This window comes from Gemmata obscuriglobus (assembly GCF_008065095.1).
Taxonomy (GTDB): domain Bacteria; phylum Planctomycetota; class Planctomycetia; order Gemmatales; family Gemmataceae; genus Gemmata; species Gemmata obscuriglobus.
In genome coordinates this window covers 2,411,301-2,468,971 of record NZ_CP042911.1, presented here as the reverse complement: position 1 = coordinate 2,468,971, position 57,671 = coordinate 2,411,301, and the positions used below count along the sequence as shown (strand labels likewise).

46 protein-coding genes (2 of these 46 cut by a window edge) are annotated in these 57,671 nt (G+C 69.4%); 20 read left to right on the top strand and 26 right to left on the bottom strand.

Translation table 11 applies throughout. The features are described from left to right. From GobsT_RS10320 to GobsT_RS10290, 7 genes are all read left to right on the top strand, one after another. On the top strand, window positions 1-1,608 hold the 3' portion of the coding sequence (locus GobsT_RS10320; RefSeq protein WP_010039959.1) for a hypothetical protein. It extends 102 nt beyond the left edge of the window; the window shows 1,608 of its 1,710 coding nt (coding positions 103-1,710); its start codon lies beyond the left edge, outside the window; its stop codon occupies window positions 1,606-1,608. A gap of 4 nt (window positions 1,609-1,612) precedes the next feature. Continuing rightward, window positions 1,613-3,217 carry a hypothetical protein gene (locus tag GobsT_RS10315; RefSeq protein WP_010039955.1) on the top strand — a complete coding sequence of 535 codons (1,605 nt, stop codon included), beginning with the start codon at window positions 1,613-1,615 and terminating at the stop codon, window positions 3,215-3,217. Between the two features lie 100 nt (window positions 3,218-3,317). Further along, complete coding sequence (locus GobsT_RS10310; RefSeq protein ID WP_010039953.1) at window positions 3,318-4,328, top strand: AAA family ATPase; 1,011 nt, start codon at window positions 3,318-3,320, stop codon at window positions 4,326-4,328. Window positions 4,329-4,472: 144 nt separating this feature from the next. Next, window positions 4,473-6,554, top strand: a complete 2,082-nt coding sequence (locus GobsT_RS10305; protein ID WP_010039951.1) for a DUF58 domain-containing protein — start codon at window positions 4,473-4,475, stop codon at window positions 6,552-6,554. After that, window positions 6,551-7,540 carry a hypothetical protein gene (locus GobsT_RS10300; RefSeq protein ID WP_109571165.1) on the top strand — a complete coding sequence of 330 codons (990 nt, stop codon included), beginning with the start codon at window positions 6,551-6,553 and terminating at the stop codon, window positions 7,538-7,540. The genes GobsT_RS10305 and GobsT_RS10300 overlap by 4 nt, the downstream gene beginning before the upstream one ends. A 65-nt stretch (window positions 7,541-7,605) precedes the next feature. Then, entirely contained in the window at window positions 7,606-7,941 is a 336-nt protein-coding gene (locus GobsT_RS10295) for a hypothetical protein (RefSeq protein ID WP_010039942.1), read from the top strand. Window positions 7,942-7,945: 4 nt separating this feature from the next. After that, window positions 7,946-8,638, top strand: a complete 693-nt coding sequence (locus GobsT_RS10290; RefSeq protein ID WP_029600889.1) for an HAD family hydrolase — start codon at window positions 7,946-7,948, stop codon at window positions 8,636-8,638. Here GobsT_RS10290 and GobsT_RS10285 read toward each other — a convergent pair. From GobsT_RS10285 to GobsT_RS10245, 9 genes are all read right to left on the bottom strand, one after another. Further along, entirely contained in the window at window positions 8,631-9,884 is a 1,254-nt protein-coding gene (locus tag GobsT_RS10285) for a protoporphyrinogen/coproporphyrinogen oxidase (RefSeq protein WP_010039931.1), read from the bottom strand. The two genes, GobsT_RS10290 and GobsT_RS10285, sit on opposite strands and share 8 nt — an antisense overlap. Further along, window positions 9,881-10,294, bottom strand: a complete 414-nt coding sequence (locus tag GobsT_RS10280) for a hypothetical protein (protein WP_010039928.1) — start codon at window positions 10,292-10,294, stop codon at window positions 9,881-9,883. Before GobsT_RS10280 ends, GobsT_RS10285 begins: the two co-directional genes overlap by 4 nt. A 248-nt stretch (window positions 10,295-10,542) precedes the next feature. Continuing rightward, the gene (locus GobsT_RS10275) at window positions 10,543-12,129 is read right to left on the bottom strand and encodes a 2-isopropylmalate synthase (RefSeq protein ID WP_010039926.1); all 1,587 of its coding nucleotides are present in this window, start codon (window positions 12,127-12,129) and stop codon (window positions 10,543-10,545) included. A gap of 242 nt (window positions 12,130-12,371) precedes the next feature. After that, window positions 12,372-15,128 (bottom strand): choice-of-anchor Q domain-containing protein, encoded by a 2,757-nt coding sequence (locus GobsT_RS10270; RefSeq protein ID WP_109571166.1) that lies wholly within the window; start codon window positions 15,126-15,128, stop codon window positions 12,372-12,374. Window positions 15,129-15,230: 102 nt separating this feature from the next. After that, window positions 15,231-16,439 carry a glycosyltransferase family 1 protein gene (locus GobsT_RS10265; RefSeq protein WP_148087687.1) on the bottom strand — a complete coding sequence of 403 codons (1,209 nt, stop codon included), beginning with the start codon at window positions 16,437-16,439 and terminating at the stop codon, window positions 15,231-15,233. Window positions 16,440-16,826: 387 nt separating this feature from the next. Continuing rightward, window positions 16,827-18,734: a hypothetical protein gene (locus tag GobsT_RS10260; RefSeq protein ID WP_148087686.1), complete on the bottom strand. Its 1,908-nt coding sequence runs from the start codon at window positions 18,732-18,734 to the stop codon at window positions 16,827-16,829. Window positions 18,735-18,771: 37 nt separating this feature from the next. After that, complete coding sequence (locus GobsT_RS10255; protein ID WP_010046488.1) at window positions 18,772-22,434, bottom strand: PVC-type heme-binding CxxCH protein; 3,663 nt, start codon at window positions 22,432-22,434, stop codon at window positions 18,772-18,774. A gap of 174 nt (window positions 22,435-22,608) precedes the next feature. Continuing rightward, complete coding sequence (locus GobsT_RS10250; protein WP_010046490.1) at window positions 22,609-23,511, bottom strand: enoyl-ACP reductase FabI; 903 nt, start codon at window positions 23,509-23,511, stop codon at window positions 22,609-22,611. Window positions 23,512-23,583: 72 nt separating this feature from the next. After that, window positions 23,584-27,468 (bottom strand): sigma-70 family RNA polymerase sigma factor, encoded by a 3,885-nt coding sequence (locus GobsT_RS10245; protein ID WP_010046492.1) that lies wholly within the window; start codon window positions 27,466-27,468, stop codon window positions 23,584-23,586. Between the two features lie 751 nt (window positions 27,469-28,219). On the opposite strand from GobsT_RS10245, the gene GobsT_RS10240 reads away from it, so the two are divergent. The 4 genes from GobsT_RS10240 (at window position 28,220) to GobsT_RS10225 (ending at window position 30,828) form a co-directional block, all read left to right on the top strand. Continuing rightward, complete coding sequence (locus GobsT_RS10240) at window positions 28,220-28,813, top strand: hypothetical protein (RefSeq protein ID WP_010046494.1); 594 nt, start codon at window positions 28,220-28,222, stop codon at window positions 28,811-28,813. Then, on the top strand, window positions 28,806-29,219 hold the full coding sequence (locus GobsT_RS10235) for a transcriptional regulator (protein WP_010046496.1): 414 nt from the start codon (window positions 28,806-28,808) through the stop codon (window positions 29,217-29,219). The genes GobsT_RS10240 and GobsT_RS10235 overlap by 8 nt, the downstream gene beginning before the upstream one ends. A gap of 215 nt (window positions 29,220-29,434) precedes the next feature. Further along, on the top strand, window positions 29,435-29,914 hold the full coding sequence (locus tag GobsT_RS10230; protein ID WP_010050139.1) for a hypothetical protein: 480 nt from the start codon (window positions 29,435-29,437) through the stop codon (window positions 29,912-29,914). 92 nt (window positions 29,915-30,006) lie between these two features. Next, window positions 30,007-30,828 (top strand): ferritin-like domain-containing protein, encoded by an 822-nt coding sequence (locus GobsT_RS10225; protein WP_197905110.1) that lies wholly within the window; start codon window positions 30,007-30,009, stop codon window positions 30,826-30,828. On the opposite strand, the gene GobsT_RS10220 is transcribed toward GobsT_RS10225, so the two are convergent. Together GobsT_RS10220 and GobsT_RS10215 are read right to left on the bottom strand one after the other, a co-directional pair. Continuing rightward, complete coding sequence (locus GobsT_RS10220) at window positions 30,825-31,124, bottom strand: type II toxin-antitoxin system RelE/ParE family toxin (protein ID WP_033199995.1); 300 nt, start codon at window positions 31,122-31,124, stop codon at window positions 30,825-30,827. The two genes, GobsT_RS10225 and GobsT_RS10220, sit on opposite strands and share 4 nt — an antisense overlap. Then, window positions 31,121-31,384, bottom strand: coding sequence for a ribbon-helix-helix domain-containing protein (locus tag GobsT_RS10215; protein WP_010050145.1), 264 nt, complete (start codon window positions 31,382-31,384; stop codon window positions 31,121-31,123). The genes GobsT_RS10220 and GobsT_RS10215 overlap by 4 nt, the downstream gene beginning before the upstream one ends. Window positions 31,385-31,451: 67 nt before the next feature. Here GobsT_RS10215 and GobsT_RS10210 point away from each other — a divergent pair, with 67 nt between their 5' ends. Next, the gene (locus GobsT_RS10210; RefSeq protein ID WP_010050147.1) at window positions 31,452-32,408 is read left to right on the top strand and encodes a pyridoxal-phosphate dependent enzyme; all 957 of its coding nucleotides are present in this window, start codon (window positions 31,452-31,454) and stop codon (window positions 32,406-32,408) included. A 22-nt stretch (window positions 32,409-32,430) separates the two neighbouring features. Here the strand turns inward: GobsT_RS10210 and GobsT_RS10205 are convergent, their stop codons facing one another. Next, window positions 32,431-34,044 (bottom strand): rhomboid family intramembrane serine protease, encoded by a 1,614-nt coding sequence (locus GobsT_RS10205; RefSeq protein WP_148087685.1) that lies wholly within the window; start codon window positions 34,042-34,044, stop codon window positions 32,431-32,433. A gap of 121 nt (window positions 34,045-34,165) precedes the next feature. Here GobsT_RS10205 and GobsT_RS10200 point away from each other — a divergent pair, with 121 nt between their 5' ends. Further along, window positions 34,166-35,098 carry a pseudouridine-5'-phosphate glycosidase gene (locus GobsT_RS10200; RefSeq protein ID WP_174263815.1) on the top strand — a complete coding sequence of 311 codons (933 nt, stop codon included), beginning with the start codon at window positions 34,166-34,168 and terminating at the stop codon, window positions 35,096-35,098. Here the strand turns inward: GobsT_RS10200 and GobsT_RS10195 are convergent. The 3 genes from GobsT_RS10195 to GobsT_RS10185 form a co-directional block, all read right to left on the bottom strand. Beyond that, window positions 35,084-35,863 (bottom strand): tetratricopeptide repeat protein, encoded by a 780-nt coding sequence (locus tag GobsT_RS10195; protein ID WP_010049479.1) that lies wholly within the window; start codon window positions 35,861-35,863, stop codon window positions 35,084-35,086. The genes GobsT_RS10200 and GobsT_RS10195 overlap by 15 nt on opposite strands. 343 nt (window positions 35,864-36,206) lie before the next feature. Beyond that, window positions 36,207-37,043, bottom strand: a complete 837-nt coding sequence (locus GobsT_RS10190) for a sigma-70 family RNA polymerase sigma factor (RefSeq protein ID WP_010049480.1) — start codon at window positions 37,041-37,043, stop codon at window positions 36,207-36,209. A gap of 613 nt (window positions 37,044-37,656) precedes the next feature. Next, entirely contained in the window at window positions 37,657-39,513 is a 1,857-nt protein-coding gene (locus GobsT_RS10185) for a 30S ribosomal protein S1 (RefSeq protein ID WP_010049481.1), read from the bottom strand. A gap of 270 nt (window positions 39,514-39,783) precedes the next feature. On the opposite strand from GobsT_RS10185, the gene GobsT_RS10180 reads away from it, so the two are divergent. Beyond that, window positions 39,784-41,376 carry an ABC transporter permease gene (locus tag GobsT_RS10180; protein ID WP_010049482.1) on the top strand — a complete coding sequence of 531 codons (1,593 nt, stop codon included), beginning with the start codon at window positions 39,784-39,786 and terminating at the stop codon, window positions 41,374-41,376. A gap of 330 nt (window positions 41,377-41,706) precedes the next feature. Here the strand turns inward: GobsT_RS10180 and GobsT_RS10175 are convergent, their stop codons facing one another. After that, window positions 41,707-43,332 (bottom strand): ADP-ribosyltransferase domain-containing protein, encoded by a 1,626-nt coding sequence (locus GobsT_RS10175; RefSeq protein ID WP_010034932.1) that lies wholly within the window; start codon window positions 43,330-43,332, stop codon window positions 41,707-41,709. 172 nt (window positions 43,333-43,504) lie between these two features. On the opposite strand from GobsT_RS10175, the gene GobsT_RS10170 reads away from it, so the two are divergent. The 4 genes from GobsT_RS10170 (at window position 43,505) to GobsT_RS10155 (ending at window position 46,010) form a co-directional block, all read left to right on the top strand. Beyond that, window positions 43,505-44,296 carry a macro domain-containing protein gene (locus tag GobsT_RS10170; protein ID WP_010034935.1) on the top strand — a complete coding sequence of 264 codons (792 nt, stop codon included), beginning with the start codon at window positions 43,505-43,507 and terminating at the stop codon, window positions 44,294-44,296. Continuing rightward, window positions 44,293-44,715: a secondary thiamine-phosphate synthase enzyme YjbQ gene (locus GobsT_RS10165; RefSeq protein ID WP_010034938.1), complete on the top strand. Its 423-nt coding sequence runs from the start codon at window positions 44,293-44,295 to the stop codon at window positions 44,713-44,715. The genes GobsT_RS10170 and GobsT_RS10165 overlap by 4 nt, the downstream gene beginning before the upstream one ends. Before the next feature lie 109 nt (window positions 44,716-44,824). Further along, the gene (locus tag GobsT_RS10160) at window positions 44,825-45,325 is read left to right on the top strand and encodes a pentapeptide repeat-containing protein (RefSeq protein ID WP_010034939.1); all 501 of its coding nucleotides are present in this window, start codon (window positions 44,825-44,827) and stop codon (window positions 45,323-45,325) included. Between the two features lie 61 nt (window positions 45,326-45,386). Then, window positions 45,387-46,010, top strand: coding sequence for a hypothetical protein (locus tag GobsT_RS10155; protein WP_010034940.1), 624 nt, complete (start codon window positions 45,387-45,389; stop codon window positions 46,008-46,010). An 8-nt stretch (window positions 46,011-46,018) separates the two neighbouring features. On the opposite strand, the gene GobsT_RS40450 is transcribed toward GobsT_RS10155, so the two are convergent. Then, on the bottom strand, window positions 46,019-46,141 hold the full coding sequence (locus GobsT_RS40450) for a hypothetical protein (protein WP_010034941.1): 123 nt from the start codon (window positions 46,139-46,141) through the stop codon (window positions 46,019-46,021). 90 nt (window positions 46,142-46,231) lie between these two features. Between GobsT_RS40450 and GobsT_RS10150 the strand changes: the two genes are divergently transcribed. After that, window positions 46,232-46,945 carry a phosphopantothenoylcysteine decarboxylase domain-containing protein gene (locus GobsT_RS10150; protein ID WP_063744560.1) on the top strand — a complete coding sequence of 238 codons (714 nt, stop codon included), beginning with the start codon at window positions 46,232-46,234 and terminating at the stop codon, window positions 46,943-46,945. A gap of 171 nt (window positions 46,946-47,116) precedes the next feature. Beyond that, window positions 47,117-47,461 (top strand): hypothetical protein, encoded by a 345-nt coding sequence (locus tag GobsT_RS10145; protein WP_010034945.1) that lies wholly within the window; start codon window positions 47,117-47,119, stop codon window positions 47,459-47,461. Window positions 47,462-47,530: 69 nt separating this feature from the next. On the opposite strand, the gene ychF is transcribed toward GobsT_RS10145, so the two are convergent. The 9 genes from ychF to GobsT_RS10105 all read right to left on the bottom strand — a co-directional run. Next, window positions 47,531-48,634, bottom strand: coding sequence for a redox-regulated ATPase YchF (gene ychF / locus GobsT_RS10140; RefSeq protein WP_010034947.1), 1,104 nt, complete (start codon window positions 48,632-48,634; stop codon window positions 47,531-47,533). Window positions 48,635-48,790: 156 nt separating this feature from the next. Further along, window positions 48,791-49,984 carry an L-2-hydroxyglutarate oxidase gene (gene lhgO / locus GobsT_RS10135; protein WP_010034949.1) on the bottom strand — a complete coding sequence of 398 codons (1,194 nt, stop codon included), beginning with the start codon at window positions 49,982-49,984 and terminating at the stop codon, window positions 48,791-48,793. Window positions 49,985-49,993: 9 nt separating this feature from the next. After that, window positions 49,994-50,215 (bottom strand): hypothetical protein, encoded by a 222-nt coding sequence (locus tag GobsT_RS10130; protein ID WP_010034952.1) that lies wholly within the window; start codon window positions 50,213-50,215, stop codon window positions 49,994-49,996. An 84-nt stretch (window positions 50,216-50,299) separates the two neighbouring features. Continuing rightward, entirely contained in the window at window positions 50,300-50,473 is a 174-nt protein-coding gene (locus GobsT_RS37635; protein WP_157506544.1) for a hypothetical protein, read from the bottom strand. A 26-nt stretch (window positions 50,474-50,499) separates the two neighbouring features. Next, window positions 50,500-51,996: a hypothetical protein gene (locus GobsT_RS10125; RefSeq protein WP_010034957.1), complete on the bottom strand. Its 1,497-nt coding sequence runs from the start codon at window positions 51,994-51,996 to the stop codon at window positions 50,500-50,502. A 90-nt stretch (window positions 51,997-52,086) separates the two neighbouring features. Then, window positions 52,087-52,521, bottom strand: a complete 435-nt coding sequence (locus tag GobsT_RS10120; RefSeq protein ID WP_010034961.1) for a hypothetical protein — start codon at window positions 52,519-52,521, stop codon at window positions 52,087-52,089. A 102-nt stretch (window positions 52,522-52,623) separates the two neighbouring features. After that, a complete protein-coding gene (locus GobsT_RS10115; RefSeq protein WP_010034963.1) occupies window positions 52,624-53,733 on the bottom strand; it encodes a carboxylate-amine ligase in 1,110 nt (369 codons plus the stop codon). A 269-nt stretch (window positions 53,734-54,002) separates the two neighbouring features. Further along, window positions 54,003-57,323, bottom strand: a complete 3,321-nt coding sequence (locus GobsT_RS10110; protein ID WP_010034966.1) for a UTP--glucose-1-phosphate uridylyltransferase — start codon at window positions 57,321-57,323, stop codon at window positions 54,003-54,005. Between the two features lie 7 nt (window positions 57,324-57,330). After that, window positions 57,331-57,671 carry the 3' end of a sugar phosphate nucleotidyltransferase gene (locus tag GobsT_RS10105; protein ID WP_010034969.1) on the bottom strand. Its footprint extends 496 nt past the window's final position, so only the last 341 of its 837 coding nucleotides appear in the window; its start codon lies beyond the right edge, outside the window; its stop codon occupies window positions 57,331-57,333.

Below are 57,671 nucleotides of genomic sequence, written 5' to 3'. Positions count from 1 at the left end.
TTCCGGCCGAACGCGTTTAACGACCCGCAAACCGGGCGGCACACCATCTGGCAGCATCACCTCACCACGGACCGGATCCGTGAGTTGTTCAGCCAGTACGGGCAGGACGACGCCACGAGCAAGCAACGCGAAGACCGGATCCGCGACGCGGTCAAGAAGAACAACCCGGGTGTGAACGACGAGCGTCTCAACGCCGCAATTCAGAAGGCGCTCGCGAACAAAGAGTTCATGAACCGGCTCGTCGATATGGCGCAAAAGCGCCAGAACGACTCGAACCGCGCACCGGGCACCGAACTCGCACCCGCTGAGTTCGCGCGCGACCTCGCCCTCCTTAAAGAACAGATGGCACGGGACGGTCGCCCCGACCCCCTCAAGGCGCCCAAGTTCGACCCGGCCAATCTGCCCAAGTTCGATCCCAAGAGTTTCGATCCGAACAACTTCGATCCGGAACAGTTTCCGTACGCCGACCCCCAAAAGCGCCCCCGCATCGACCCGGACTCGGGTCTGCCGCTCGACCGGCGAACCGGGCGCCCGTACGACCCGCGCACCGGGCAACCGCTCGACCCGCGCACCGGCGAGGCGCTCATGCCCAAAGCCCCCCCCAGCCCCCCCGAAGCGCAGGGGCCGTTGAACCCGAACAAAGTCGGCGATCCGAACAAAACCCGCGAACCCGACAAGATCGATCCGAAACGGAACGAAGACCCGAAGGGGTTCGAAGACCCGCGCAACGGGCGCCCGATCGAGGCCCGACCGCCGGAACCGGAGCCGGAATTCGACCCCGAGCGGCCCCAACCGCCCCGGGACTCGCCCGAGCGGCTGGCGCAGCAAAAGGCCTACGAGGCCGCAAGCGCCTTGTGGGAAAAGAACGTCGGCCCGCTCGACGAGTCGCCGGCCGTCAAGCGCGCGATCTACGACCTGATCTCCGACCGCGAGGCGATGGACGCCCTGACCGACAGCAAGGGCAACAGCCTGTTCGACATGTTCAAGGACGGGATGGACGGGGACGGGCTCAAGGACCTGTTCGGCGGGCTGGACGGCAAGTGGGAGTGGCCCAAGCTCGACTGGAAGCTCGACTGGGGGAAGAACACCGGCTTCAATTTGCCGGACGCGCGGCCCCGGTCCCGCTGGCCCGACGCGGGCGGCCGGTGGCCCAGCGGTGACAGCAACTGGGGCGGGTGGGGGTCGTTCAACTTCGGCGGGGTGCAGGTCCCCTGGCTGCTGTTCGTGCCGCTGCTCGCGCTGGTCGTCGCGGTCGTGGTGTGGTGGAAGTGGGCCGCCATCGCGCGGCTCGGGGGGCGCGGCCGGGTCGCGGTGGCGGACGGGCTCGGGCCGTGGCCGGTCGACCCGCGCGAGATCAACAGCCGCGAGGACGTGGTGAAAGCGTTCGAGTACCTGAGCGTCCTCATCTGCGGCCCGGGCGCGAAGACCTGGACCCACTCGACCGTCGCGGACGAACTGACGGTGCTGGCGCGGACCCAGCCCGACGCGGCGCTGACCCTGGCCCGGCTCTACGAACTGGCCCGGTACGCCCCGCTCGACGAGCCCCTCAGCCGGGCCGAGTTGCTCGAGGCCCGGCGGCTGGTGTGCGACCTTGCGGAGATGGGCTGAGGCCATGAAGCGACGCAACGCCCGCCGGTGCTCGGGACTCGCCCTCGTGGGCCTGCTCGCGCTGGCCCTTGCACTCGCCCCGCCCGCGGCGCGGGGCCAGCCGCCCGGCCCGCGCCCGCAGCCGCCCGCGGCGCAGCCGCAGCTCGTGGTCCCGGGGGGCGGGACGGAGCTGTTCCGCGCCATCTTCGACGCCGCCAAGGTGCGGCCGGTGCAAGGATACGAATTGCAGCTTCTCCTCAAGGACCTCGCCTTCGAACCCGGTCCCGACTTCAAACCCGGTCACGACCTGATCGTGGTTGTCCTCGGCGACCCGCAGCCGCGGCAGGCGAACGACCCGCTGTGGTGGGCGCGGCAGGTCGTTCGCAACGGCGGGGCGGCGCTGATCGCCTCCGACGACCGCTGCGAACTCTACACGTCCGGCAACCGGAACATGGCCCGGCCGGTCGGCAACTTCAACGGCGACACGGTTCGGGCCAACGGTCAGAACCCGAACGACACGCACCGCAGGAACAACGACTGTCCGTACGCGGTTCCGGTCGCGCCGGACGAGCGCCCGGGGGCGGACCCGGGCGGCCGGGTCTGGGGGGTGTTCCGCGGGCTCACCCGCGTCGCGACCAACCAGCCCACGTACATCAACATCACCCAGTTCCAGAACGAGTACCAGCACCCGCTGGCGCGGCTCCCGCGGTCGTCGTTCTCGCCCACCGGGTTCGGGTTCCGGACCCCGCCGACGTTCGCCGTGGGCGGCGACGGGGCGCCCGACGGGGGCAAGCCCGGGTACTCGTTCCTGGCGGTCGCCGACTCCAGCGTGTTCATCAACCAGATGTTGCTCGAGCCGGGCACGGACAACCGCAAATTGGCGTTCCGCACGGTCGAATACCTGCGCGGGCCGGGCGGCGAGCGGACGCGGTGCGTGTTCTTCGAGAACGGGCGGCTGGTGGAGCGGTTCGACGGCCTGCAGTCGGCGTTCTCGCCGCCGCTGCCCCCGGTCCCGCCCGACGCGATGCCCAACCTCGGCCCGCTGTTCGGGAAGAACCAGGACAAGCTCATCACCTTGCTGGACGCCAAGGCGGACGAACTCCAGGAGCGGGACGCGCTGCACAAGGCGATGGTCGGCCCGCCGGGGTCCGAGCGGGAAGAGCGGGCCGCGGCCCGGTGGGTCGAGCGGACGCTGGCCGTCGCGGCCGTCGCGGTCGTGTTCTTCCTGCTCCGGAAGTTGTGGGGCGGGCGGCACCCGCAGGACGCCCCGCCGCCGCCCAACGCCGGCGCCGGCGCCGCCAGCACCGGGCCGCCCGGGGTGTTCGACCGCCGGCAAAAGGAGCTGGCCCGCCGGAACAACCTGTACGAGCCGGTGACGGCGGTGGTGCGGGAGTTCTTCGCGAGCGCCGGCGCCCCCGCCGCCCCCGGCCCGCGCCTGCCCGCGCTCGAAATCTCCCGCGCGGTGCGCAAGCCCGAATCGTTGCGCCTGGCGCTACGCGACCTGTGGCGCCTGGCGTACGGACCGCCGATGCCCCTCACCGCCCAGCGGTGGTACGAGCTGGAACCGTACTTCGAGCGGCTCAAGCGGGCCCACGCGGACGGCAAGTGGAAGTTCGAACCCGCGGCCTGATCGCCCCCGCACGGAACAACGGGACCCGTTTCTCGGCGCGCCCCGCGGGGCGGACCGGGCGGCGCCGCACGGCACTGATGGACACTGACCGGAGTTAGGCATGAGTTTGGCTTCGACCTCGACCCCGGGCGCCGCAGCGCCCCCCGCCGACCTCCGTGCGGCGGCCCACGAGTTGGCCCAGGAGGCGAAGCTCCTCAGCCAAAAAGTCACGGCAGAAGTCGGCCGCGTCGTGGTCGGGGCCGAGGACATCACCCGACAACTGCTCATCGCCATGCTGGCCGGCGGGCACGTCCTGCTCGAGGGCGTCCCCGGGGTCGCGAAGACCACCATCTCGAAGGTGTTCTCGCGCCTGCTCGGGTGCCAGTACCAGCGCGTCCAGTTCACCCCCGACCTGCTCCCGTCCGACGTGACCGGCACGTCCATCTTCGACCGCAACAAGAACGACTTCGTGCTCCGGAAGGGGCCGATCTTCACCCAGGTGCTGCTGGCCGACGAGATCAACCGCGCGCCCGCGAAGACGCAGGCGGCGCTGCTCGAAGCGATGCAGGAGCACCAGGTGACGGTGGACGGCGAAACGATCCCGCTGACGCCGCCGTTCCTGGTGATGGCGACCCAGAACCCCGTCGAGCAGGAGGGGGTGTACCGGCTGCCCGAGGCGCAGCTCGACCGGTTCCTGTTGCGGGTCGAGATGGGGTACCCGGGGCACGAGCACGAGGTGAACCTGCTGAAGCTCCACAGCAAGCCGGTCGTGGACGTGCCGCCGATGTTCACCCCGGAGACGATCCTGAACCTCCAGCGCAAGCTGCCGGGGGTGTACGGGGCGGACACGCTGTACGAGTACATCGTGGAACTGGCCGAGCGGAGCCGCGAGCACCCCGACGTGGCGCTGGGGGCCAGCCCGCGGGCGTCGCTGAACCTGCTCCGCTGCGCCCGCGCCCGCGCGGTCCTCGAAGGGCGGCACTTCTTCACGCACGAGGACGTGCAGGCGGTGGCGTTCGGGGTGCTCGGGCACCGCCTCATCCTGCGGCCCGAGGCCGAGATCGAGGGCAAGCGGGTCGCCGACATCGTCCGCGAACTCCTCGAAGCGGTCCCGGTGATGGAAACCGTCTGAGCCTGTGTTCTGTGTTTCGTGTTTGGGTGTGCGGTGTTCCGCACAGTTCCGTGCGCCCGCGGGCGCCGGACCGGCGCCCGCAACCCGAACGCCGCACGCCCCAGGCACGAAGCACCAAGACACCAAAACGCGAACACAACTCCCATGCTGACGGCCCGCGGATGGTGGTTCCTGCTGATCGTCTCCTTCATCCTGGTGATGGGGGCGTTCGTGATCCCCTACTTCACCACGGTGCCGGCCCTCCTCGCGGTCACGCTGCTGGGGTGGTTCGTCTGGGAGTACCTCCAGTTCCACACCAGGTCCAACGCCGCCGTGTCGCGGCTCCGCCAGAAGCGGTTCGTCACCCAGAGCGGGCGCGACGCCCCCATGCTGTGGGCGAACGTCCCGTTCCAGGTGCGCGTGCAGGTGCGGCACGACGGGTTCGTGACCATCGACTACGCGCTCGTCGAGGACCGGCTGCCCGCGGGCGCGAACGTGCTCGCCGGTGAGCCGAGCAACCACGCCACCGTCCGCTCCGGCGAGCCGGCCGACGTGGCCTACACGCTCTTGTGCCCCGCGCCGGGCGTGCTGCGGTTCGAGGGGGTGAAGGTGCGGGTGGCGGACCTGCACGGGTTCTTCTACCGCCGGATCTTCCTCCGCGACCCGATCGAGTACCTCGTTCTCCCCCCTCTGGTCAGCGAGGAGAGCCGGCAGCGGGCGGACAAGCGGTTCAACACGCTCCCGCCCCCCGGCATCCACCGGCTGCGCCGCCCGGGGTCGGGCGACGAGCTGCTGGACCTCCGGGACTACCGCCCCGGCGACCCGCCCAAGATGATCGCGTGGAAGCCGTCGGCCCGTAAGGACAAGCTCATCACCAAGGAGTACGAGAACGACGTGCCGGTCCGGTGCGTGCTGTTCCTCGACACGAGCGACGGGGTGCGGCTGGGGCCGCCCGGCAACACGCTGCTCACGCGGCTGGCCGGGGTCACCGCCGTCGTCGCGCAGGCCACGGCCGCGAACCGCGACCTGGTGGGGCTCACCACCTTCGACGACGAGGCCGCGCACCCGGTCCCGCCGGCCCGCACGCAGACGCACATGATCAACGTGCTGCGGAAGCTGGCGGAGGTGTCGGCGCTCCAGCCCGGGACGGCGGGCGTGGAGACGGAACTGCTCACCGCCCGGGCGTACCCGCTGGCGCACGAGCTGTACCCCGAACTCATGAGCCGCAAGACCAACACGGTGCCGCTGCGGCGGCTGTGGAAGCCGCTGCTCGACAAGTGGTGGGGCTGGCTCGTGTTCGCGCTCGTCGTGATCCCGCCGGCCCTGCTCGCGTGGAAGGCGGCGTCCGTACTGGACCCCGACGTGGCCCGGCTCCCGCGGCCCGTCAACCGCGTGATCGTCCAGTGGCTCGCGGCCACCTTCGATTTCGGGGTCCGCACCACCGGGGGCCTGGTGGGGCGCGAGCCGCTGGCCGTGCGGGTGCTGGTGTTCCTGATCGTCTGGCCGGCGGCGCTGCTGCTCCCGAGCGTGCTCGCGGGGCTGTTCTGGCTGCTGCACGGGGTCACCGGGTTCTTCGGCGCCGCCGCGCAAGAGCTGAAGAAGCGCAAGCGGCTCGCGGCCCTGTTCTCGCTCCAGGACGGCGCCGGCCCGGACGCGGTCGAGCGCTACGTCCATGATGACGCAGCCTACGCCGAGCGGGCCGGCGCCTTCCTCCGGCACCACCACTTGCGGTGCCCGGTGCCCCTGTACGACGACCAAGGGAGGTACCGGTTCCGGTGCGAGGAGAAGGCCGAGGTGCTCGGCTCGGCGCTGATCCGCGCCGTGAGCCGCGCCCGCGACAACGAGCTGTACGTGATCCTCGCGGACCTCGCGGAACTCGGCCCCGACATCGAGCCGCTGGTCAAGGCGTGCCGCGTGGCGCGGGCGCGGCGGCACCACGTCATGGTGATCGTGCCGTGGCCCGCGGACGTGTCCGCCCCCGACGACGCGCCGCCGGCTCCCGAGGCGCCCGGCGCCGGCGCCCCGCGGCGCCGGACCGCCGCCGAGATGGCGCCCGGGGAGCGGCAGAAGCGGATCACGAAGCTCGTCCGGGACAACCTGACGCGCCAGTACCACGAGTCGTTCCGCCTGACGCGCCGGGCGCTCGCGGGCGTCGGCGCGACGGTGGTGCGGGCCAACGACGGCGACGCGGTGCGGCTGGTGCTGGACCGGCTCGACCGGCTGCGCGGGATGAGGAGCCGCCGATGAGCAACACCGTTAAAGCGCTCGGCGGGCAGCCCGAGCTGACCCAGGGCGACGTGATCCGGCTCCTCGCCACCGACGCCGCGGCGCGGCCCTACGTGCTGGCCACGCTGGCCGCGCTGGCGATGATCTTCGTCGTCCTGTTCATGAGCGGGAGCGACCTGGGCGGCATCATCGTGGTGCTGTTCGGCGCCGCGGCGATGGCGCTCCGCTGGACCGCGGCGCCGCCGTTCCTGCTGCTCGTGATCGCGTACTTCCAACTGTTCCCGTTCGGCATCCCCGACCCCGGGTCCGAGAACCCTTATCAGGTGCGCGAGAGCCACTTCCAGGTCACCGACATGGTGCTGGTCATGGCCGTTTTGGTGTACCTGCGGGGCCAGTACCGGCTGTTCGGGCTCGTTCACCAGATCGTGCCGCCGGACAGCGCCCTCAAGCGCAAGGGCGAAGTGCCGGTCCGCCGCCCGACGGCGCACATCCGGCCCGACGAACTCGCGTGGATGCTGGCCGCCTCGGGCGCGCTGGTGCTGATCGGCCAGGCGGTCTGGTGGCTCGTGAACGCGCTGGAGTTCGTCCCGATGGAGAGCGGGGTGCCGTTCCGGTGGGCGGACACGCGCTCGCTCCGCGCGTTCAGCCGGGACCAACCGCCGGGCGAGTTCCGCCCCGGCCAGAACCGCTTCTTCGTGCTGCTGGGCATCCTGTTCTTCGGCACGCTGCTGGTGCGGCTGGTGTTCGGGTACTGGCGGCTGCGGGTGATGAACGCCTCCGAGGGGGCGATGGTGCTCGCCGACACGAGCTGGAGCGAGTCGCACCGCGAGCGGGTGCGGCTGGAGAAGTGGCGCGTCTGGGGCCGGCGCCGCGCGAGCGAGCGGGCCGAGGCCGCCGCGCAGGACGCCCGACAGCGCGAGAAAGAGGCCGCGCGCAAGCGCGCCGCCGAAGAGGAACGGGCCGCGCGCAAGCGTCCGAAGCGAGCGCGCCGCGACGACCAGAAGTGACGCAAAACACCACCGGGCCGCTCCCGCCGTCCGGCCGAGTTCCAAACCCGAGAGAGCGCATCAACATGAGGTTCGCGTACTGGAGCCGGGAACTGGCCGGCTGGGCACTGATCGGCGTCGGCCTGTGGCAGTTCTGGAACACCTACGGGCTGATCTCGAACCGCCGCATCTTCGAGGCCGGACCGTCCGCGTTCATCGCGTTCATCATCTTCCGCTCGGGCCTGCACCTGCTAAAGGTGGCGGTGGCGGCGCAGGCGGCGCGGTCGCTCCCCGAGGGCGCCCAGCCGGCGACCCGCAAGGCGAGCCGGATGGCGGTGAAGTCGGTCGCGCCGACGCCCACGAAGTCCGTGGTCCCGGGACCGCGGAGCCGCGCCGCGTCCGCCAACGGCGCGGCGAACTGACGCCGTGGCACGAATCCCGTCCGGCGTGCGGGCCGTGTTCTTCGACGCGGTCGGCACGCTCATTTTCCCCGAGCCGTCGGCCCCGGCGGTTTACGCCGCGGTCGCACGCTGGCACGGCCTGGACCTCCCCGCGTCCGAAGTGCGCGAGCGGTTCCTCACCGCCTATCGGCAAGAAGAGGCGGCCGATGCCGACCGGAGTTGGGCCACGAGCGAGGCCCGCGAGCGCGACCGCTGGCGCACAATCGTGACGAGCACGCTCGCCGGCGTGTCCGACCCCGGGGCGTGCTTCGCTCACCTCTTTGAGCACTACGCGCGGCCCGGCGCCTGGCGCGTTCCCGCCGCCGCCGCGGGGGTGGTCGCGGCGCTGTCGGCGCGAGGGTTCGTCCTGGGTATGGGTTCCAACTACGACGCCCGGCTGCTCACAGTACTCGACGGGCTCCCGGAACTGGCCCCGCTCCGTGACCGCGTCGTCGTAAGTGCCGCAGTGGGCTGGCGGAAGCCCGCACGCGAGTTCTTTGCGGAAGTGAGCCGCATCGCGGGCTGCGCGCCCGCGGAAGTGCTGTTCGTCGGGGACGACCTGCGAAACGATTACGAGGGCGCGACCGCGGCCGGAATGCACGCCCTCCTCCTCGATCCGGACGCGCGGCACACACACGTTCTCCACCGCGCGGCCGGCCTCGCGGAACTGATCAGCTAGTTCGGGCCAAGTCTTCCGCCACCGCTTCGGCGGCGCGCCGGCCGCTGGTCAACGCGCCGTCGATGCTGGCGGTGTCGCGGTGGTCGCCGCACACGTACAGCCCGCTCCGCAGCCGCACCGGGCGCTGCCACGGGTCGAGCGTGCCGGCGGGTTGGGCCGGTAGCGCGTGCGGAATCCGGTACGCGCGCAACAGCTTCCAGCCGGCGACCGCGGGGCCGAACCACTCCGCCAGTTGCTCCCGCGCCCGCCGGTCGAGTTCCCCATCTCCATCGGCGGGAACACCCACGACCGACGCCGCGACCAGCGCCTTGCCCGGCGGGGCGTAAGCGGGCGCCGCCGCCGACATCACGACCACGTTGTTCACCGGGCCGCGGCCCTCTCCGTCGAGCGCCAGGATGGGCTCGGTAAGGGGTGCGGCGTCGGCGGCGTAGTACAGCGTTACGGTGCCGTTCCAGGCCGGATCGGGCACCGCGGCGCCGAGCAGTCGCGCGGCGGCCGTGCCGTCGGTCGCCACGACAACGGCCCGCGCGCTCAGGCGCTCACCGCCCGCCAGCGACACCGCGCCGTCGGCCACGGCCTCGACGGGCGCGTTCAGCCGCACCGAGCCGGCGGGCAGCCCCGCCGCGAGCTGTTCCGGGATCGCTTGCATCCCGAGGGCGGGGACCGCCCCGGGGCCAGCCGCGAACGCCCCGAACACGAACCGGAAGAACCGCGCGGACGTGGTGAGTTCGCGTTCGAGGAACACCCCGCCCAGGAACGGTCGGAACAGTCGCTCCACGAGCTTCGGGCCGAGCCCGGCCGCGCGGAGCTGCTCGGTTGTCGTGCGGTCGGGGTTCGGCGCGTCCGGGGCCTCGCGCCGAACGTCACGGTAGAGCTTCAGGAGCTTCGCTTTGTCGAGCGGAGAGCCGACCGCGTTGAACAGCGACGCGACGGCGGCGAGCGGCTCGCTCCGCGGGTCCGCGACCCGGTGGAACCGGCCGCCGAACCGTACCAGCGCCCCACGGGCGAAGGGCTTCAAATCGAGCGCCGGGAGGTCCAGCACCCGCCGCCCCTCGGCGTACGCGGTCAGGTAGATCTGGAACCCGCGGTCGAGCCGGAACCCGTCCACGAGGTCCGTGCGGACCCGGCCCCCGACCCCGTCGGCGGCGTCGAGGATGCGGAACGGCACCCCGCGCCGCGCCAGCTCCCGCCCGCACGCCAGACCCGCCAGCCCGGCGCCCACGATCAGCACGTCAGGGTCATTCATTCGCGACCTCCTCGCGACCGGTACGCGTGCCGCAGGGTCAGCACGAACGGCGCCCACCAGATCAGATCGTTCGGAACGCAGGTGAGCAAACCTTCGGCGCTCGAGCGGCCGGTGAGTACGCCGTAAGCCAGCCCGACCGGCCCGAAGAACTTACCGAGGAACCCGACCAGCACAACGGGCCAGTGGCGCGCGGGGTCGCTGGCCGCGATCAGGTACCCGACCCCGTACACGCCGACGATCATCCCGATGCACTGCCACAGCTCCGGGTAGTGGAGCGGCTGGTCCGGGCGCTGCATCCCCGAGTTGGCGAACGACCGCTCGGGGAGCAATACCGCCCACGCGCCCCACGCGAGGTTGTACACGCCCGCAAGGGCGAGCACGCCGCGCATCCACTTCGGCGAATCGGCCACACGCCCTCCTTGCCGAGAATTGCGTTGCATGCCGCGTACCTGTTTTTCAGTGTGGTCCGTTTGCCACGTGGACGGTAGCAAGGAGCACCGAGTGCGCGGCGTGAAACAGATCGGATGCCCAAAGCGCCGCTGCTCCACAAGCGAACCGCACGAAAAAGCAGGCACACAACAAGCCGCAAACCGTAGGACCGCAACCTGGCGCCGGGTGTGCCGATTACACGCGCGTGCAGTCGAAAGCCGCACCGGCATTAGCCCGCGGGGACGGCCTCGGTCGGCACGTTGTCGGTCGGCTTGAGCCGGTCGCGGAGCTGGCGCGAGGCGACTCGGTTCACCACCTCCAGGTACGCCAGGGCGCTCGCCTCCACCACGTCCACGCTGACCGCCCGGGCGCGCGACTTCTTGCCCGAGTACTCGATCTCGATGCTCGCCTCGCCCAGCGCGTCCATGTCCTGGCTCACTGACCGCACCCGGTAGTCCACCACCCGCACGGCCGCCCCGGTGACCCGGTTGATTGCCTTGAACAGCGCGTCGATCGGGCCGTTGCCGACGGCGGCGTCGCGACGCACCGAGCCGTCGAGGTGCTTGAGCGTCACCGCGGCCGAGGTCTGCGACCCGGTGCCCGCAGTGCTGGTGAACCCGACGAGGGTCCACAGGTTCCCCGTGCCCTCCTGGAGCTGGTTCTCCGCGAGCGCCTCAATGTCCGCGTCGTAGATCTCCTTCTTCTTGTCCGCGAGCTTCTTGAACTCCTCGAACACCTTGTTCAGTTGCTCGTCGGACAGGCCGTACCCCAGGGCGGCGACCCGCTGCTTGAGCGCGTGCCGGCCGCTGTGCTTGCCCAGCACCAGCTCGGTCTGCGGGATGCCCACGTCCTCGGGGCGCATGATCTCGTAGGTGCTGCGCTCCTTGAGCATCCCGTCCTGGTGGATGCCGGCCTCGTGCGCGAAGGCGTTCTGCCCCACAATCGCCTTGTTCCGCTGCACCGTCTGCCCGGTGACGTGCGACAGCTTGCGGCTCACCGGGTACAGGTGCCGGGTGTTGATCCCGGTGGTCAGCCCGTAGTAGTCGCGGCGGGTGTGCAGCGCCATCACCACCTCTTCGAGCGAGGTGTTGCCGGCCCGCTCACCGATGCCGTTGATGGTGCACTCGACCTGCCGCGCGCCCTCGCCCAGGGCCGCGAGGCTGTTGGCCACCGCCAGGCCCAGGTCGTTGTGGCAGTGGACCGAGAGCACGCAGTTGTCGATCCCGCGGACGTTCTTCTTGAGGTGCCGGATGATGGCGGCGTAGTGCTGCGGCACCGCGTACCCGACGGTGTCGGGGATGTTGAGCGTGGTGGCCCCGGCCTCGATCACACGCTCGACCACCTCTGCCAGGAAGTCGAGTTCGGTGCGGGCCGCGTCCTCGGGGGAAAACTCGATGTCGGCGCACCGGTCGCGGGCGCGTTTGACGCCCTCGACGGCCCGCCGCGCCACCTCCTCCGAGGTCATCTTCAGCTTGAACTCGCGGTGGATCGCGCTGGTGGCGAGGAACACGTGGATGCGCGGCTTCTCGGCGTCCTTTACGGCGTCCGCGGCGCGGTCGATGTCCGTGGGGTTGCACCGGGCGAGGCCGGCGATGACCGGCCCGTGGATCTGCCGCGCGATGGCCTGCACGCTCTCGAAGTCGCCCGGGGAGGCGATCGGGAACCCGGCCTCGATCACGTCCACGCCGAGGTCCGCGAGCGCGCGGGCCATCTCGAGTTTCTCGGCGAGGTTCATGCTGCAGCCCGGGCTCTGCTCGCCGTCGCGCAGCGTGGTGTCGAAGATGATGACGCGGTTCGGATCGGCCGGAACGGACATAACGCGCTCCTGAAACGAAATCGGCCCCGGAACTTGAGTTCCGGGGCCGCTGTTACCTCGTGGATCGGATCAGCCGACGCGCGAAGGACAATGGCCCCGTGACGGTCCAAGAAGCGGAAGGTTCAGAAGGAGCAGGGACGCGGTCACGGTATCCGTCTCGTGCGAAGGTATCACCGGTAGATTACAGCGCGCCGCGGCCGGGAGCAACTCCGAACGGCCGGGCGGCGGGCAGATTCTCGGCCTCACCCGACGAAGATGCCGCTGAGCACGTCGGCGACGATCTGCGAGCTGAGCACCCGGCCGGCGGAGTCGAACACGCGGCCGTCGCCCGCGGCCCCAGCCCCGCTGCCGGTGAGGATCTCATCCCGGCCGTCCCCGTCCACGTCGAAGCCCGCCACCCGGACCCCGCCGCGGAACGCCGGGGCGTACGCCAGGAAACTCAACTGGGGCCGGTCCGCGGCGCCGTACACGTTCACCACCGGGTCGGCCCCGGCGTCGGCCCCCACGAGGATCTCGTCGGTGCCGTTGCCGTCCAGGTCGGCGGCCCCCACGAACACCCCGCCGGTGGACCCGTCGAACGTGAAGAACGAGCGGACCAGGGCGCCGGTGGCCCCGTCGAACACCTTCACGTGCCCGCCCGCCGAGCCCACACCGGCCCCCACAATGATGTCGTCCGCCCCGTCCCCGTTCACGTCCCCGCTGGACACCCGGGCGCCGCCGGCGAACCCGTCGAACGCGAAGAACGAGCGGATCAGGGCGCCGGTGGCCCCGTCGAACACCTTCACGTGCCCGCCCGCCGAGCCCGCACCGGCCCCCACGATCAGGTCGGCGACGCCGTCCCGGTTGATGTCGCCGGTGGTGACGTACACCCCGCCGGCGAACCCGTCGAACGCGAGGAACGAGCGGATCAGGGCGCCGGTGGCCCCGTCGAACACCTTCACGTGCCCGCCCGCCGAGCCCGCACCGGCCCCGGCGACGATGTCCATCACGCCGTCGCCGTTGAGGTCCGTGGTGGCGACCCGCACCTCACCCTGGAACCCGTTAAAGGCCGGGATCGAGGTGCCGTCGCCGCCGGCGAGCTGGACCCGACCGTTGTTCCCGGCCCCCAGCACGAACTTGGGCGGCGTGGCGGCCGCGGCGACCGTGAGGGCGAACTCGCGCGCGCCGCTGGCCCCGCTCGAGTCGGTCGCCGCAACTGTGAACGTGTACGCCCCGGCCGCCGTCGGAGCGCCGGTCAGCTCCCCGGCCGCGCTCAGCGTCACGCCGGGCGGCAGCGCCCCGGCGGTGACGGTGTACACGAACGGACCGCTCGCGCCGGCCGCGGTGAGCGTCGCCGCGTACGCGGTCCCGACCGTGCCCGCCGGGAGCGCGTCCGGGCCGATGGCGACCGCGACGAACTCGACCGCGCCGATGTCCACCCGGCCGCCGAGCACCCGGGTTTGTCCCCGCTGGTCCGTGGGCGGCAGGTTCGAGGCGTCCGGGTCGCCCATGTCGCGGGCCGGGCTGTCCGCCAGAAGGGCGTGCGTGTGCGTCAGCCCGCCGTTATTCGCCAGCGGCCCGAGCCGCGGGTCGAGCGGGTTCGCTAATGTCCCGATCTGGTTGCCCGTGCCCACCGGCGGGGGGGCCAGCACCAGACTGTCACCCACGCCGATCAGCGAGTAGTTGAAGAGGAACGGGATGCCGGAGTCCACGAACAGGTCGTCCGGGGTGGTTCCGGTCGGGTCCAAGTTGCCGGCGACGATCGAGTTCCGGACGGTGACCGCGATCCAGCCGTCGGCCGACAGCCCGCCTCCGTACCCCCGGTTGGCGGTCACGGTCGAGTTGGTCAGCGTCCCCTGCGCGCCGGTGAAGAGGGCACCGCCCCCGTAAGCAGCGGCGTTGCCGCTGACGGTGCTGTTTACCAGGTCGAGCGTGCCGTCGTTCCCGCCGTACAGAGCGGCGAGCCCGCCCCCGCCGTATGTGGCGGTGTTGCCGCTCACCGTGCTGTTGGTCAGGGTGGTCGCCCCACCGTAGTCGTCGGCCGTGAAGACCGCGCCGCCGTAATCTGCGGCGTTCCCGCTCAGGGTGCTGTTGGTCACCGACACCGTACCGGCGATGTCTGAGAACACCCCGACCGCGCCTCCGTAATGTGCGGTGTTCCCACTCAGAGTGCTGTTGGTGATCGTCACCGACCCGCCGATGTCTAAGCACACCCCGACCGCGCCTCCGTAAATTGCGGTGTTCCCACTCAGAGTGCTGTTGGTGATCGTCACCGACCCGCCGTAGTATGTCGCGATCCCGCCGCCGATCACGACAGCCTGGTTGCCGGTGAACGAGCTGTCAGTGGCCGTCAAGATACCGCCGTAAAATATCCCGATCCCGCCGCCATATCCGGACTGGTTGTTGGTCACGTTTACGTTCGTCAGGGTCGCGGTGACACTTCCGTCGATCCCGATGAGCGCGACCCCTCCGCCCAGATCTTGGGCCTGGTTGGCGAACAGGTCGACGCCGGTGAGCGCCAGATGGGTTCCCGCGGAGCCGCCGTACGCTACGATGGCACCGCCGATATCGGTGACGTTTCCGCCACTGAGCGTCATGTTCGTGAGCGTCAGGTCGGCCCCGCCCGAGAGGTTGAAGAGGCGGGTGTTCGCGTTCGGCGCTCCGAAGCTGGCCGTGATGGAGGTCTGGCTTGCTCCGGCCCCGCCGATCGTCAGCTTCCCGGTCGTTGCCGCGTCGACGATGTCCAGGCCGAAGTCGGTGGTGTCGGTAAGCAGATAGGTGCCGGCGGACAGCGTGATGGTGTCGTCGCCCGCCGCTTGCGCGTACTGGACCGCCGCCCGCAGGCTGCCGAACAGGTACGGGTCGTTCTGCGTCCCGGTACCGGCGGTCGGCGGCCCGGCGGGGCCGTCGGCAAACCCGGTTACGGCCAAAAATGCTGGGACGCATCGGTCTTCCATCTGTTCGATCGCGAGGCGTCCGAACAGGCTCTTGCGCAGCGAACGGCTGTTATGAAACGCCATGATCTCTCGGTCTCTCCAATTTTGCAGGATGAAAAACACTCAACGGGACGGAAAGCGCCCGGCCGCAGCCGGGTCGTGGGGGGTTGGGTTCCGGCCGGGCGGTCAGGCCACCGCCACGGCCGGTTGGTCGAGCAGTTCGCGGCAGCGGCCGACGATCGTTCCGAGCGAGCCGTCGGGCCACCGCCGGCGCAGGTCGGCGGCCACCTCGGCCGCCCGGCGGGCGAACGCCGGGTCGTCGAGCAACTGCCGCATCCCTTCGGCAACGTCCGACGCCGGGTACGTTCCCGCGAGGTAGTGGGCGACCCCGAGCCGGTGAGCGGCGGACGCGTACAACTGGTGCTCCAGGTGCTCCGGGAGGAGCAACTGCGGGCGCCCGGCCAGGAGCGCGGCCTCGGCGGTGCCGAGCCCGGCGTGGTGGGCCACCGCCCGCACGCGGGGGAGCACCTCCGCCAGCGGGGGCGGGGCGTCGTGGACGGTCAGCCCGCGGCCCCGGAGCCGCTCGCGCTGCCCGGCCGTCGCCCCGCGCACGTACACTTCCCCGTCAAGCCCGGCGGCCGCCAGCAGGGTCAGCGCCGGTTCGGTGCTGGCCACCTCGGCGCTCAGGTACGCGAAGAAGCGCCGCGGGGCGATCCCGTCGGCCGCCACCGGGGGGGCGAGCGGCCCGACCGGCGGGCGGCGCCGGGCCTCCCGGTACGGATCCAACTCCGGAACGGTCGTGACGAACGCCTCGACCCCCGCCGCGATGCCCGGCAGCGCGGCGGGCGCGGGCCGGCCGCGGGCGGCCTGCGCGGCCCGGACCGCGGCCAGCAGGTCCTCCGGCGCGCCGCGCGGGGGCTGGGTCGACTGGTCGCGGAAGTACGGCGGGAACACCGGCAGGTCCGCCGGCGGCTGGCAGAACCCGTTCCCGATGTCCACGGTCGGCACCCGACCGGCCGCGGCGAGCCCGAGGGTGGGGGCGTAGTCGAGGACGACGAGGTCGGGCCGGACCACGTCCAGGATGCCGTCCCACTGCCGCAGCAGTGGGAGAAGCGTGCGGTCGGACGCGTAGCCGTGGAGCCGGAGGATGTCGGCGAAGGAGGCGGCGACGAAGCCCGCCGGGGCCGGCTCCGACCAGACCGGAATAGGGAGCACGGGGAAGGGAGCGTCCCGCAAGAGGGGCCACGCCGCCACCGCCTCCCGGGCGGCGAGGACCGGCCGGTGCCCGTCGGCGGCCAACGCGCGGGCCACCCGGAGCAGATTGTGTGCGTGCCCGAAACCGCCGCCCAGCTCCCACCCGAGCAAAACAGTCCGACCGCGCGGCGACCTTTCCACCGTGTCTCACCTTTCTCGACCGGTCCGGCCCGCGTTCGGGGGACCGTCGTTCACCCGTCCGTGGGGTGGTGCGATTCGCGGGTGCTCGAACCCACGGCGAACCGAGCGGGGCGCTCGAGGTTCACGCCGTAAGCTAATTCACGATTGCAATGCGGCGCGAATCCGGAGCCGAATTGAGGGGTAAAAATGGCTTCCGCGCGAGCCGATTTGCTGCGAGCGCTGACAATTGATGTGCCGCGTCACCTCGCGGCCGGCGGTCGCGCCCAGTATCCTGTTCGCCGGGCGCAACTCGGGAAATTGGCAAACTTGATTGCTGGTTGAATGGTGTATCGGCCGACTGCGGCGGCCGGTACTCGCCGCCGCCCGGTCCGAGACCGCCTCGGGTGGTTACCGCTCCGGCGGCGGCAGGAACCCCGGCGCCGACCGGCTCGGGTCGCGCAGGCTCAGTTCCTTGTCGAACAAATCCAGCCAGGCGTCGACCACCGGCTTGAGGCCGCCGTCCGTGATCTTCGGCTGGAACACCTCGAACAATAGCCGATCGCGATCGCGCCGGACCGTCACAGCCGCCGGCGGCAGTTGGCCGAACGCGGCCGTGAGTGCAGCGCGGGCCTTGTCCGCGTCCTTCAGAAGTACATCGGGTGGGATCAGCTCCGTCACCGTGCCCGGCGCTGGTGCGGGGGGCGCCGGCCGAATCGGGCCGTTGGCTGGTTTCTCGCCAAGAGCGCCGACGAGCGCGCCGAGGTCGAACGCGCCCGCGAGCGCCGCACCCGGGGGAACGGTCCCGCCCTTTTCGCCGACGACCGAGCCGGCGGCGTCCGGGGTCAGCGCGGCCGCGACCAGCTTGCGGTCGAGCCCCCACGCCAGCACGGCGTCTTTGCGCGCGTAGTGGACCGCGGCCCTCCACGGCAGCCCGGTGCCCGCGAGCGAGCGCACCTGCACGCCGCCAACCGTTTCGGTCGACGGCTGGGCCGGCGCGGGCTCGCCCGCGATCTCGGCGATCAGTTTGGGAACAAGATCCTCCAGAGCGGCCGCCGCCGAGGCGTCCGCGGTGTGGATCACGAACATCGGGACCGGCGTGGCGCCTTTCGGCAGATCCGGCTTTGCCGGAACCACGACCGTGACCGCGTTCACCTTGGCGAGCAGGTCGTTGACGGCCACCTTGTGCTTCACGCCGATGTCTTTCGCGATATCACCGGGCAGCCGTCCGAGCTGGCCCGCCCCCTTCGCGAGCGCGTCGAGGAACCCGATCAGCGCAGCGGCGCGGTCCTTCTCGGGCAGGGTCATCGTCGCGGCGAACGCAGCCGGTTTGCGCGCGTGGTGCAGAGCCTCAACCTTCACCCCCGGCCCCGAAAAGAAGTCAACCAGCGGGCTCTTTTCCGCCGGATCGAACCGTCCCCCGGCCACGAGCGACAGCCCACCGTCACGAACCCGCGCGTTCCCGGCGATCGACTTGAGCGCTTTGGGGTTGGTGGTCAGCTTGAGCCACGCCAGCAGGTCGGCGCCGGTGTCGGCACCGCGAGCGCGATCGGCCACGCTGGCGGCGGCGAAAAACCCGGGCGCGGCCGCGTAGAAGAACAGCCCGGGTTTTCGGTACTCGGCCGCGGCCTCTTTGAACCCTGCCGTCGCACCCAGCGCGTCCTTTTCTTCGGCTCGGAACCGTTTGATAACCGGGGCCAGGGCCGCCTTGCTCGTGCCCACGACGAACAGCCCCGGAGTGTACGCATAGGTCAAATCGCGCGGCTCCTCCTTCGGCTTCTCGCCGCTCAGTTTTGGAGTGCCGTTCATGTCGTACGTGACGACCGGCTGGCGGCGCTGAAACACCGGCACCTTCGACACCTCACCGACCGTCCGCACGTTCGGGGTCGCGGTGACGAACGCGCGGGCCGCGAGCCCTGCCGCGGCGCTGTCCCCGGTGAGCACCGCGAGCGCGAATTCGGGCTCACCGCGTTCGGTGAACCCGAGCAAACCGACCGCGACGCCGCCGAGCTTGCGGAACTCCGCGACCACCTCCGGCGACGCGAACAGCGCGAGCGCCGCGAGGTCCTCCTTCGCTCGGAGTTCCGGGAGCGTCTTCGCCTCGTCCTTCTTCCCGTGGATGAACGGCACGCTGTCTTGCAGCGGGGTGCCCTTCAGCACCGCAGCGACCTGCGGCCCGAGTTCGGCGGGGTTGTGCAGTTCGACGTAGGCGAGCGTGTTCGCCGGGAACACGTCCGCCACATCGACCGGCGCTGCGAACGCGGTGGCGCCCGAGAGCGCGACGCATACCGCAACCGCAAGAGGATGAAGGCGAGTCAAATGAATCTCCAGATGGTGTGGCGAACCCGCCACCGGGTCACTTCGCCGGCTTCAACTCGCCCTTCGTCGCCCAAGTTAGCCCGTTAACGAGCAGGCGGACGAAGTTCTCGTCCTTGAAGTCGTCCGGGTGGCCCAGGGAGGTGTAAAACACGCGGCGCCCGTCCTTCTCACGGGTCCACGCCACGGGTTCCGATTCCTTGCCCATAGTCCCCTGGAGCAGAACGTTAACATCGGTCGCGACGTTGGGGTTCTTGTACAGGCTCCCGTTCGTCTTAAACGACTTCACCCCCTTCAAGATAGGGTGTTCCTTCGCCTTCTCCACCGGCTTCACGTCCGCGACGCCGGCCCCGAAGTGCCCTTTGTAGTTGCCCCCGAACACCTCCGCGTCCATTTCGAGCCACTTCTGGAACCCGTGGCTGGCGGTTCGGACGCCCACGAGCGGTTTACCGGATTTGACGAACGCCTTCACATGATCCAACGACGCGCCCTCGATCTGGAGCCGCCGGGTGAAGAACAGCGCAGCGTCGCACTTCTCCAACTGCTCCAGCCCGGCGAGCGCGCGGTCCTTTTCGGCCTTGGCCGAAATGAGGACGCACTCGACCGCGTAGTTCGCCTCCAGGTGCTTCTGGAACGCCCCGAGCGATTCGTCCGATTTGTACTCGAACGACCCGGACACGAGAGCGAGCCGGAGCCTCTTCACCGCCGGCCCGTCCTTCCGAGGAACGGCCACCTTGGGCGCGTCCGCTGACAGGTACGCGAACAGGTCGGCGATCTCCGGTTCCGTAAGCGAGTCGAGCAGCTTTTCGGGCATCATCGACACCGGCGACGGCTTCAGGTCCGCCACGTCCGCCTTCGCGATCGTAACCTTCGTGACCTGCTCGTTGGCGTAGTTGGTCACCACGATCGCCCCGCCCTGCTCCGTCACGATGCCCGACAGCTTGCGGTCGTCGTTCGTCAGTACGGTGTGGACGACGTACTCGGGCCGGATGTAGCCGCTCGGGTCCACGATCTGCGCCAGCATGTACCCGCGGTTCTTGCGGTCCGCGGTGGTGAGGTCCGGTCCTACCTGGCCACCCGCTCCATGTAACTGATGGCACGCGGCACAGTGCTTCGTGAACAGCACCTGCCCCCTCACCGGATCGCCGGACTTGGTGCGCCCGAGCGCGGTGCTGAGCCAAGCAATGCGAGCCTGTTTCTCGCCCGCGGTCGCCGGGGCCAGTTTCCCGAAGTGCTTCTCCACCAGAATCGTGACGCCTTTATCGCCAAGTGCGGCGGCGACCCGCGCGCCCTCAACCGGCAGGTCGGCCTTGGGGAACGTGCTGGCGTCAAGTCGCTTGAAGAGCGCCAGCGCCCAACTCGGCCGAGTCAGGAGCAGTTGAACCGCCCGCTTCTTCACCGCGGGCGAGTAGCCGGCGTACCCCTCCAGCACCGCCGCACCGACTGCGGGGCCGTCGAACGCCTCCAACCCGCCGAGCAGCCCGACCCGGAGCGCATCGGACTTCGCGGCGGCGAACTGATCGAGGAACAGGGGTTCGGCTTTCGGGTCGCGCACGTCGCGCAGTAGCGCCACGGCCCTCAGCCGACCGGCGTCGCCTACCGCCCCGTCGGTCACGAGCCCCCGGAGGGCCGTGCGGGCCGCCTCGTCCCCCATCCGCGCCAGCACCTCCAGCACCAGCAAGTCTTTCGGGCGCTGCTTGCGAAGTTCGGCGAGCGGCTGACGCAGCGCCGGCGGCACCGCGTCGAGCGGCTTGGCCTGGAGCGCCGTCGCGACGCCCCGGAGTACCGGTTCGATGTCGTCGCCGTAGTCCGTCACAAGATTGAACAAGGCGCCGATGCGCTCGGTGCCGCGGGTGATGTTCCCGGACATGAAGCGGCGCGCGACCCGCTCGTTGAAAAAAGCCCTAAGTGGCGGGCTCAGCCCAACCGGGTACGGGAACCGCACCGTGTCGGTCGTATCGCGCCGGTTGCTGTCCTCCAGCCCCCACCACACGAGCAGCGGCAGTTGCGGGTCGTCACCGAGGATCGGGTTGTCCATCACGGCCGCGATGACGGCGGCCTCCTGCTGCGGGGCGAACCGGCGGGCGCTGCACGCGATCTGCGCCACCACCGCGTGGCTCTTCTCCGTGCGCGCGACGTTCGCGAGCACCGCCGGCGTCGCCTCCGACGCGCCCACCTCGTCCGCGATGAGGCGAACCATCCAGGCGCGCACGTACTCGTTGGGGTGCTCGCCGACGTTGTCGAAGTCGCCCTCCGCCCACCCGCCCGAAGCGGCTAGCGCCCACAGCGCCTCCAGCGCGAGCGGTCCCTTCTCGGTCAGCAGCCACTTGCGCAGTTTGGGGTGCGCGGCCGCGGCGTCGGGGCGCTCGGACAGCAGGCGCCGGGCCTCCTTGCGCCACCACATGTTCGGGTGCTTCAGCAGTTCGGCCAGCTCCGCGGCGGTCTTCTTGCGCAGGTCGAACGGCTCGCGTTTCGTGGCACCCCCGTACTCGATGCGGTAGATGCGCCCGGTGGCCTTGTCCCAGTTGTCGACCGGGTCCAGGTGCGCGGCGCGGCGGTCGTAGAAGTCCACGACGTACACGCACCCGTCCGGACCGAGCAGCAGGTCCACGGGCCGAAAGTGGGTGTCGTCGGTTTCCATCAGTTCGCCGCCGTGCCGTGCCTGGAACGACGACTTGCCCGGCTCGAGCTTGTGCCAGTAGACCGCGTTCGACAGGATGTTCGCCGCGATGTACTGCCCCCGGTACGGCTCGGGGTACACGTCGGCCTCGTACAGCACCCCGCCGCAGGTGACGTGACCGCCCTTGAAGCCGGTGTACGGGACGTGCTCGAAGTAGCCGTAGGTGTACGGGTTGTGAAGCGGGCCGTGCTTGCTGAAGCCCTTCACGTGGTAGGCGCCCTGCATCTGGTGCAGGCACGCGAACCCGCCCCAGTTGGTTCCGGCGATCGCCTGCCCGTTCTTGTCGAAGTCGAGGCCGTAGGTGTTCCCGCCGCCTTCACTGAACAGCTCGAACCGCTTTGTCTTCGGGTGGTAGCGCCAGACGCCTTGCTGAAACTCGACCACCTCTTTGGGGTTCGCCGGGTTCGCGATCTTGCAGGTGCTGGTGCTGCCGGCGGCGCCGTAGAGCCAGCCGTCCGGCCCCCACTGGAGCGAGTTCGCGAGCGAGTGCGTGTCGTCCATCCCGAACCCCGAGAGCAGCACCTCCGGGTCGCCGTCGGGAACGTCGTCCTCGTTCTTGTCGGGGTAGAACAGCAGGTACGGCGGCTGCGCCACGTACACCCCGCCGTTGCCGATGCAGAACCCGCTGGCGATGTTGAGCCCGGTCACGAAGTCCTTGGACCTCGTGAACACGCCGCTCGCGTCCGGGTCCGAGAGGATGGTGATCTTGTCGAGCCCCTTCGGCCCCCTGGGCGGCGGCTCGGGCACCTTGTCCCAGACGGTGCGCAGGTATTGGTCCTGCTTGACGGCCTTCAGTCCTGCGTAGTTCGGGTACTGGAGGTACTGGAGCACCCACATGCGGCCGCGCGCGTCGAAGCTGATGCTCGTAGGCTGTCGGACCGTGGGCTCGGACGCGACGAGCCGGGCCGAGAACCCCGCGGGCAGCTTGAACCGCTTCGCCGCCTCTTCGGGCGTGAGGCCGTCGGCCCGGGCGAGCGACGCGCCGGCGAGCAGCGCGCAAAACGAAAGCAGCGAGCGCAGCATGGGGTGGGCTCCGTGCGGGTGCCAGAGGTGCAGAATGAGGCACGGAGCGGCGCATTGCAAGCGCCTAACGGCGGCATGTGACGCGCCCCGCGGCGGGGCGGCGTCCGACCGTTCCTGACTCGATCGCGCGGGTTCCGGTCATGGAACGTGCGACGATCGGGTTCGGCATTACGATCACGTGCCCATCACGTTGTACCCGCAGTCCACGTACATGATCTGCCCCGTCACCGCGCTGGCCAGCGGGCTGCACAGGTACAGCGTCGTGTTCGCCACCTCCTCCGGCTCGATCGCGCGGCGCAGCGGCGAGTGGTCCGCGGCGTGCTGGATCAGCTTGTCGAAGTCCTTGTTGATCGCCCGCGCCGCCCGGCTCCCGTAGGGGCCGGCCGAGATCAGGTTCACCCGGACGTTCTTGTCCCCAACGAACCACGCGAGCTGCTTGGCGTCCATCTGGAGCGCCGCCTTGCACGTCCCCATCCCGCCGCCGTAGTGCGGCACCACCTTCTCGCCCGCCACGTAGGTGAGGCCCACCACGCTCGCACCGCCCGGCCGGTTCGCCATGTGCGGCGCCGCCGCGCGGACCATGCTCACCAGCGAGTACGCGCTGATCCCCATCGCCTCGTGGTACGCCTTGCGGCTCGTCTCGAGCAGCGACTTCGTGATCTCCCGGCTGAACGCCACCGAGTGGATCAGGATGTCGATACCGCCGAACTCCTGGGCCACCGCGTTCACCGCGCCGGTGATGCTGTAGTCCTCGGTGTACTTCGAGTAGTGCCGCCGCTGCGCGTCCGGCATCTCCTCCAGCTTCACGTCGGCCATCGTGTCGTAGCTGGCGTCGCAGCGGACCAGCTTCACCGGCGCGAAGTCCGAGCCGTCCGGCAGCTTCCGGGCCGCCACGTCGTCGGGGTCGCTGGTGGTGCGCAGCAGGTTCTGCACGATGTCCAGCACCCGCGGGTGGACCGCCAGCACCACCTTCGCCCCGGCCGCCTGGAGCGCCTTGCCGATGTACCACGCGAAGCTCTTGTTGTCACCCACGCCGGTAACCAGCGCGACTTTACCCGTGAAATCGATGGGGATCATTAACGTTGACCTCGGAAGCTGGACGGCACGCGAACGCTCGTGTCCGCGTGCCGTTTTATTGATCCCCTGCGCTCACGGCTTGCGCCCCCACACCACCACCGCGCCCGCACCGCCGCCCGCCGGGAGCCGCTCGAACTCGGACACGCCGTACCCGGCCACGAACGACCGCCCGTCCGGCGCCCACGCAACCGAAGTCACCGGTGCCATCCGCCACAGCCCCGACGCCACCGCTTCGCCGTCCCGCGGTGCGAGCAGAACCACGCGCTGGGGGCACATGCCAGAGAGCATGTCCACGGCTGCCGCGACGGTGCCGTCCGCGGGCGACACGGCCAGTGCGTGCACCCGACCGGCCGGCATGTCGCGCCCGTGGAACGTCCGTCGCCAGATCTCCTTGTCGGTCTTTGCGTCCCACGCGATCACGGTTCCGTCTTCATCGCCTGCCACGAAGAACGAGCCGTCCGGCGCCCACGCCACGCAGGTCACGGGCGCCTTCGGACCGGTCAGCACTCGCGTGGGTGCCCCCTCACCTTTGGGGCTGAGGCTGACGCCCCACGCACCCGAGTCTTGGCCCTTGGACGGAACGGCGAGCCACTTCCCATCCGGCGACCACGCGGGCGCGATACGCCGCGCCACCGACTCACCTTTCGGGCGCGGGTGCGACTGGAACGACCACAGTTCCTTGCCGGCGAGCGAGCGGACCCGGGTCACATACCCGTCGGTCGCAGCGAGGCGGGTGCCGTCCGGCGAAAACGCCACCTCGCTCACCCGACCGAATTTGACGTTGTTCTCGCTCCACGCCGCGAGCTTCGTACCCGGCAGTTCGTAGCCCAGAACGCCCGTGTCGCTGCCGACCGCAAGGTGCTTGTTGTCCCGGGAAAACGCCACCCCGTACGCGCCCTTCGTGGCCCGGTTCACCGTGGCGAGCACCTTGCGCGTTTTGGCGTCCCAAACCGCAATCATCCCCATGTGATCGGTTGCGGCCAACAGCTTACCGTCGGGCGACACTGCCACCCCGTTCACATTCCCCTTGAGGTCGGTCAGAGTGGCCACTTCGGCCCAATCCTGTGCTACCGCGGGAGCAGGCGGCGTCACGTCGTACAGCTTGACCGCCCCGCCCGGTCCCACAGCCGCACTGAACCCGGCCAGGAGCTGGTTGCCGTTGGGGGCGAATGCCAGGTGCAGCGCGGCGCAGTCCCTCCCCACGGCTCGCTCCGCGAACCGGTGCTGCTCTTTCCCGGTGGTCGCGTTGAACACTTGAATCACCGTTTCCCGAACGCGGTTCGCCTTCCCGCCGTCGCCACCCACTTCCTTCCGACTGCCAACCGCGATCCGCGTTCCGTCCGGCGAGTACGCGAGCGAGTCCACCCGCCACGACGATGCAAAGCGGTGAACCGGGTTCTTCGCACCGTTTCCGGTCGCCCAGATTTCGACACGCGTTCCGAACGAGATCGCGACCGTACCGCCCGACGGTGCGGGAACGGCCCACTCCATCTGTTCCTTCCCGTTGGGCACGAACGTGTCGAGCCGTTTGCCGTCCGTCGCCGACCACACACCCGCCCCGAGCGGCCCGTCGGCGGTGAGCTTCACCCGCGACACGATGAGCCCTTTCCCGTCGTCGGTGAACTGGACCGTGGGCGCGATCTGGTGTCCGGAGGACATGCCAGACGCTTCGAGCTGCCCTTCCAGCCAGAACGCTTCGGCGCCGGTCGCGATGTCGTACACCCGCACGTTCTGGCCGAAATGAAGGGCGTACCGCTTACCGTCCGGGCTGAACACCGCATGCTCCCACTTGGCCTTCGTGTTCGGGGGACGCCGCCCGGCGGTCCGGTGGCCCCGTGCGTCGTACAGCGAGATCAGCCGGGGTTCCAGCACAACGAGACCGTTGTCCGCGAGTAAGCACCCCGCTTCGCCCCCGGCCGTGTACAGAGGTTTTCCGGTCGCGGCGTCGAACACCTCGATGATGCCGTCGCGGAAGACGATGTAGCGCGAGCCGTCCGGGCCGAACGCGACGCCGCGCATGCCCCGCACGCTCGGCTCTTCGACGTTCAGTACGCGCAGCGTCTTCGCCCCCGCCGGCGGGTCGAAACCGATCACATCCGGGAAGTTGCCGGCCCCGCACACGATCCGTTTACCGTCGGGGCTAAACGCGAGCGACATCACCGGCAAATTGTCAGGGAACCCATCGAACCACTGCAACTCGGCCCCCGTCCGCGCGTCGAGCAGTTGGACGTTCGCGGTATCTCCCGTGATGACGCCGCCGGTCCGACCGGGCGGGCTGGTGCTGCGTTCGACCCGGCGCCCGGCAGCCAGGCGTTTGCCGTCTGGCGACCACGCCAGCGCACTGAACCGCCCGGTCATTTCTTCCCAGCCCGCGTCGAACCGGCGCGACAGTTTGAGAGTCTTTGCGTCGTACACTTCCACGCTGTACCGACCGACCGCCAATTCCGTCCCGTCAGGCGACCAGGCGAACGAAAAGGCCGGAGCCTCGGAGTTCGGAAGCGCAAGTGCCCCGGTCCGCACACCGGTCACGGCGTCCCAGACGCTCAGGACACCGTTCGCATCTTCAGGGGCGTGCTTCCAGTGGATGCCGGCGAACCGCGTTCCGTCCGGACTGAACGCGCCGCCCCGCCCGAAGATCCGCTTGTACTCGTCCCGGGTGGACACCCTTTGCCCCGCGAGCGCCGGCGCCCCGCCCTTGAAATCGCCGCGGAGGTGATGCACGTTGCCGTCGAACTCGACCCACTTCGATCCGTCGGCGGTGAACGCTGCGGTGGTACCCCGGTAGATCGCCTCGGGTTTGTCACGCTTCTTCGTGGCCTGCACCTTGCCGGTGCCCGCATCGAGCGTGCGAAACTCGTCCTCGGCCAGTACGAACAGCGACTTACCATCGGCCGAAAACGCCGCGAACTCGGCCGGCACACTGAACCGCCGCTTCTGCGTTCCGGCCTCCCACACGACCGCGCGCCCGCCACCGACCGAAACGAACGCCTTCCCACCCGGGGCGTAGGACACCGAATGAATGCGCCCGTCGTGGTCGAGGAAGCCGTTGGAGCCCGCCTCCGGCTTGGGCACCGGCGCGGCAACGGCAGTGGGCGGTGTCGCGGGCAGGTCCGGAACGGGCGGGCGCCCCGGCCACGCGGCGGCCGTCGCAACGGCCGCCAGTAGCGCCCCGACGGCACACGCACCAGCGAACAGCTTCTTCGGAGCGAACGCGAAGCTTTTCATCACGCTCTCCGCGAGTGCGAGAACGAACGGTGACGCGCCGCGACCGGCTAAAGTGCCGACCGCAACGGAACTCAGTTCGGCCGACACAACGAAAGGCACCGCGACCGCCAGAAGCCCCGCGGCGGGCAGCGCCACGCCTCGCCGCGCGAGCCGCACGGCCAGGGCCTTGCGGCCGCGCGCGAGCCACGACGCCACGGTCCCTTCGGCCCGGCCCAACTCGCACGCCGCTTCCGCGCGGGTCTTGCCCTGGAGGTCGCACAGGACGATCGCCGCCCGGTGCGTTTCGGGCAGCGCGGCCAGTTCTTCGTCGATCACCGCTCGCAGCTCGGTGTGATCGAGGGCACCGGCGACGCACCGGCCATCGACGTTCGCCGGAGTGATGACCGCCATCTCGTACCTCCGCCGCCGAGCGGCAGCGACCTTCGCCTTCCGGGCCGTGCGCACCGCAACGCCGTACAGCCAGCCCCCGACCGCTCCGGGCGGCCGAACCAGTTCCGCCTTCCGGGCGAGTACCAGGAACACCGCCTGAAACGCGTCCTCGGCCGCGTGCGCGTCGCCGAGTACCCGGCGGCACACACCCAGCACCATCGGCCCATAGCGCCCCACCAGTTCCGCGAACGCGGCTTCGCGGCTCGTGCCCGGCGCCCCGATCGCGAGGACGAGTTCGGCGTCGGTGAGTGCGCCCCCGGGCTGAAGCCGTGAGACGACTCTGCGGACGGCGGTTGCGGACATCGCAGCTCCCTTCGGCGAACGACCGGTTCCGTCATTGTTTGCCCGGCGGCCGGCAAACTGATGCAGGAAATGCGCGATCATGTCCGCCCTCCCCTTCCCGTGCCCCGTGGTCGAAGCGTAGCGACGCGGCGTATTCACGGTGACCTCGCGTCATACTGCCAGCAGCACCGGCACTTCCGCACCCTATTTCGTCTCGCGCGGCAGTTCCGGAAACTCGCGCGACCTCGAACAGAGCCCGTGACACCGATTCCCGTCCACAGTGGTGAAACGACACGTCGGGCCATAACCGCCGCAATCGATTTCACAATCACACTTTGCGGCACGTATCCCGCAATGATTCCGGAAGCACCCTCCGGGCGAACGGGTGCGTTATTTGTGTTTTGCGGGCACGATTCGGTGGTAGCAACGCACCAGCGACCGGGTAGCGAATCGGCAGCGAACCGCCCGCGAATGTCCCGTCGAGCCCCCGTCGGTCCCGCGCGCCATGCTGTAATCTCCGTGACAGCCTCGCGGCCCAATCTCGCTCGAATCACCCGAGCGGACGTGGGCCGCGCACGTCGCGCGGGTTGGCTCCTACGGCGGTGCGTCTGGCGCGATCCCATACCAATCCGATGACACCGCGCTCGTCCGCGGCGTAGGTGAGATGCGGAACGGCTCTGCCTCCGGACGAGTTGTTCCACCTTCACCCTTGACTTTACTTTGCGGTGCAAAGTATACTGCCGCCAACTTCCCTCTGACGGGTGACGAGCGAATGGAAGTCCGCGACGCGCTAGCCCAGCTCGACCGCATCCACGACCAGCTCACCAAGGGCGAGGTGTACCGCGGGTTCCGCGTGCCCGCGGTGGCGGTGATCGGCGCCGTGGGGCTGTTCGCCGCCGCGGCGCAGCGGTGGGTGCTCCCCGCGGGGGTGCCGGCCGCGTTCGCGGGGTACTGGTCGGCGGTCGCCATGCTCGGCGGGTGCGTCGGGTTCTCGGCGGCGGTGCGGTCGTACCTGTTCCGCGAAGACGACTTCGAGCGGCGCCGCACCCGGCGCGTGATGGGTCAGTTCCTGCCGTGCCTGCTCGCCGGCGCGCTGGTCACGGTCGCGCTCGCCCGCACGGACGGCTTCGTGCCGCTGCTCCCCGGGCTGTGGGCGGTGCTGTTCGGACTGGGGTTCATCGCCGTGCGCCCGCACATGCCGCGCGCGATCACGCTGCTCGGGACGGGTTATGTGTTCGCCGGCGCAATGCTGCTCGCGTGGCAGCCGCCGGAGCCGCCCGGGTGGTGCGTCGGCGGCGTCTTCGGCATCGGCCACCTGTTAACGGCGCTCGCGCTGCACTCCACGAAGGAATACCGAGATGAGTGACGCCGACAAAGAGCCCGACGGCGACGCGGGCCGGTTCGCCTACGACGGCCTCGACCCGGTGCTGCACTCGAAGGCCCGCATCGGCATCCTCACGGCCCTCGCGACGCACCCGGACGGGCTGTCGTTCTCGGACCTCGCGCGGCTGTGCAGCCTGACCGACGGGAACCTGAGCAAGCACCTCGAAATGCTGGCCCGTGAGGACGACGCCAAGCACCCGCTGGTGAAGATCACCAAGACGTTTCAGGACCGCCGCCCGCTCACCACGGTGGTGATTACGACGAGCGGGCGGAAGCGGTTCCGCGAGTACCTGGCCCAGCTCGAACGGGTGCTGCGCGACGCTGCCCAGGAGGCCGACGCCACCGACACCGCGGGCGGGACCGCCCGCCCCGGGCTGGCCGGGGCGTAACACGAAGAGCTTCAGCAGTTTCAAGTCGCATAGCGCAGTCGGGTGGTGTTTCCCTGGGACCGCGGACGTCCCGTCCGCCGGCACGCGCCGAGTGTCGCGTCGCGATCACCCGCCAAGCGCCCTTGACCTCTGAAGCAGCGGACGGGACGTCCGCGGTCCCAGGGGAACACCACCGACGCACCGAATTGGCCGGAACACAACGCGAAGGAGCGGCCATGAGTACCGGAACCGAACACATCGAACCCGCTCCCACCTCGCCCCGGTCGGCGGGGTCCGAGTGGCAGTGGGGGTGGGCGCTGGTGGTGCTGGCGAACCTGCCGGTCCCGTTCGCCTTCGGCCTCGCCGTCACCGCCAAGGGCGGCTTCTTCGGAATGCTCGCGGGCATCGCGGCCCTGTGGCTGGCGGGCGCCGTAACAGTCGCGCGGGTGCCGTGGGTACGGCGGCCGCTGCTGTACGGCGCCGGAGTGTTCTCTTTATCGCAAATCTTACCTATCGCACAATTCATGGCGGGTGGGGCGGCCCTTGAACTGTGCGCGCAGCGCGTGGCCCCGCCGCCAGAAATGACTGAATGGATGGGCTTCCTTGTTACCGTCGTGACCGGCGGGTTGCTCCTCGCGACCGCGCTCGCGGGCGGCCTCTTCTTCCGGATGCTCGTTGCGGTGTTCGCAGGGCACCCGCACCGCCACCCGTCGTAGCGCTATTTGGTCCAGCGCGGGCTTTCGCCCGCTTCTTTTTTGGCCTTTAACTTTGCATCACAAAGTATTCTGCACCGCTACTGGAGTAACACATGCGAAGTGCAATGCTGGAAGCTCTGGGCCTGAGTACCGAAGACGCCGCGACCGCCGTGCCCGTGAAACCGGTCGTGTGGACGTCCGAGGAGTGGGTCGCGTACTTCGAGCATAACGCGACCAACCTCATGCCGATTCCCTGGGGCGCGGGCGCCGGTGCAACGCGCGAGGAGCTGGCCGAGATCATCGAATCGCTGCGGGCGTGGCAGCTCGGCGAAACGTCCGACGGGACGCGGCTGACGCGGGCGGCCGAGCGGCACGCCGCGCAGACCTACGACCCCGCTTACGTCGAAGCGATCAAGCGGTTCATCGCGGAGGAGCAGCGCCACGGGGAAATGCTCGGCCGGTTCCTCGACCTCGCCGGCGTGCCGCGGAAGGGCCGCGACTGGGGCGACTCGATCTTCCGGCTGTTCCGCCACCTGCGGTTGCGAATGGAGGTGTGGACGACGGTGGTCGTCATGGTGGAGGTCCACGCGATGCTCTACTACGCGGCGGTGCGGCGCGCGACGGGCTCCGCGGTGCTGCGCCGCATCTGTCACCAGATCTTGCGGGACGAGGTGCCGCACCTGCGGTTCCAGTGCGAGCGGCTCGCGATCATTCACCGCAACCGCGGGCGCGCGCTCCGCGCGCTCACGATGGGGGTTCAGCGGGTGCTGTTCGCCGGGGTGACGGTGGCGATCTGGGCGGGGCACCGGCGGGCGCTGCGGGCCGGCGGGTTGACGTTCCGGCGCTTCTGGGGCGGCGCGTGGGCGCAGATGGGGAAGGCGTGGCGGGCGATGGACCCGCGCGGGTACACGTGGCCGACCGGGCGAGCGAACTAGCCCTCGTCGAACGCAGCCGCCTGCACGTCTCGGGCGGTGTGGATGATACGGCGCACGAGGACTTCCTCGTCGGTGACGGTGAAGAACACAGTGTAGTATTCGATCACCACGCTGCGCATTCCCGGGTACAACTCGTCGCGTGCCCGGCCCGTCGTCGGTTGCGAGGCGAGCAAGTGGCACCGGGCCGCGAGCGCGGCCGGGAACCGCTCGACAACGGCCGGGCGGTGCTCATAGAGCCACTCCATGATCTGTTCAAGATCTCGCTCTGCGACGGCCGTTCGGGTGACACGTCTCACGAGCGGCTCTCCGCGCGGGCGGCCAGCGCGGCCTTGACTCGCGCGGCCGTCGCGACCGGATCGAACGGCCCGACGCGGCCGGCGACCACGTCCTCATCCGCCTCGTCCAGCAGCGCACGCAGGTCGGCCTCTTTGCCAGCCTCGGACCGCTGGAGCATGCGCAGGCCGGCGGCAATCACCTCTTCCTGGGTTGCGAACTGGCCGGTCGCCAGTTGTGCGTTCACGATCCGCTCCAGCTCCGGAGTCAACGTCACGGTCATGGCCGTTCTCCTCTTCGGTCCGTGTATTATCCCTGCCGCTGTTTCCTGGTCAAACCGAGTTCCGGCCATGCCGACTTACGCCTGCGATCTGGCCGCCGTTCGCGCCGCCGCCGAGCGCCTCAAGGGGGCCGCCCACCGCACCCCGGTGATGACGAGTGCGACCCTCGACCGCCTCGCGGGCCGGCGGCTGTTCTTCAAGTGCGAGAACCTCCAGAAGGTCGGGGCGTTCAAGTACCGCGGCGCGGCCAACGCGGTGCGCAAGCTGTCCGACACAGACGCCGCGAAGGGCGTGGTCACGCACTCCAGCGGCAACCACGCGCAGGCGCTCGCCCTGGCGGCCCGCGAGCGCGGCGTGCCGGCGTACATCGTCATGCCGAAGACCGCCCCGGCGGTGAAGCGGGCGGCGGTGGAGGGCTACGGCGGGCAGGTGACGCTCTGCGAGCCGAACCTCGCCGACCGCGAGCGCGCGGCGAACGAACTGGTCGCGCGGACCGGGGCCGCCCTGATCCCGCCGTTCGACCACCCCGACGTGATCGCCGGTCAGGGCACGGTCGCACTCGAACTGCTCGAAGGCGTACCCGACCTGGACGCGCTGGTCGTGTGCCTGGGCGGCGGCGGGCTGGTCTCGGGGTGCGCGATCGCCGCGACCGGTGTGAAGCCCGGGACCCGCGTGTTCGGGGCCGAGCCGCTTGGCGCCGACGACGCCGCGCGCTCGAAGGCGGCCGGAGAGTGGCTCCCGCAAACCGGCCCGAACACCATCGCCGACGGGCTGCTCACGAGCACCGGTCAGTTGACGTGGCCGGTGATCCGCGACCTCGTGGAGCGCGTCTTCACCGTGTCGGACGACGAGATCCGCGCCGCGATGCGGCTGGTGTGGGAGCGCATGAAGCTGATCGTGGAACCGAGCGGGGCGGTCGGCGCCGCGGTGGCGCTGAGCGAAGCGTTCAAGTCACTTCCGGGGCTGGCGAAGGTCGGCGTGGTGTTCAGCGGCGGGAACGTGAACCTCGACAAGCTGTGGTGGTGATTCCGGTTCCGGGTCGGCGCGGTCACTTGGTCAGTTCGAGCCACAGTTGGTGCGATTCCAGCCGCGTCTTCGCCCAGGCGGCCCACACGAGTGACCGGGCCGGGCCGCTCCCGCTTCCGTCGAGCACGAGCAGCCACTCGAGCGCCGCCGCCTGCGCGGTGGCGAACCGGCCCATTCGCGCGAACTGCTCGTCCAGCGGCGGCGCGCCGACCGGCTCGCGCGGCGTCGCCGCGGCCAGCTCCTCGGCGACGGCCTTGAGCGCCAACACCTTCGCGCGGGCCGCCGCTCGCTGCTGCGGCGTCGCGTCCGGGGAGCGGCGCAGGGCCAGCAGCTCGCGCTCCTCGGGCAGCAGGTTCAGGAACGTGCCGCCGACCCTCGTGATGCTGTTCGGGCCGGCCGGCATCAGGCGCACCAGCCGCGGCCCGATCTGGCGGACGTAGGTCTCGTGCGCGGCGGTCAGCCGCTCCCCGCCCTCCGCCACACTGCGCTCGGCCGCGAGCTGCTGCCGGAGCTTCCGCCAGCCCGGGAGCCCCTCCGCCCCCATCGCGCCGGCCACGCCGGCCACGCACAGCGCCGGCAGCATCGTCAGCAGCAGCCACGCCCCCAGCCGGCGCGGGCGGTCCCCGAGCCGCGCCGCGTTCAGCAGCCCGGCGGTCAGCAGCCCGGCCAGCCCGCCGCCGAGGTGCCCCTCCCAGCTCACGTTCGGCAGGAAGCTCACCGCCCCGTTCAGCAGGAACACCACCATCAGCCGCCGGAACCAGTCGGCCGCGACGTCCGTGGGGAGCCGGTCGCGGAACGCGTACAGCCACACGAACAGCGACATCTGCACGCCCCAGATGGCCCCGGACGCGCCCGCGAGCAGCGCGTTGGGCTCGAGCGCCATCGCCAGCGCGCTGCCGGCGAGGCCCGAGATCGTGTAGATGAGCAGCAGCCGCCAGCGGCCCCAGAGCAGCTCCGCCAGCGGCCCCATCATCGCGAGCGCGAACAGGTTCCCCAACAGGTGCAGGGCGCCGACGTGGACGAAGCAGCACGTGAACAGCCGCCACCACTCGCCCGCGAGCAGGTCCAGCCCGTTGACCGCGCCGAACCGGTGCAGCACCTCCGGGTGCCCCTCGCTCAAGCTGCGCGAGAGCGTCAGCCCCCAGCGGATGCCCCACACCGCGCAGATGAAGAACCACACCGCGTTCGCCATCAGCAGGGCGGGCACCACGACCGGCGGGCGCGAGACGCCGTCCTCGGCCCCGGCGGCCGGGGCGACGGCCGCGGCCGCCTCCGCGGCCCCCTCGTCCTCCGCCGGGGCGACCTGCGCCGCGACGGCCGCGGCCGGCACCCCCTGGCTCAGGCGCTCCAGCGCCCCGGCGTCCGCGGCGGTGATCTTCCCGGCGGGCGTCAGCGCGAACCCCTGGCCCACCCCGCGGACCCAATCCGTTGCCAGAACCAGCCCCGCGAGCCGCAGCTCGGACAGGGGCTCATCGAGGCTGTCGCGCGGGACGCCGCTTTCGGCCGCGAACTGGGCCGGGAACCACGGCCCGGCGGCGGCCGCGATCTGGCGGAGAACGAGGGCCGCGGTCGGCGCCGCGGGAACCGGCGCGGGCGCGGCGGCGGGCGGCACCACCAGCCCGACCTGAATCGGCATGGGGGTTTCGTCGACGCTCGCGGGCGTTTGGGTCTCGTGTCCCGGTTCCATAGCTGGCATTATGTGTGCTTCCGCGCGGCCTGTCGATGCGGACCTTTTCAAATTCGCCCGGTGAACGCCTTTGCACCAGACGCAAACGATTCCAGAATGGTTAGCCGTTAGCGACGAGGTCCGGGCGGCGGTCGCGGCCGGCGGGCCGGTGGTCGCGCTCGAGTCCACGCTGATCGCTCACGGGCTGCCCCGCCCGGTCAACCTCGAAACGGCCCGCGCGGCCGAGGGCGCGTGCCGCGCCGCGGGGGCGACGCCGGCGACGATCGCGGTTCTCGGCGGGGCGCCCACCGTGGGCCTCTCGGGCGCCCAGCTCGAAGAACTCGCGACCCGCTCGGGCGTGCAAAAGGCGAGCCGGCGCGACCTCGGCGCCGCGGTCGCGCTCGGGCGCCACGCCGCGACCACGGTTTCCGCCACGATGGCGCTCGCGCACGCCGCGGGCGTCCGCGTGTTCGCCACCGGCGGGCTCGGGGGCGCGCACCGGGAGGCGGAGCCGTTCGACATCTCCGCGGACCTCACCGAACTGGCGCGCACGCCGGTGCTGGTGGTGTGCAGCGGGGCGAAGAGCATACTCCACCTGCCGCGCACGATCGAGATCCTTGAGACGCTCGGCGTGCCGGTGGTCGGTTACCGCACGGACGCGTTCCCGGCGTTCTATGTGGGCGACCACGCCCCGCCGCTGCCGGTGTCCGCCCGGGTCGATGCGCCGGGCGAAGCCGCCGCCCTGTTCACGGCGCACGTGCGCATGGGCGGTGCGGGGGTCGTTCTCGCGCAGCCGTGCCCCGCGGAGGTCGCGGTGCCCGCCGGGGAGTTCGACCGGTGGCTCGCCGAGGCGAGCCGCGAGGCGGGGGCCGCGGGCGTGACCGGCGCGAAGGTGACGCCGTTCCTGCTGTCGCGCCTCGCGGCCCTGAGCGGCGGGCGCACCCTGGCCGCGAACCGGGCGCTGATCGTGGCCAACGCCCGGCTGGCGGGCGAAGTGGCCGCGGCGCTGTCAGTCGCGCAGTAACAGCGGCCGGCGCTCGGCCCCCGTCAGCTCGCCCCCGATCACGTCGGACCGGGCGGCGGCGCGCTCGGCGCCGGCGGCGCTCCGGTTGCCGGCGCGCTCGTGGACCTCGGCCAGGTACACGAGCACCCGGGCGTCGCCGGGCTTGCGGGCCTTCGCCTCGGTCAGCGCGGCGAGCGCCTTGCACAGCAGCTCCTCGCAGAACGCCGCGTCGCGCGCCTTCGCCCCGTCCTGCTCGCGCACGAGCAGCAGCAGCCCCACCCCGCGGTGAAACGGTTCGGCGAACCGGTCCCCGCTGCGCATCGCGATCTCGCGCAACTTGATGTGCGCGGTGACCAGGTGCGGGTACAGCGCCGGCGGCCCGGCCTGTGCGGCGGCGGCGAACCGCTCGTAGTGGCCGCGCGCGTCTGTAACACGATCGGCCTGCAAGTACAACTCCGCGAGCTGGAGCCGGAACAGGTGCTGGTCCGCGTGCCCGTTCACGTAGGTCTCGAGGTGCCCCGCGGCCCCGAGGTGGTCGGACCGCTCCAGGCACTGCGCGACCAGGGCGAGCTGGTCCTCTTCTGGCGGGTCTTGTGGGGCCGCGGATGTCGCGGACGCGCGAAGCACCTCGACCGCCGTTTTCGGCGCCTCCGGGGGCCGGCCGACGACGCGCACCGGGGCCGTGACCGGAGGCGGCTGCTTGGGCGGGGACGGGGGCGCAGGGGCGTGCAGCGATTCACACCCGACAACCACCCCGAGCAGAACGAACAGTAGTGCCACCCGCATTGCAGCCCTCCGGTCGGCACCGGAGGAATCGACTGCGCGGTTTGTGTGAACCGAGGCGATCTGGAGAACGCGGCGAAGTCGCGAGCGAAGATGGGTAATTTCTGCGTGTCGTTCCGCTCGTACCGAGCCGAACCGCCGCACGTGGCGAGGAAGTGATACCCAATCGGGTAGAGTCGTGCCGGCGCCGGAGCGCGGGCCTCTGGCCCGCTGGTATGGGCGAGAAGTGTGAGCCCCGGGTCCCCGCAGAGCCGAACCGAACCGCCAACGTCGAGCGGGCCAGAGGCCCGCGCTCCGGCGCGCGAGTCACTCAGAGGGAACCAGTCTCAACGTCTGGCGCGCCGGGTCACTCGCCGCTCAGGTCCTCGCCGAGCTTGGCCAGCGCCTCGCCCTCGATCTGGCGCACCCGCTCGCGGGTGAGGCCCAGGCACTCGCCGATCTCCTTGAGGGTCTTGGGCTCCTCGTCGTTGAGCCCGAACCGCATCCGCAGCACGGTCGCCTCGCGCTGGTCCATCTTCTCCAGCAGGATCAGCACCTGCTTGAGGTCGTCGGTCTCGACCATCTCGGTGTCGGGCGTCTTGGCGCGGTTGTCCATGAGCATCTCTTCGATACTCCACCCCTGATCGCCCTGGTCCGCCTGCGGGGCGGCGTTGTACACCCGGATGGCCTTCTTGATGATCGCGAGCTTCTTCTTGGGCAGCCCGAGCAGCTTGCCCACCTCCTCGTGGGTGGGCGGGCGGCCCAGCTCGTCGCTGAGCTTGTTGGTGGCCCGGCGCCACTTGGCGAGCAGCTCGACCATGTAGGCGGGGATGCGGATCGTCTTCGCGGTGTTCACCAGCGCCCGCTTGATGCTCTGCTTGATCCAGTAGCTGGCGTAGGTGCTGAACCGCGTGTTCATCGTCGGGTCGAACCCCTCGACCGCCCGCAGCAGGCCGAGGTTCCCCTCCTCGATGAGGTCCTGGAGGGCGAGCCCTTTGCCGGTGTAGCCGCGGGCGATGTTCACCACCAGGCGCAGGTTGGCGCGCACCATCTGGTCGCGGGCTTCGGTGTCCCCCTGGGCGATGGCGCGGGCCAGCGACTTCTCCTGATCGGCGGTGAGCAGGGCCGTTTCGTTGATCTCGCGCAGGTACGTTTCCAGCGGGGACTGGACTACGTCCGGGCGATAGCGGCGGAGTCGCGACATGGTAACGAGCATCCTGTCTACAAAAGGTCCGATTCGGTCGCGGTCGTCGAGCGAGTCCGCAGCCACCTGCCGGTAGCGGGCCGGGTCGGGAATCGCCGCGTGCGCCGTTACTCGCCCACGGACGAACCCGCAGGGACGTATCGACCGCTGAAACGATAACCTGGATCGGCGCGCGGGTGGAACGCCCAAGTAAGGGGGATTTCGGGCGTCGTCGAGCGAACCAAAAACACAACCCGATCGCCGGAACGAATCGTTACAGCCGGCACACCCGGCGGAGCCCACACTATCGGAGTTCGGGGCGAGCAAAACCCGAGACGGGAGGGAATTGCGGCCGCACCGAACGTACAACTCGCGCCGACGGAACGGCACGCTCCGTTCCGCCCGCGGCAAGCAATTACTTGGGAGCTAGCACAACCTACTCACGGACCGACAATTTAAAAACCCTTAAAGCCCGAAAAAATCGCCCGAACCGCTTCCGTTTTTGTCACGTTCGGCCGCCGGTCGCAGGTTTGCAACCGGGATAAAAACACCCCGGCCCCGGGTATTCGCCGGGGCCGGGGTGAGCGGATTCTGTATTTCTGGACCGCGGTCAGTCGTCCGCGGTCCGGGGCACTCAGTTCTTGTCACCGGGCAACTGGAACAGCGGTCCGGCCGAGCCCATGCCGCCGCGCAGCCCTTCGCGCGGCTGGTCCTTGTCCTTGCCGCCGATGCTGCCGCTGGCGCCTTCCTTCTTGGCTTCCTTCTCGCGGGTGGCTTTCGCCCGCTCTTCCATGGCCTTCTCGGCCTCCGGCCCCTCGATCGGCAGGTCCTGCACGTCGTCCGGAACGGTGTTGTCGTCCACGTTCTTCATGCTCAGGCCGATCTTGCGGTCCTTCGCGTCCACGCGAAGCACCTTCACGTCGACCTCGTCGCCGACCTTCACCACCTCTTCCGGCGACTCGACCTTGGCGTCGGTCAGTTCGGAGATGTGGAGCAGCCCCTCCAGGCCCTCTTCCAGTTGGACGAAGACGCCGAAGTTGGTCAGCTTCGTGACCTTGCCGCGGACCTTCTGGCCCGGCATGTAGCGGCCCGGGATGTCGGTCTCCCACGGGTCGTTGCCCATCTGCTTGAGGCCCAGCGCGACCCGCTTGCGCTCCTGGTCGACGCTCAGCACCACGCAGGTGAGCTTCTGGCCCTTCTGGACCACCTCGGACGGGTTCGACACCTTGCGCACGTAGCTCATGTCGCTGACGTGCAGCAGGCCGTCGATGCCCTCCTCGATCTCGATGAAGGCGCCGTAGTTGGTGAGGTTCCGCACCACGCCAGTGATGACCGTGCCGGTCGGGTACTTCTTGGCCACCTCACCCCACGGGTTGCTCTGGCACTGCTTCATGCCGAGCGAGATTTCCTTCTTGTCGTGGTTGATGTTCAGCACCTGAACCTCAACCTTGTCGCCGATTTGGACGATCTCCTTGGGGTCGGCGATGCGCTTGATCCACGACATCTCGGAGATGTGGACCAGCCCCTCGATGCCCGGCTCGAGCTTCACGAACGCCCCGTAGGGCATGATGTTGACCACTTCCCCGGTGTGGCGGCTGTTGATCGGGTACTTGGCCTCGATGTTCTGCCACGGGCTCGGGGTCTTGTGCTTCAGCGACAGCGCGATCTTTTCCTTCTCGCGGTCGATGTGGAGGATGTACACCTCCAGCGTCTGGTCGATCTGCACCACGTCGCGCGGGTTGGTCACGCGGTGCCAGCCCATGTCGGTGATGTGCAACAGCCCGTCGATGCCGCCGAGGTCCACGAACGCGCCGAACTCGGCGATGTTCTTGACCACGCCGGTGCGGATCTGGCCGACCTCGAGCTCGCCGAGGAGCTTGTCCTTCTGGATCTTGCGGCGGTCCTCGATGAGCTTGCGGCGGCTCACCACGATGTTGCGCCGCTGCTCGTCGATCTTCAGGATCACGCACTCGATGGTGCGCTCGATGTACTCGTCGATGCTCTGCGGGCGGCGGATGTCCACCTGCGAGGCCGGCAGGAACACGTTGACGCCGATGTTGACGAGCAGCCCGCCCTTGATCTTCTTGAGCACCTTCCCGGCGACCACGTCGCCTTCCTTGTGCTTGGCGAGGACCGCGTTCCACTCCTTCTGCCGCTTCGCCTTGCGGTAGGAGAGCTGGATGGTGCCGTCTTCGCTCTCGGCGGTTTCGAGCAGCACCTCGACCGTGTCGCCCGGCTTGGGCGGCGGGGTGTCGGCGCCGTCCTCCTTCCACTCGTCCAGCTTGATGATGCCTTCGGACTTGTAGCCGATGTCGATGACGACGTCGTCGCCGCGGATCTCGAGGACCTTACCGGAAACGATCTTGTTCGCTTCGTAGTCCTGGTCCTCGCGGCCCACCCAGGCCGCGATCTCCTGGGTGAAGATGTCGTCCAGGCCCTCAATGTCTTCGTCGTGGGCTTCGAACTGGCGGAGAAGGTTGCGGTTGACCATAGTTTGGGGAAGGCGGTCGGCCCGAGCGGTCCGGTACGGAGCGGCAGGGACAGGGTTGAAGGTTGCCCCATTCCCGGCGCGCGAAACGCTGCGCGCGTCACACGGAAATGAAGTTTGGGAATTGTATCGACCGTTCGGAATTCGCGACAGGGGGCTTTGATAAAGGATGAAAGATCACGAGCCAAGAACGAACTCGAAACCGTGGGAGCAGTAACCCGCGGCGGACGTTTCCGGTATGATTCAGCCTTCATCCTTCACCCGAACTTCCCCATGAACCCGATCCAGTTACTGAAGTTCGCGCTCGGCGGGCTGTGGCGCCAGAAGGTGCGCACCGCGCTCACGCTCATCGGCGTGACCGTGGGCACCTGCGCGCTGGCGTTCAGCATCGCCCTGGGGCTGGGGCTGCGGGCGTTCATCGACACGGAGTTCCAGGGCCGCGACGACTTCTGGCGCGTCCTCGTGCGGGTGGACGAGCCGGCGCCCGACGAGAGCAACATCCCGCCCGAAAAGGTCGCGGTTCAGGGGGCCATGTCGGACGAGCGGCGGGCGCGCATCCGCGAAGGTCTCGTAGACCGGTACCAGAACAAGAAGGCCCCGAAAGCGCTCTCGCTGCTCACCCGCGAAAAACTGGACGCCATCGGAACCATCCCGGACGTGTCCGAGGTGCGCACGTTCCGCACCGGCGAGGGGCGCCTGTGGGCGGGCGCCGCCGAAAAGCCGGCCCCGGTGTTCGTCACCAGCGGGCGGCTCGACGACCTCGCGCCGCGACTCATCGCCGGCCGGCTGCCGTCCTCCCCGGAGGCGGACGAGATCGTCGTGTCGGAGTTCGCGCTGTACCTCCTCGGCGTTCACGACGACGCGGACCTCGCGAGCGCACTCGGCCGACCGGTGCGGCTCGAAGTGGGCGGGGTGAGGAACAGCTCGTCGCTGGCGCTGGCCCGGGCGCTGCTCGGGCAGCGCCCGCCGGAAGAGCTGACCCTGTCTCAGCTTCTGGTTCTGGAGAAGCTCCGCACGAACCTGCCCAACAGACTCGCCGCGTTCAACCTGAGCGCCGCCGAACAGGCGGAACTGAAAAAGCTCCTCGAACCGCCCGCGGAGCCGACCGACGAGCGCCCGAGCGAATCCGGGAAGACCGCGACGGCGACGTTCCGCATTTGCGGCGTGGTGTCGCGTCTCACCCGGATCGAACGCAAGAAGCTCACCCCGCTCGACGCCTGGGAGCTGGGACAGGGGGACGCGTTCCTCCCGCCGGCGGCGGGCGACCGTCTGTTCCAACAGCTCCCGTGGCACAAGGAAGGCGGGTTCATGTCGGCGGACGTGCGCGTCACGCCCGGCGGGGACCTGCCGACCGTGGTCAAGCGGGTGGAAGATCTGGGGTTCCGCACGCACAGCGGGGCGAAGTGGTTCGCGGCGGCGAAGCGCGAGGTCACGCTGATCGCGGCGGGCCTGAACCTGTTCGCGTTCATCGCCCTGTTCGTGGCCGCGGTCGGGATCACCAACACGCTGGTGACGAGCGTCGTGGAGCGGACGAAGGAGATCGGTGTCCTGCGGGCGGTCGGGGCGACCCGCGGGCAGGTGATGGGGCTGTTCCTGTCGGAAGGTGCGCTGATCGGCGTGTTCGGCGCGGCGGCGGGGCTCGCACTGGCGCGCGGGCTGGCGGCCTGGGCCGACGGGTGGGTGCAAGGGCTGATCGCCGGGCAGATGGACGGGCAGAAGATGCTCTCCACCACGATCTTCGTGTTCCCGGCGTGGCTGTGGGTCAGTTCGGTGGCGTTCGCGGTCGGCGTGACGACGCTGGCCGCCCTGTACCCGGCCCGCCGGGCCGCGCAGATCCACCCCATCGAGGCACTGCGCTACGGGTAGCCCTCAACAGAGTACGATAACGCGTAACGGAGTGAGGCCCGCTCGGAGGGGAGCGGCCAACCCGAGGCGAAGGCAATGTGGCACTGAGCGTAGTAGGAGGGCCAAGAACATTTTGACAGGATCGACAAGATAAACAGGATGAAGACCGATCAATTCGAAATCCTGTTTATCTTGTCGATCCTGTCAAAATTTGTCTTCATCCAGACGAGGCCCACTTGGGCCGAAACGAAGCCACGACCAGCCGCCCATTCCGTCAGGCATCACCTCGACCGGCGTGTTGAGGAGCGAGCGGAACTGCTGCCAGCCACCTGATTTCCGTTACGCAGCGGCTCACGCCACGAGCCGCTGCTCCGCTTGCTCGGCCAGCTTGATCGTACTCAGCCCGCCCCGCTCGGTCGCCACGTCCACCACCTTCAGCCGGGTGCCGGGGGCGAGCACGAACTCCTCTTCACCGGTGAACGCCGAGAAGGCGCGAATGCCGACCGCCGTGACCGGCGCGACCTCGAACAGCGTCCGCCGGCCCCGCGAGCCGAGGAACGCCCGCGCCACCCCCACCTCCGACGTGCAGGACGACACGCCCCACCACGTCACCACCCGGCCGACCGGGTACTGCCCCCGGAGGTCGAGCGGCACCCCGCGCCACAGGCTCGCGCGCCGCTGCGGCAGCCGCGCGACGGCCGAGAATAGCAGTCGCAGGTAGTCGTGGTACGGCGCGACGACCGCCCGGTCGGGGTTCCGCAGCGCGGCGTTGATTTGCCGGTAGAAGGCCGACTCGCACGTGTAAAGGTGAACGGCCGCGATCTCGTCGGCGGTCAGCCCGTGGGCGCCGGCCCCGCCCGCGCGGCGGCCCGCGAACTCCTGGGCGCGCCGGAAATAACCGTCCAACCCCGGCAGCGCCTTCCCGACCCCGGCCGCCGCTTCGGCGAAGCTCGGGAGCAGCCCCCCGAGCAGCCCGGTGATGGCCGGCAGTTCGGCCAGCCCTTCGTCCTTAACGCTCTGCAACCGCTCCAGGTACAGCTTGTGGAGTTCCATCGTGGACGAGATGAACGCGCCCATCCGCGCAGCGGTGTCGTCCGCGGGCGCGTCGGCCGCAACCGAGGCGGGCCGGTCCCAGCCGACGCTCGGGAGCCAGTCGACGGGTTCGGCCCCGAGCGCGCGGAGGGCGTCGTTGACGTCGCCGAAGTGGTCGCCGTTGCAAAAGATGTCGCCCTGGGCGGCGGGGTTGGCGTGGTCGATGTGCCGCACCTTCACGTCCGGGTAGTGCCGCTGGAGCCGCAGCACCACGTCTTTCAGGTTGCGGGCGTGCTGGCCCCACCACACGAACACCACCCCGCGGTCCGGCGCCGCGGCCGACTGCTTGGCGCGCAGGATGTGGTCCACCACCTTCTCGACGACGGGCCGCCAGAACGCGGTGTGCTGGTCGGTGGCGAGCGCGCCGTCGGCGCTGGCGGTGAGCGCGGCGTTGAGCAGCAGCACGCCTTGGGTGAGCATCGCCTGGAACCAGCCGGGCGGTTGGACGGTGTCGTGCTTCTTGAGCAGCGCGCGGATGTCGGCGATGGGCGTGGCCTTGGGGATCTTGTGCTTCCACATCGCCGCCGCCTTGATGATGCAGCGGATGGTGATGACCTTGCCGAACTGGCTGTCGGCCCAGTTGCCGAACGCGTTGTCGAACATGGCGATGCCGGTGGCGCTCTCGGCCCGCGGGTACGGGTTCTGTCCGAACACCACCACTTTCCACTTGTGCGGCGGGTTGGGCTTGAGCGCCTGAAAGGTCAGTTCGCGGACCGGGACGACCTGTTGCCCCCGCTTCGGGCCGATGAACGTGTGGGCGGCGGGCTGCGAATCGATCACCGGCTTGAGAACGGGCAACCAGTCTTCGCCCCCGCCGGCGAACAGTTCGGCCAGCGCGAGCGGGTCGTTCGGTGGGGCGGGTGCGGGGAGCGTGTCGGCGCTCATTTCTGGGGCTCCTGAGTTGGTGGGTATTGTGCCACCGGCTGCCCGGCGCCGCGATGTCGGGTGGGCCGTCGCGCTCGTGCGCACCGGCTGCAACCGACCTGCCGCCCCACACCCCGGCGCGGTACCGTTCCCGCACCGAACCCGTCTTCAACTCAATCCCACAGAGGGCCGTATGACTACCTCTCAACTGCCGGCGCTGAAGGTCGTTCTGGTGGACGTCAACCGGGCCGTCACCGACGCCTGGGAGGCGGTATTTGCAGACGTGCCCAACGTCGAAATCGTCCGCGGTTCGATCACCGCCCGCCGCACGGACGCCTGGGTCACGCCCACCAACTCACTCGGGCGGATGGACGGCGGAGTGGACGCGGCCGTTAACCGCCACTTCCGCGGGCGCATTCAGGCGCTGGTTCAGGACGAGATCGCGAAACGGTACGGCGGAACGATGCCGGTGGGCGCGGCGACGTGCGTGCCGACCGGCGGGCTCCGCCCGCGGTTCCTGATTTCCACCCCAACAATGGTGCAGTCCGCCCAGGACATCAGTGACACGTTGAACGTGGCTCTGGCGTGCGCGGCTGCATTTCAGGCGGTCCACATGCAGAACGCAAAGGAACCGGGGAGCATCGAGTCCTTGGCGCTGCCCGGGCTCGGCGCCGCGACCGGCCGGGTGCCGCCGCGGGTGTGCGCCAACCTGATGTGGACCGCCTTCACCCTGTTCAGCGAGTACGTGTTCAGGGACTACGACACCCTGCGCACGGCGGTGTTGAGCCAGCTTGGCGGACACGACCTGGAAGGGGAAGAGCCGGTTCGCGTGTCCGTCCCGAAAGGGTTGGACGCGCAACCGTTCGTCGTCGGGCCGAACGCGAACTGGAGGCGGTGCCACTCGGGCGAAATGACTTCGTCCGTCCGCGTTGAAGGCGCTCCGGATAAGATGGGCGGGACGCCCTCGAACGAGGAACCGCCATGAAATCGCACACCGAGTACCTGACGTTCAACCTGCCGACGAAGATGGGGTTCCTGAACATCACCCCGCAGGTCGAGGACGCGATCCGCAAAAGCGGCGTGTCGGAAGGGCTGGTGCTGGTGAACTCGATGCACATCACCGCCAGCGTGTTCATTAACGACGACGAGCGCGGGCTGCACCGCGACTTCGGGGTGTGGCTCGAGGAGCTGGCCCCGTTCAACCCGGACCCGAACCACTACCACCACAACCGCACCGGCGAGGACAACGCCGACGCCCACCTGAAGCGCCAGATCATGGGGCGGGAAGTCGTCGTGGCGATCACGAAGGGCAAGCTCGACTTCGGCCCGTGGGAGCAGATCTTCTACGGCGAGTTCGACGGCCACCGCCCCAAGCGGGTGCTGGTCAAGATCATCGGGGAGTAATTGGGGGAGTAGATCAATGAGTCCGGAGCGAACCGCTCGACTGACCTACGAGGAATCGTGCAAGTCCCTTCAACGCCACCATCACCTTGATGACGGAGCCATCCCTGCTATGCCTGACCGTCGCCCCGACATCTATGGAGAAGACGGCGTGCGGTTCTTTCGCACCTGGATCGGGGTGGGGCGTCCGTTCGGGTTGGCACCTTCGAGGCCTGAAGACGACGTGGAGGCGACCGAACATTCCCTCGCCAACTTGAGTCTTCCTCGTACCTTCTTCGGCAAGTCGGAGATCAGTTCGATCTCTTTTAGGAACACGAACCTATCCGAATCCACTCTCTGCTGGAACGACTTCATCGAAGTCGACTTTACGGAAGCCGACCTATCGGGAGCTGACTTGCGTGCTTCGCTCTTCAGGCGAGTCGCTTTCGTGCGGGCTAACCTGCAAAACACCGACCTTCGCCGCTCCAACTTCAAGGAGTGCGATTTCACGGCTGCGGACATGGCCGGGGCGAGGCTAACTCGGAAACAAGGCGAGGGCATCTATCTTTCCGACAAGCAGCAAAAGGTGATCGATTGGCAGGAGAGCGAGGGTGATGAGCCTCTCGGTGGATGACTCGTTCACAGGTAGTGGCAACACAAGCAGAAAGTGGCCAACATCATCAGGGAGTCGATCCGTGCCGCGTCAGAACCGGGTCACCCCGTTCGGCGAAGTTATCGCAGTGCCCGGGCGCGGGCTGTTTATGGGCAACCGCGGACGCCTACACACCGCGAGCGGGCAGATTCGCCGCGGGTGGCAGCTCCGGCGGTGGATCGTCTGTCTGCTGGAGTTCAAGGGCCGGAAGCGCCAGGTGATGACGCCCGGCCACTACACCGAGCTGTTCTTTCTGGACGAAGCCACGGCGTTGGCAGCGGGCCATCGTCCCTGTGCCGAGTGCCGCCGGGAGCGGTTCAACGCCTTTCGCGCACGAGCGCTCGAAACCCGGGGTGACTTACCGGCCCTTTCGGCCGTCGAACTCGACCGCCAACTCCACGCCCAGCGGCTCACCGCGGACGGTAAAAATCGCACCCACCGTGCGCGGCTCCAGGATCTTCCCGACGGAACGTTCGTACTCCTGCCGGATGCGCCGCGGACACCATACCTGATTCGCAGCGGTGTGCTTCTGACCTGGACCGCGGGCGGCTACACGAGCCGCATACCCCAGCCCAGCGCGGAAACGGTCGAAGTGCTTACGCCCGAGTTAACGGTCGGCGCGTTCCGGCACGGGTATGTGCCCGAACTGCACCCGAGCGCGAACTGACGGCCGCGTTACACCGGTTCCGGCGGGAACGTCAGCGCCGCCTCATCGGCCACCAGCGGTCGCCCGGGCGTCTTACTGATGCCACCGAACACCGCCACGCAGAGCCGCTCGGCAGCCGCGGGTTCAGGCATTCTCTTCACTGTTCGCAGTTACACGGCCCGCGGCTTGTCCACGGACGTGGAAGCGCAATAACGAGAGCCTCGAACCGCGGAGAGAACGCTGTGCGTGTTCTCATCTCGGCCGGGAATACGGTAGTGCCGATCGACCCGTTGCGGTGCATCGGTACCGTGTTCCGCGGGCGCACCGGCGCGAACATCGCACTCGAAGCGCATCGCCGCGGGCACTCCGTCCACTTGCTCACGTCTGCCCCCGATGTGCTACGGCCGAGCGATGTGCCGCGCGACCGGTGGGTGACAGAACAATATCGCACGTTCGACGAACTCCACAACGCTATGGCCCGAACGCTCACGAATAACGAGACGGACGCATTCATTCACTCCGCGGCCGTCAGCGACTATCGGATCGCCGGTGCCTACACCCCCGCCTCTGGCGTACCGTTTCACCCCGAATCACAACCGCAAGGAAACGATTCCGGGCTCACGTGCGTGCCCACCGACGCTCCGGAAGTGTGGCTCCGACTGGTACCGACTCCGAAGCTCGTCAACTTGGTGCGCACGCCCTGGGGATTTTCCGGCGTGCTGGTCAAGTTCAAGCTCGAAGTGGGAGCCGACGAGCAGCAATTGCTGGAAACTGCCGAAGCGTCACGGGTCCAATCGCGCGCCGATCTGGTCGTCGCGAACACGCTGTCGGGGCTGACGTTCGTCGGCCCAGTGCGTGGCGCGTACCGGCGGCTGCGGAGCCGCCGGGAACTGGCCACGCGCCTTCTCGATGCGGTCGAAGGGCTCGCGGCAGAGCGCGCCGGGGGAGCATCATGAAAACCGTATACGTCGCAGGGCGGCCCGGCGCATCAGGGCTCGTGCTCCATGAACTGCTGTGCAAACGCAGAGACAGACGCGTGCTGTCGCCGCTCGATAGCTCCAGCCGAGAACGTGACGCCCCGGAGCGAGAAGCCGAGCTACTGAACACGGCGGACGTGGCGGTGCTGTTTGCTGCCCGCGGCGGTGCGCGACGCGCTGGCACGGGTCACCAACTCTGCGGTCCGCGTCATCGACACCAGCCACGTGGAATCGACCATCAGGCAAATGAACCATCGGGTCAAGGGGTCCGAGAAGTTCTGGTCCGAGTCCGGAGCCGAAGCGATCCTCCAACTCCGGGCCGACCGGCTCAGCGAGACCGCACCACTCGACGACTCCTGGGACCGACGCCAAGCTCGCATCACCGGCGACCGCCGCTACACGCTCGCCGTGCAATCGCAATTAAATAAAAAGAATTTCGCCCGTCAGAATCCTGGCAGCAATTTGCTCAGACGTGTCGCAAACTGTTGCCCGTAGGCAGCGAATGCCTGTGATTCACGTCACGCCGCCCGCATGTCGAAAGTCGCGAGGTTTACGCGACTCGGGTCACGGCCCGAACCGGAAGTGCAATACGTCGCCGTCCTGCACGACGTACTCCTTGCCTTCCAAACGGAACCGGCCCGCTTTCTTTGCCCCGGCCTCACCTTCGTACTGGATGTAGTCGTCGTAGCCCACGGTCTCGGCGCGGATGAACCCGGCTTCGAAGTCGGTGTGAATGACGCCCGCCGCGGCCGGAGCCAGCGTCCCGTTCGCGATCGTCCAGGCGCGGGCCTCCTTCGGACCGACTGTGAAGTAGGTCACAAGGTCGAGCAGCTTGTAACCGGCCTTGATGACCTTCGCCAAACCCGTTTCCTCCAGTCCCAGCCCTCCGAGGAACTCTTTCTTCTCTTCTTCGCTCGGCAGGACCGATATTTCGGCCTCGATCTTGGCCGACACGACTACGCACGACGCCCCGCGGGCCGCGGCCATTTCCGCCACCTTGGCGGACAACGCGTTGCCGGTCGCCGCGTGCTGCTCTTCCACGTTGCACACGTACATCACGGGCTTCGAGGTGAGCAGTTGCAGCGAATCGAGCAGTTTGCGCTCGGCCTTATCCTTCGGGTTGACGGCGGTGGCGGGCTTGCCGTCCTGGAGCACCTTGATCGCGCGCTCCATCATCCCGACCTGCTCGGCCAGCGCCTTGTCGCCGCTCTTGGCCTTCTTCTGCGCCGACGAGATCCGCTTTTCGAGGCTGTCGAGGTCGGCGAGCATGAGTTCGGTCTCGATCACCTCCGCGTCGCGCAGCGGGTCGATGCTGCCCTCAACGTGAACGATGTCGGCGTCCTCGAAGCACCGCAGCACGTAGATGATGGCGTTCACGGTGCGGATGTGGGACAGGAACTCGTTGCCCTTCCCTTCGCCCTTGCTCGCGCCGCGCACGAGGCCGGCGATGTCCACGAACTCGAGTTGGGTCGGGATGAGCTTGGCCGAGTTCGCGATCTTCGCGAGTTTGGCGAGCCGCTCGTCCGGCACCGCGACCCGCCCGACGTTCGGCTCGATGGTGCAGAACGGGTAGTTCGCGGCCTCGGCCTGCATGGTCGAGAGCAGCGCGTTGAACAGGGTCGATTTGCCGACGTTCGGCAGCCCGACGATACCGCACTCGAAGCCCATCTTGGTTCATCCCGCGTGGCGAAGCTGATGCGAAACACTTTATTTATCGCAAACCGCTCCGTCGGGGAAGCCGGTGAACCGATCCTTCACGGGCACACCCAGCGAACGCGGCCACGGTGGAGCGACGCCACAGTACCGGTAGGGACACCCGGCCCCTTACGCGAGTTCCTTCAGCACCGCATCCGCGATGCTGCGTCCGATCGCAAGTGACGCGGTCGCGGCGGGCGACGGCGCGTTCAGAACGTGAATCATCCGCGGAGCCTGGCAGACGAAGAAGTCGTCCACCAGTTTCCCGTCGGGGGCCACGGCTTGTGCGCGCACCCCCGCCCCGGCGGGGACGAGGTCGTGAAATGACACTTCGGGGATCAGCTTCCGCAGCGCGTGCCAGAACGCCCGCCGGCTCAGCGACCGGTACATCTCGTGCAGCCCCACGCGCCAGAACTTCCGCGCCATCTTCCAAAAGCCCGGGTTAACCGCTAATTCGGCCAGGTCCGAGAGGTCCACGTCGCGGAACCGGTACCCTTCCCGCTTGAACGCGAGCACCGCGTTGGGACCGCACTCCACCCCGCCGCCGATCATGCGCGTGAAGTGAACGCCCAGGAACGGCAGCCGGGCGTCCGGAACGGGGTAGATCAGGTGCCGGCACAGGTGCTGCGCCCGCGGCTTCAGTACGTAATACTCACCGCGAAAAGGCACGATCCGTACTCCCGGCTCGATGCCACACAGCCGCGCGACCCGGTCCGAGTGGAGGCCCGCGCAGTTCACGAGTAGTTTCGCACGAACCGGGCCGGCGTTGGTCTCGACGGTCAGCGCGTCCGGTTCCGTGCGACAGCCCAGGAACTGGGTGCTCGTGTGTACGCTCCCACCGGCATCGGTAATTTTCCGGGCGTACACTTCGGACACGGCCTTGTAGTCCACGATGCCGGTTTCGGGCACGCGGAGCGCCGCGACGCCCTTCACGTGCGGCTCGATCTCGCGCACCTCGGCGGCGCTCAACCGCCGAATGCCGGTGAGCCCGTTCGCGGTGCCGCGCCGCTCGAGTTCCGCCAGCGCGGGCAGTTCGCTCTCGTCGGTAGCGACTACCAGTTTGCCGCACCGGTCGTGCGGGACGCCGTTCTCAGCGCAGAACTGGTACATGAGTTCCCGGCCGGCGGCGCAGTTGAGCGCCTTCGCGGACCCCGGCTTGTAGTACAGTCCGGAGTGAATGACCCCGCTGTTGTGACCGGTCTGGTGCTGCGCGAGGTGACCTTCCGCCTCGATCACCGTGACCGTGGCGCGCCCCGCGAGTGCCAGGCCCGTTCCGAGCCCGACGATCCCGCCGCCGACGATGAGTACGTCCGTCGTGTGCATGGGGACAGATTATCGTGAACCGCGGCGAAATTCGTAGTCCGCCCCGCGACGGGGGCGCCCCTGGAGATTGTAACCGTTCACGGCCGACGGGTTGCTCGGTATGAGCTTCGGCGGAGGGTTGCCGTCTCGCGCCGCCTGTCTGGTGTCGGTGAGGAACGCGAGGATCTTGTTGGCCGTCTCCACCCGCGGGTCCGGCAGGTCCGCGAACACGCTCGTCAGGGTCAGAGCCATCGGTTGCTCCTGGAACCCGTGATACGCACAAACCCTTACCCGGCCACTACTTCATAGTGCGCAGGCCCTGCCACAACGTGAGAGCTAAAATAGCCTGTCTAATGTCATTTCCCACACGCCCGAGTCGTTCGCCTCCGCGTTAACCTGCCACACCGAGGCGCCGACGTGCAGTTCGGCCGGGTCCAACGCCTTCGCCCAGCCGTCCTCGGACACCGACGCCATCCGGGTCCCGTCCGGGCTGAAGCAGGCGACGTTCACGCACGCGGCGCGCGGCTGGATGACGATTACGTCGGCCCCGCCCCGACGGCGAGCCGCGCCCGGGCCGCGGCCACCTCGGCCGCCCGCATCGCGGCGAACCGGTCCAGGTGGTCCCGCAGCAGCGGCGAGACCTCCCACCTCGCGTACCGGCCCCACGTCCGCTCGGCGCGGGCCGCCTGCTCGCAGAAGCCCTCGGCGTACACCACCCGCCCCTGATCGACGAGCTTCACGAACAGCGGCTCGCCGTCGACGCTCTCGCTCCGGTCCGCGACCACCAGCGTGTCGCCGCGGGCGTACACGCGCACGTACCCGGGGACGGTCTCCTTGCCGGGCGAGTTGGAGAACTTCACGTTGGGTCGGTCCGCGGTGGCGGTGCGCTTGAACGCGGCACTGACCGTGTCGCGGTGGACCAGCTTCCACCAGTACCCTCCGGCCCCCGGGAACAGCATCGTCGGTTCGACGCCGGTCTGCGCGCGGAACGTGTCGTACACCCGCCGCACCCCCTCGGGCGTGACCTCGTCCTCGAAGACGATCACCCGCGGCGGGATGCCGAGCTGCTTCATCTTCTGGAAGTACAGCACGCACTGCCCCGCAATCTCCCCGCTGTCCACCCGCACCCCGACGCGGTCCGTTTCGGGGTGCGACCGGATCACCCGCAGGGCGTTTTCCAGCCCGACGGTCTCGGCGTCCACGAGGTCGCACAGCAGCGAGGCGGCGCCCATCTTCGACACGAACCGGTCCATCATCTCGAACTCGGCTTCGGCCAGCGTCCGGTCGAACGACTGGGCGGCGCACATCATCTCATGGCCGATGGTGCCGATCGACCGGAACAGTTCGGGCCACATGAACTCGGCGGTGTCGTTCGACGTGAGCTGCGGTGCCCCTTCGTCCCCGGCCCCGCCTACGAACCGCGCCAGCAGCAGGATGAGGTTGCACACCTCGACGGGCGCGGACCGCAGCCCGAACTCGGCGTCGCGCGGGGTGGCCGCGCGCATCAGCCGCGCCTTGGTGGCCTGGATCACCGGCGCGAAGTAGCGGCACATCGCGGGCTCGGTGTAAGAGATCAGCGCGCCCGGACCCTCGAACGTGAGGCACGGGACGCCGGCGAGGAACGTCTGCCCGCCCGGCAGGCCCCACACGTCAACCGGGAGCCTCAGCTCCTCCCCGGGCTGCGCGAGGACCGCGTCCCAGACCTCGGCGGGAAAGGCCTTCGTCGCGGAGTGTCGGGCGTACCAGTCGCGCGCCAGTAGGATGTCGCGGCGTCGCAGGGGGCGGTGGAACCACTGCGCGAGCACGGCCTCGTGCCCCGCCATCACGAGTCGGTTGTTCGCGCCCGGCTCGGGCAACCCCTTGCGAAACGTCAGCGTGTACGCCGCGGGCTGAAGCGCGATGTCGGGCACGGCGGCCCACATGGTGCGCTTGTAAGTGTCCGTGCTCCCGAGCCAGCCGCCGAGCAGAAACAGCTTGGCAAAGAACTCGTCGCGCATCTCCGCGCGTTTCGCGGCGAACGGGTCGGTGGGCATGGGAATCTTCACGGGTTCGGATCGAGCGGGTGCTTGCGCTTCGAACGCGGCCCGCTCGCGAAGTGCGATGGGGAATCGAACGGCGCGGCGTCAGTCGTCGGTGTCCACGTCGAGCGACTTCATGATCGCGGCCAGCACCGGCTCGTTGCGGGCGCGGTCGTACTCGCTCACCTGAACCATCAGCAGCAGCGGCCCCGCGTCCGTGGCCACGCACCGCACGCGGCAGGTGGTCGTGGTGTCCGCGGTGATGAAGTCCGCGTTGAACCCGACCGCGGGCAGCCCGCAGATCGTCTCGACCACGTTTTCGGCGTCGAGTTCCTGGTAATCGGCCCGCAGCGCCTCGAGCGTCTGGTCCGCGATGTCGCCGGGGTGGTCCGCCTCCGGCTGGAGCGACATCATCAGGAACGCCGTCTCCGGGCTGGAAACGGTGACCGTCCACGCCCCGCTCTCGGCGTCCTCGGCCTCCTCAATGTCCCACGATTCCGGGTACCGGATGGCGATGCGGTCGCGCTCGAACGTCTGCATGTCCCGTGTCGCAAAGTCGAAGTCGTGAAGTCGTGAAGTCGGAAGCGGTCAGCGTCTGGGTCTTCGACTTGGCGACGTTCGACCTGACGACTTCCGACGGCGTCACGAAACGCCTTCCTGCGTCTCGCGCACCAACTGGCTCACCACGGCCCGGGTGCTGCCGACCTCGTTGAACGTTTTCAACTGCCGGTCGGCGCTGGAGCCGCCCTCCATAATCTTATAGGCGTATTCCACCTCGGCGCGCGTCCCCAGTTCGTCGAGCACGTCGCGCAGGAACCAGTCGATCAGCTCGTGGATGAGTTCGCGGACCGGCACCTCCTTCTGCTTGCCGAGGTCGAGCATCTTGCCGTCGAGCCCGTACCGCACCGCGCGCCACTTGTTCTCCTCGATCAGCTCCGTGGGGTACACGCGGAACGTCAGGTTGTCGCGCCGCAGCTTCCACAGTTTGGCGATGATCGCCTGGAAGATGGCGGCGATGCACACCGCCTCGTCCACCTTTGTGCACACGTCGCAGATGCGGAACTCGAGCGTCGGGTACCGGTGGTTGGGGCGCACGTCGTACCAGATCTTGGACCCGTCCGGGATGCAGTTGGTGCGGACCATCGCCTCCACCATCCCGTTGTACTCGGGCCACCCGTCGAAGAACGGCGGCATCCCGGACCGCGGGAAGTGACGGAAAATGATCGACCGGTAGCTCTTGAGCCCGGTCCGGCGCCCGGTCCAGAACGGGGACGAGGTGCTGAGGCAGAGGATGTGCGGCGCGAAGTACCGCGCCACGTTCATCGCGTCGATGAGGAAGTCGCGGTCCTCGATCCCGATGTGAACGTGAGTGCCGAAGATGAGCAGTTGGCGGGCCAGATCCTGCATGTCGTTCTGCACGCCGAGGTACCGCTCGAACGGGGTGATCTCCTGCTGCTCCCAGTTCGAAAACGGGTGCGTGCCGGCCGCCGCGATGACCAGCCCGTGCCGCCCGGCCAGTTCGGAAATGCTCCGGCGCAGCTTCACCAGCTCGTTGCGCGCGTCGGCCGGCGTCTGGCAGATCTCCGTCCCGACCTCCACCATCGACTGGTGCAGCTCGGCCTTGATCTGCTCCTTGAGGATCAGCTTCCCCTCGTCAAGGATCTGGGTGATGTACGACTTCAACTCACCCGTCGCAGGATCGATGATCTGGTACTCTTCCTCAATGCCGATCGTGAGCGACGGGGCTTTCATAGGGAAGCGTTTTGGTATTGGGGTGCGGGGGTCCGTCGGCCGCCATCCAGTTTCCGCGACGGGAACGGCGGACGCCACACCTTTACCCACGATCCCGGTTCGTCACCAGCACAACCGGCGAGCGGTTCTGCCGACCTCACCAGGAATGCGGACCGAAAGTCAGAACAGAGCGACGAATTGTTAGCCGGCGCGGAAGACGTGTTACGGAATACAAACGCAATCCGGCCCGGAGTTTATTACTCCGAACCGGGGCGCATGCGAGGAGCGGGTCAGTCGGAGAAGGCGCACAGCGACGCGATCGCATCCGCGGAGCCGTCGCGGAGCCAGCCGTCGAGCTGGGCGGGGTCTTTGAGCTGCTGCCCGCGCGGGCGGGGCACCGCGACGAACCCGCAGTCCACGCCCCCGACGGCCGTCATATCGCCCCACAGCTTCTCGAACTGACATACCGGGTACACGTCCTCTTGCCCGTGCCCCCAGCGCTTCTTCACGTCCTTGAGCGTCACGTACGTCGGGAGCCGGGGCGCCATGCGCCCGATGGCCTCCCCCACCTTTTCGGCGTCCGCCAGATCGGCGCGCGTCAGACCGAACCACGTGAGCAGTTGGTCGATGTCCACCCAGGTGGTGAGGGTGTTGTAAAAGGTGAGGTTGAACTCCTCCTCCTCGCGCGGCATCGCGAGCCCTTCGACGATGCGCACCTTCCCGTCCACGCGGGCCAACCCGCCGCCGCGGTCGTCGATCCGCCGCCCGATCACCTCGTAGGTGAGCGCCCGGCCGGACGCGATGTGCAGCCCCAGCACCCCCGGGTCGAGGGCCGCGCCGAGCGTGTCCACGTTGTGGACGAGCAGGTACTTGAGCCGCGGGCGCTCGGCCAGCAGGTCCCGGAGCGTCCCGTTCAGGAGCAGGTTCGGCACCTCGTACCAGTGGCCCACCGGGTGCAGGCACTGGGGCGGCTCGTTGTCGGTGTAGTCCGCCCCCTCGCCCGCCGCCTTGGCCCAGCCGATGAGGGCCGCGTGGGCGCTCTCGCGGACCCGCTGCTTGCGCTCGTCGAGCACCTGGTGCGCGGTCTCCTCCCACGCGAACCGCAGGTCCCGCTCCATCGGCACCAGGCGCAGCCCGACGGACGCCCCGGGCGAGAGCCGCACCGGCCCCGGGTAGACGTAGGAGCGGTTGCCGTCCAGGTGCGCCCGGATCGGCTCGTGCGTCAGGTACCCCGTCGTGAACACGTGCGGCACCGGCGCCCCGACGAGGTCCGACACGCGCCGGCTCTTCGCCAAATGGATCTCGAGGAACGTGCGGTGCCGGCCGGCGAGCCGCACGAACGGGTGGAGCGCCTTCACCACGCCCGCCCCTTGCGTCCACCGGCTCCCGGCCCCGGCCGCCAGCGTCACCACCGCGGCCTCACCGGCCTCCAGCGCCGCACGGCCCCGTGCCACGTGCTCCGCGCTTATACCAGCGCGAGCATCAGACACGTCGCCGGGCTTCACGTCCTCGACCACCGTCGACGCCGGGAGCCGGTTCTGGGCCAGCCCGATGAGGCCGCGGCGCAGGTCCGCGCGGACGCGCTCGTGCTGCTCGCGGTCGAACCCGTTGGCCGCCAGCAGTTCGGTCAGGGTGCCGCTCCGGGCGGCGGCGGCCGGCGCGCTCGGCAGCATGCGGTCGAACAGCGACTCCACCAGGCCCGCCAGGTCTCCTCCCCGACGAGCGGCCCGGCCCACGCGGTCGAGTTCGGCCCGCTTCGACGCCGGCACCGCGCGCGGGTCCTCGCGGAGCCACCGCGGGACGAGCAGGGCGTAGTACCCGCGCGGCAGGAGCGACTCGTCCGCGGGCAGCAGGTCGGCGGCGGTGCCGCGCGGGTTGATGGCGAAGTCGTAGACGACCGGTTCCATCGCGAACGGCAGGCTCGTGCGCAGCGCGCCCCGCAGCCGGGACATCTCGGCGAGCAGGAACCGCTGCGCCTCCGGCTTCCGCTCGGGCGCGACGATGAACCCCATCCCGCCGCCGGACATCCCGCCCAGCATCCAGAAGCCCCAGAAGTCCGTACCGAAGTGCGCCCGCGTCGAGGCGATCAGCGCCTCGGTGAACGCGTTGGTCGCGGCCGGGATGATGGTCTGGATCGGCCCGCCGAAGTTCCGCGTGGTGGCGGCGCCCAGCGCCCGCACCTCGCCCCGCTCCAGGCGCCCCACGATCTCGTCGAAGAACCCGAGCGCCTCCTGGCGGGCGGCCCACTCGCGCTCCTCGCGGAGCAGGTACTTCTCCGTCACCATCTCGAGCACCGGGCCGACGTTCTGCGCCATGCCGCCGTGGACGAGCACGAGGCTGTCTTCCAGCCGCCGCCGCGCGTCCGGCGGCACGCGGTCCGGACCCAGCACCGTGTGCCGCGGGAGCAGGCACCCGCGGCTCACGCCGAACTCCGGGTCGCCCTCGGCCGCGGCGGCGCCCTCGATGAGCTTGATCCCGGGCCACACCCCGCCCGAGTCCTGCCACCCGCCGCCGGACCCGCCGATCCACTCGCCGAGGATGGCCCGCGCCGCGACCAGCCGGCGCTCGGGCTCGCTCAGCCCGCCGGTGAGCGCCTTCGCCTGCCCCGTGGTGCGCATGCACACCGCGATGAGGGCCGCCAGCAGGTTAGTGGACACCGCCAGCCGCGAGCCCTTCGGAATGTCGTTCACCACACTGACCAGCTCGATCCCCAGCCCCGGACCGACCAGCGCCTCCAGCACCTGGCCCAGCTCCTGGCGCACGCCCTCCAGGCCCGGCGGGATCAGCCCCGACGCGATCACCGCGGCCTTCAGCAGCCCCAGGTAGTCCCGTGCGAAGTCGAACACCTCGTCGAGCGACCGCACGTCGGCCGCGGCGTCCAGGTCCACGCTCACCAGCCGGAGCACCGGCTCGTCGATGACCCGGAAGTAGACCTCAATGGGCGGCCGCGGGGCCGCGTCCCGCCCGTTCACGCCCAGGTCGATGGACACGTTCAGCACCCGCGCCCCTTCCGGGTAGTCCATGCCCAGGAAGAAAATATCGCTCCAGCACGAGTGGGACAGGTCCATGCGCACGGGGGTGCGCTCGCGGAGCACCGGGAACGGGGTGCCGGGACCGGACCGGGCGAGCAGTTCGGGGCGCACCCGGAGCGGGTGCTCGTCGGCCGACCCGGTGCGGAACATCCACCGGTTGCCCGGGGCCCCGCGGACGCTCGCCCGCACCTGGTCGGCGAGGGTCTGGAACGCGAGCGCGTGGTACGCCGCGGCCAGGGCGCTGCACAGCGGGTCGCTCGGCCCGCGGGCCGCCTCCTCCGCGCGGAACAGCCGCACCGCCTCGTCGAACCGCCGGCCCATGAGCCGCTCGACGCCCGCGTAGGGCACCCGGCCGGCGGCCGGCAGTTCGGGCCGGGCGGGCAGGTGGAACCGGTCGATCGCGTACAGGAAGAACAGCGCCCGGACCCGCTCGTACAGGTTCTCGCGGTCGCGCCGGAACCGGTCGAGGGCGTCCCGCTCGGCCAGCAGCTCGCCGTAGCCGAGGGCGCGGCACGCGGCGGCCAGGGGGGTGTTCCGCACCGCCGGGTCGGCGGACGTGATCAGGTCGCTGAGCGGCATAGGCGGATCAGCCCCGCTGGGCCAGGAGGTCGATGATCTGGGCCAGGATCCGCTCCCGGTCCACGCCGTCGAGGGCGAGGGCGAGCTGCGCCGTGAGCAGCCCGTACTTGAGCCCGGTGTCGTACCGCTGCCCGGCCACCTCAAGGGCGAGGTAGCGCTCGCGCCGGGCCAGTTCGGCGAGCGCCGGGGAGAGGGCCAGCGGCTCCGCCCCCCGCGCGGCCTGCTCGGCAAGGAGGCCCATGACCGCGGGGGTGAGCACGTGGATGCCGAAGAAGCACAGGTAGAACCCGGCCCGCACCCCGGGCACCGAGAGTACCTGCTCGGCCTCGCTCGGGGTCGGCTTCTCGA

What these genes read in the sequence shown, in the direction of transcription:
- lhgO (WP_010034949.1), bottom strand. Translation starts at nt 49,984, where the DNA reads ATGCACACGACGGACGTACTCATCGTCGGCGGCGGGATCGTCGGGCTC.
- GobsT_RS10300 (WP_109571165.1), top strand. Translation starts at nt 6,551, where the DNA reads ATGAGCAACACCGTTAAAGCGCTCGGCGGGCAGCCCGAGCTGACCCAG.
- GobsT_RS10275 (WP_010039926.1), bottom strand. Translation starts at nt 12,129, where the DNA reads ATGTCCGTTCCGGCCGATCCGAACCGCGTCATCATCTTCGACACCACG.
- GobsT_RS10250 (WP_010046490.1), bottom strand. Translation starts at nt 23,511, where the DNA reads ATGATCCCCATCGATTTCACGGGTAAAGTCGCGCTGGTTACCGGCGTG.
- GobsT_RS10295 (WP_010039942.1), top strand. Translation starts at nt 7,606, where the DNA reads ATGAGGTTCGCGTACTGGAGCCGGGAACTGGCCGGCTGGGCACTGATC.
- GobsT_RS10310 (WP_010039953.1), top strand. Translation starts at nt 3,318, where the DNA reads ATGAGTTTGGCTTCGACCTCGACCCCGGGCGCCGCAGCGCCCCCCGCC.
- GobsT_RS10115 (WP_010034963.1), bottom strand. Translation starts at nt 53,733, where the DNA reads ATGAAAGCCCCGTCGCTCACGATCGGCATTGAGGAAGAGTACCAGATC.
- GobsT_RS10270 (WP_109571166.1), bottom strand. Translation starts at nt 15,128, where the DNA reads ATGGCGTTTCATAACAGCCGTTCGCTGCGCAAGAGCCTGTTCGGACGC.
- GobsT_RS10305 (WP_010039951.1), top strand. Translation starts at nt 4,473, where the DNA reads ATGCTGACGGCCCGCGGATGGTGGTTCCTGCTGATCGTCTCCTTCATC.
- GobsT_RS10195 (WP_010049479.1), bottom strand. Translation starts at nt 35,863, where the DNA reads ATGCGGGTGGCACTACTGTTCGTTCTGCTCGGGGTGGTTGTCGGGTGT.
- GobsT_RS10170 (WP_010034935.1), top strand. Translation starts at nt 43,505, where the DNA reads ATGACTACCTCTCAACTGCCGGCGCTGAAGGTCGTTCTGGTGGACGTC.
- GobsT_RS40450 (WP_010034941.1), bottom strand. Translation starts at nt 46,141, where the DNA reads ATGCCTGAACCCGCGGCTGCCGAGCGGCTCTGCGTGGCGGTGTTCGGT.
- ychF (WP_010034947.1), bottom strand. Translation starts at nt 48,634, where the DNA reads ATGGGCTTCGAGTGCGGTATCGTCGGGCTGCCGAACGTCGGCAAATCG.
- GobsT_RS10210 (WP_010050147.1), top strand. Translation starts at nt 31,452, where the DNA reads ATGCCGACTTACGCCTGCGATCTGGCCGCCGTTCGCGCCGCCGCCGAG.
- GobsT_RS10185 (WP_010049481.1), bottom strand. Translation starts at nt 39,513, where the DNA reads ATGGTCAACCGCAACCTTCTCCGCCAGTTCGAAGCCCACGACGAAGAC.
- GobsT_RS10230 (WP_010050139.1), top strand. Translation starts at nt 29,435, where the DNA reads ATGAGTACCGGAACCGAACACATCGAACCCGCTCCCACCTCGCCCCGG.
- GobsT_RS10235 (WP_010046496.1), top strand. Translation starts at nt 28,806, where the DNA reads ATGAGTGACGCCGACAAAGAGCCCGACGGCGACGCGGGCCGGTTCGCC.
- GobsT_RS10110 (WP_010034966.1), bottom strand. Translation starts at nt 57,323, where the DNA reads ATGCCGCTCAGCGACCTGATCACGTCCGCCGACCCGGCGGTGCGGAAC.
- GobsT_RS10120 (WP_010034961.1), bottom strand. Translation starts at nt 52,521, where the DNA reads ATGCAGACGTTCGAGCGCGACCGCATCGCCATCCGGTACCCGGAATCG.
- GobsT_RS10245 (WP_010046492.1), bottom strand. Translation starts at nt 27,468, where the DNA reads ATGTCCGCAACCGCCGTCCGCAGAGTCGTCTCACGGCTTCAGCCCGGG.
- GobsT_RS10130 (WP_010034952.1), bottom strand. Translation starts at nt 50,215, where the DNA reads ATGGCTCTGACCCTGACGAGCGTGTTCGCGGACCTGCCGGACCCGCGG.
- GobsT_RS10315 (WP_010039955.1), top strand. Translation starts at nt 1,613, where the DNA reads ATGAAGCGACGCAACGCCCGCCGGTGCTCGGGACTCGCCCTCGTGGGC.
- GobsT_RS10205 (WP_148087685.1), bottom strand. Translation starts at nt 34,044, where the DNA reads ATGCCGATTCAGGTCGGGCTGGTGGTGCCGCCCGCCGCCGCGCCCGCG.
- GobsT_RS10180 (WP_010049482.1), top strand. Translation starts at nt 39,784, where the DNA reads ATGAACCCGATCCAGTTACTGAAGTTCGCGCTCGGCGGGCTGTGGCGC.
- GobsT_RS10190 (WP_010049480.1), bottom strand. Translation starts at nt 37,043, where the DNA reads ATGTCGCGACTCCGCCGCTATCGCCCGGACGTAGTCCAGTCCCCGCTG.
- GobsT_RS10215 (WP_010050145.1), bottom strand. Translation starts at nt 31,384, where the DNA reads ATGACCGTGACGTTGACTCCGGAGCTGGAGCGGATCGTGAACGCACAA.
- GobsT_RS10285 (WP_010039931.1), bottom strand. Translation starts at nt 9,884, where the DNA reads ATGAATGACCCTGACGTGCTGATCGTGGGCGCCGGGCTGGCGGGTCTG.
- GobsT_RS10225 (WP_197905110.1), top strand. Translation starts at nt 30,007, where the DNA reads ATGCGAAGTGCAATGCTGGAAGCTCTGGGCCTGAGTACCGAAGACGCC.
- GobsT_RS10240 (WP_010046494.1), top strand. Translation starts at nt 28,220, where the DNA reads ATGGAAGTCCGCGACGCGCTAGCCCAGCTCGACCGCATCCACGACCAG.
- GobsT_RS10255 (WP_010046488.1), bottom strand. Translation starts at nt 22,434, where the DNA reads ATGCTGCGCTCGCTGCTTTCGTTTTGCGCGCTGCTCGCCGGCGCGTCG.
- GobsT_RS10175 (WP_010034932.1), bottom strand. Translation starts at nt 43,332, where the DNA reads ATGAGCGCCGACACGCTCCCCGCACCCGCCCCACCGAACGACCCGCTC.
- GobsT_RS10125 (WP_010034957.1), bottom strand. Translation starts at nt 51,996, where the DNA reads ATGCCCACCGACCCGTTCGCCGCGAAACGCGCGGAGATGCGCGACGAG.
- GobsT_RS10160 (WP_010034939.1), top strand. Translation starts at nt 44,825, where the DNA reads ATGCCTGACCGTCGCCCCGACATCTATGGAGAAGACGGCGTGCGGTTC.
- GobsT_RS10165 (WP_010034938.1), top strand. Translation starts at nt 44,293, where the DNA reads ATGAAATCGCACACCGAGTACCTGACGTTCAACCTGCCGACGAAGATG.